This window comes from Streptomyces sp. NPDC042201, assembly GCF_055582185.1.
On record NZ_JBVJDS010000001.1, the window covers coordinates 171,836 to 229,506 of the forward strand.

General features: G+C 70.7%; 41 protein-coding genes, 3 tRNA genes and 5 pseudogenes (2 of these 49 running past the window's edge). 25 read left to right on the forward strand and 24 right to left on the reverse strand.

The window, feature by feature from the left end:
* The 9 genes and pseudogenes from ACZ6MZ_RS00725 to ACZ6MZ_RS00765 form a co-directional block, all read right to left on the reverse strand.
* Window positions 1-1,097 (reverse strand): annotated as a pseudogene (locus ACZ6MZ_RS00725) (MFS transporter) (it extends 408 nt beyond the left edge of the window).
* A gap of 85 nt (window positions 1,098-1,182) precedes the next feature.
* The gene (locus ACZ6MZ_RS00730; protein ID WP_469348961.1) at window positions 1,183-3,381 is read right to left on the reverse strand and encodes an ArnT family glycosyltransferase; all 2,199 of its coding nucleotides are present in this window, start codon (window positions 3,379-3,381) and stop codon (window positions 1,183-1,185) included.
* The gene (locus ACZ6MZ_RS00735; protein WP_469348962.1) at window positions 3,378-4,733 is read right to left on the reverse strand and encodes a bifunctional glycosyltransferase family 2/GtrA family protein; all 1,356 of its coding nucleotides are present in this window, start codon (window positions 4,731-4,733) and stop codon (window positions 3,378-3,380) included. The genes ACZ6MZ_RS00730 and ACZ6MZ_RS00735 overlap by 4 nt, the downstream gene beginning before the upstream one ends.
* Before the next feature lie 25 nt (window positions 4,734-4,758).
* Window positions 4,759-6,444 carry a sensor histidine kinase gene (locus ACZ6MZ_RS00740; protein ID WP_469348963.1) on the reverse strand — a complete coding sequence of 562 codons (1,686 nt, stop codon included), beginning with the start codon at window positions 6,442-6,444 and terminating at the stop codon, window positions 4,759-4,761.
* Window positions 6,441-7,196, reverse strand: coding sequence for a response regulator transcription factor (locus ACZ6MZ_RS00745; RefSeq protein ID WP_389940777.1), 756 nt, complete (start codon window positions 7,194-7,196; stop codon window positions 6,441-6,443). Before ACZ6MZ_RS00745 ends, ACZ6MZ_RS00740 begins: the two co-directional genes overlap by 4 nt.
* A 67-nt stretch (window positions 7,197-7,263) precedes the next feature.
* Window positions 7,264-8,232, reverse strand: a complete 969-nt coding sequence (locus ACZ6MZ_RS00750; RefSeq protein ID WP_469348965.1) for an amidohydrolase family protein — start codon at window positions 8,230-8,232, stop codon at window positions 7,264-7,266.
* 67 nt (window positions 8,233-8,299) lie between these two features.
* Window positions 8,300-9,169: a DUF2797 domain-containing protein gene (locus ACZ6MZ_RS00755; RefSeq protein ID WP_469349617.1), complete on the reverse strand. Its 870-nt coding sequence runs from the start codon at window positions 9,167-9,169 to the stop codon at window positions 8,300-8,302.
* 806 nt (window positions 9,170-9,975) lie between these two features.
* Window positions 9,976-10,048 (reverse strand) — tRNA-Arg (locus ACZ6MZ_RS00760).
* A 198-nt stretch (window positions 10,049-10,246) separates the two neighbouring features.
* Window positions 10,247-10,337: transfer RNA gene (locus tag ACZ6MZ_RS00765), tRNA-Ser, on the reverse strand.
* A 191-nt stretch (window positions 10,338-10,528) separates the two neighbouring features.
* Between ACZ6MZ_RS00765 and ACZ6MZ_RS00770 the strand changes: the two genes are divergently transcribed.
* Both ACZ6MZ_RS00770 and ACZ6MZ_RS00775 read left to right on the forward strand, forming a co-directional pair.
* Complete coding sequence (locus ACZ6MZ_RS00770; protein ID WP_469348966.1) at window positions 10,529-11,014, forward strand: SSI family serine proteinase inhibitor; 486 nt, start codon at window positions 10,529-10,531, stop codon at window positions 11,012-11,014.
* 313 nt (window positions 11,015-11,327) lie between these two features.
* Complete coding sequence (locus tag ACZ6MZ_RS00775) at window positions 11,328-15,776, forward strand: PAS domain-containing protein (protein WP_469348968.1); 4,449 nt, start codon at window positions 11,328-11,330, stop codon at window positions 15,774-15,776.
* Between the two features lie 131 nt (window positions 15,777-15,907).
* Here the strand turns inward: ACZ6MZ_RS00775 and ACZ6MZ_RS00780 are convergent, their stop codons facing one another.
* The 3 genes from ACZ6MZ_RS00780 to ACZ6MZ_RS00790 all read right to left on the reverse strand — a co-directional run bounded on the left by ACZ6MZ_RS00780 (window position 15,908) and on the right by ACZ6MZ_RS00790 (window position 18,789).
* Window positions 15,908-17,554, reverse strand: a complete 1,647-nt coding sequence (locus tag ACZ6MZ_RS00780) for a long-chain fatty acid--CoA ligase (protein WP_469348970.1) — start codon at window positions 17,552-17,554, stop codon at window positions 15,908-15,910.
* A 114-nt stretch (window positions 17,555-17,668) separates the two neighbouring features.
* The gene (locus tag ACZ6MZ_RS00785) at window positions 17,669-18,229 is read right to left on the reverse strand and encodes a SigE family RNA polymerase sigma factor (protein WP_384178039.1); all 561 of its coding nucleotides are present in this window, start codon (window positions 18,227-18,229) and stop codon (window positions 17,669-17,671) included.
* 221 nt (window positions 18,230-18,450) lie between these two features.
* On the reverse strand, window positions 18,451-18,789 hold the full coding sequence (locus ACZ6MZ_RS00790; protein ID WP_469348977.1) for a hypothetical protein: 339 nt from the start codon (window positions 18,787-18,789) through the stop codon (window positions 18,451-18,453).
* Between the two features lie 386 nt (window positions 18,790-19,175).
* Between ACZ6MZ_RS00790 and ACZ6MZ_RS00795 the strand changes: the two genes are divergently transcribed.
* The gene (locus ACZ6MZ_RS00795; RefSeq protein ID WP_469348979.1) at window positions 19,176-20,099 is read left to right on the forward strand and encodes a bifunctional DNA primase/polymerase; all 924 of its coding nucleotides are present in this window, start codon (window positions 19,176-19,178) and stop codon (window positions 20,097-20,099) included.
* A gap of 73 nt (window positions 20,100-20,172) precedes the next feature.
* Here the strand turns inward: ACZ6MZ_RS00795 and ACZ6MZ_RS00800 are convergent, their stop codons facing one another.
* Window positions 20,173-21,381, reverse strand: a complete 1,209-nt coding sequence (locus ACZ6MZ_RS00800; protein ID WP_469348981.1) for a COG1361 family protein — start codon at window positions 21,379-21,381, stop codon at window positions 20,173-20,175.
* 275 nt (window positions 21,382-21,656) lie between these two features.
* On the opposite strand from ACZ6MZ_RS00800, the gene ACZ6MZ_RS00805 reads away from it, so the two are divergent.
* Together ACZ6MZ_RS00805 and ACZ6MZ_RS00810 are read left to right on the forward strand one after the other, a co-directional pair.
* On the forward strand, window positions 21,657-21,962 hold the full coding sequence (locus tag ACZ6MZ_RS00805) for a trypco2 family protein (RefSeq protein ID WP_384178052.1): 306 nt from the start codon (window positions 21,657-21,659) through the stop codon (window positions 21,960-21,962).
* 7 nt (window positions 21,963-21,969) lie between these two features.
* On the forward strand, window positions 21,970-25,545 hold the full coding sequence (locus ACZ6MZ_RS00810) for a trypsin-like peptidase domain-containing protein (protein ID WP_469348984.1): 3,576 nt from the start codon (window positions 21,970-21,972) through the stop codon (window positions 25,543-25,545).
* A gap of 69 nt (window positions 25,546-25,614) precedes the next feature.
* On the opposite strand, the gene ACZ6MZ_RS00815 is transcribed toward ACZ6MZ_RS00810, so the two are convergent.
* Window positions 25,615-26,808 carry an esterase-like activity of phytase family protein gene (locus tag ACZ6MZ_RS00815; RefSeq protein ID WP_389790383.1) on the reverse strand — a complete coding sequence of 398 codons (1,194 nt, stop codon included), beginning with the start codon at window positions 26,806-26,808 and terminating at the stop codon, window positions 25,615-25,617.
* Between the two features lie 299 nt (window positions 26,809-27,107).
* Here ACZ6MZ_RS00815 and ACZ6MZ_RS00820 point away from each other — a divergent pair.
* Window positions 27,108-27,700: pseudogene (locus ACZ6MZ_RS00820) on the forward strand (IS701 family transposase); the annotation flags it as partial.
* 213 nt (window positions 27,701-27,913) lie between these two features.
* On the opposite strand, the gene ACZ6MZ_RS00825 reads toward ACZ6MZ_RS00820, so the two are convergent.
* Window positions 27,914-28,816 carry an alpha/beta hydrolase gene (locus tag ACZ6MZ_RS00825; RefSeq protein ID WP_469348986.1) on the reverse strand — a complete coding sequence of 301 codons (903 nt, stop codon included), beginning with the start codon at window positions 28,814-28,816 and terminating at the stop codon, window positions 27,914-27,916.
* A 99-nt stretch (window positions 28,817-28,915) separates the two neighbouring features.
* Window positions 28,916-29,695, reverse strand: coding sequence for an SDR family NAD(P)-dependent oxidoreductase (locus tag ACZ6MZ_RS00830; RefSeq protein WP_469348988.1), 780 nt, complete (start codon window positions 29,693-29,695; stop codon window positions 28,916-28,918).
* Between the two features lie 436 nt (window positions 29,696-30,131).
* Here ACZ6MZ_RS00830 and ACZ6MZ_RS00835 point away from each other — a divergent pair, with 436 nt between their 5' ends.
* From ACZ6MZ_RS00835 to ACZ6MZ_RS00850, 4 genes and pseudogenes are all read left to right on the forward strand, one after another.
* Window positions 30,132-30,374, forward strand: coding sequence for a hypothetical protein (locus ACZ6MZ_RS00835; RefSeq protein WP_469348990.1), 243 nt, complete (start codon window positions 30,132-30,134; stop codon window positions 30,372-30,374).
* A 115-nt stretch (window positions 30,375-30,489) separates the two neighbouring features.
* A complete protein-coding gene (locus tag ACZ6MZ_RS00840; protein ID WP_469348992.1) occupies window positions 30,490-31,347 on the forward strand; it encodes an NAD-dependent epimerase/dehydratase family protein in 858 nt (285 codons plus the stop codon).
* A 330-nt stretch (window positions 31,348-31,677) separates the two neighbouring features.
* Window positions 31,678-32,636: pseudogene (locus ACZ6MZ_RS00845) on the forward strand (IS110 family transposase).
* Window positions 32,637-32,688: 52 nt separating this feature from the next.
* The gene (locus ACZ6MZ_RS00850; RefSeq protein ID WP_469349618.1) at window positions 32,689-33,564 is read left to right on the forward strand and encodes a LysR family transcriptional regulator; all 876 of its coding nucleotides are present in this window, start codon (window positions 32,689-32,691) and stop codon (window positions 33,562-33,564) included.
* A gap of 26 nt (window positions 33,565-33,590) precedes the next feature.
* Here ACZ6MZ_RS00850 and ACZ6MZ_RS00855 read toward each other — a convergent pair.
* Window positions 33,591-33,902, reverse strand: a pseudogene (locus ACZ6MZ_RS00855) (TnsA-like heteromeric transposase endonuclease subunit); the annotation flags it as partial.
* A gap of 5 nt (window positions 33,903-33,907) precedes the next feature.
* On the opposite strand from ACZ6MZ_RS00855, the pseudogene ACZ6MZ_RS00860 reads away from it, so the two are divergent.
* Window positions 33,908-34,627 (forward strand): annotated as a pseudogene (locus ACZ6MZ_RS00860) (IS701 family transposase); the annotation flags it as partial.
* A gap of 104 nt (window positions 34,628-34,731) precedes the next feature.
* Here ACZ6MZ_RS00860 and ACZ6MZ_RS00865 read toward each other — a convergent pair.
* The 3 genes from ACZ6MZ_RS00865 to ACZ6MZ_RS00875 all read right to left on the reverse strand — a co-directional run bounded on the left by ACZ6MZ_RS00865 (window position 34,732) and on the right by ACZ6MZ_RS00875 (window position 37,300).
* Window positions 34,732-34,818: transfer RNA gene (locus ACZ6MZ_RS00865), tRNA-Ser, on the reverse strand.
* Window positions 34,819-34,960: 142 nt separating this feature from the next.
* The gene (locus ACZ6MZ_RS00870; protein WP_469348993.1) at window positions 34,961-35,593 is read right to left on the reverse strand and encodes a LysE/ArgO family amino acid transporter; all 633 of its coding nucleotides are present in this window, start codon (window positions 35,591-35,593) and stop codon (window positions 34,961-34,963) included.
* A gap of 213 nt (window positions 35,594-35,806) precedes the next feature.
* Window positions 35,807-37,300: a S1C family serine protease gene (locus ACZ6MZ_RS00875; protein ID WP_469348995.1), complete on the reverse strand. Its 1,494-nt coding sequence runs from the start codon at window positions 37,298-37,300 to the stop codon at window positions 35,807-35,809.
* 229 nt (window positions 37,301-37,529) lie between these two features.
* Here ACZ6MZ_RS00875 and ACZ6MZ_RS00880 point away from each other — a divergent pair, with 229 nt between their 5' ends.
* The 3 genes from ACZ6MZ_RS00880 (at window position 37,530) to ACZ6MZ_RS00890 (ending at window position 40,261) form a co-directional block, all read left to right on the forward strand.
* A complete protein-coding gene (locus ACZ6MZ_RS00880; RefSeq protein WP_384178076.1) occupies window positions 37,530-38,330 on the forward strand; it encodes a glycerophosphodiester phosphodiesterase in 801 nt (266 codons plus the stop codon).
* Window positions 38,331-38,405: 75 nt separating this feature from the next.
* Window positions 38,406-39,086 carry an ATP-binding protein gene (locus tag ACZ6MZ_RS00885; RefSeq protein ID WP_469348997.1) on the forward strand — a complete coding sequence of 227 codons (681 nt, stop codon included), beginning with the start codon at window positions 38,406-38,408 and terminating at the stop codon, window positions 39,084-39,086.
* A 209-nt stretch (window positions 39,087-39,295) separates the two neighbouring features.
* Window positions 39,296-40,261, forward strand: coding sequence for a DUF5926 family protein (locus ACZ6MZ_RS00890; RefSeq protein WP_389787787.1), 966 nt, complete (start codon window positions 39,296-39,298; stop codon window positions 40,259-40,261).
* 543 nt (window positions 40,262-40,804) lie between these two features.
* On the opposite strand, the gene ACZ6MZ_RS00895 is transcribed toward ACZ6MZ_RS00890, so the two are convergent.
* Window positions 40,805-41,485 carry a bifunctional DNA primase/polymerase gene (locus ACZ6MZ_RS00895; RefSeq protein ID WP_384178085.1) on the reverse strand — a complete coding sequence of 227 codons (681 nt, stop codon included), beginning with the start codon at window positions 41,483-41,485 and terminating at the stop codon, window positions 40,805-40,807.
* Between the two features lie 499 nt (window positions 41,486-41,984).
* Here ACZ6MZ_RS00895 and ACZ6MZ_RS00900 point away from each other — a divergent pair, with 499 nt between their 5' ends.
* Together ACZ6MZ_RS00900 and ACZ6MZ_RS00905 are read left to right on the forward strand one after the other, a co-directional pair.
* Entirely contained in the window at window positions 41,985-43,532 is a 1,548-nt protein-coding gene (locus ACZ6MZ_RS00900; protein ID WP_469349000.1) for a PP2C family protein-serine/threonine phosphatase, read from the forward strand.
* Window positions 43,533-43,627: 95 nt separating this feature from the next.
* The gene (locus ACZ6MZ_RS00905) at window positions 43,628-45,097 is read left to right on the forward strand and encodes an aminopeptidase P family protein (RefSeq protein WP_469349002.1); all 1,470 of its coding nucleotides are present in this window, start codon (window positions 43,628-43,630) and stop codon (window positions 45,095-45,097) included.
* 102 nt (window positions 45,098-45,199) lie between these two features.
* On the opposite strand, the gene ACZ6MZ_RS00910 is transcribed toward ACZ6MZ_RS00905, so the two are convergent.
* Window positions 45,200-45,673 carry an ATP-binding protein gene (locus ACZ6MZ_RS00910; protein WP_389787783.1) on the reverse strand — a complete coding sequence of 158 codons (474 nt, stop codon included), beginning with the start codon at window positions 45,671-45,673 and terminating at the stop codon, window positions 45,200-45,202.
* A 202-nt stretch (window positions 45,674-45,875) separates the two neighbouring features.
* On the opposite strand from ACZ6MZ_RS00910, the gene ACZ6MZ_RS00915 reads away from it, so the two are divergent.
* The 9 genes from ACZ6MZ_RS00915 to ACZ6MZ_RS00955 all read left to right on the forward strand — a co-directional run bounded on the left by ACZ6MZ_RS00915 (window position 45,876) and on the right by ACZ6MZ_RS00955 (window position 55,934).
* Window positions 45,876-46,679 (forward strand): hypothetical protein, encoded by an 804-nt coding sequence (locus ACZ6MZ_RS00915; protein WP_469349004.1) that lies wholly within the window; start codon window positions 45,876-45,878, stop codon window positions 46,677-46,679.
* 106 nt (window positions 46,680-46,785) lie between these two features.
* Complete coding sequence (locus ACZ6MZ_RS00920; RefSeq protein ID WP_469349006.1) at window positions 46,786-47,556, forward strand: YcnI family copper-binding membrane protein; 771 nt, start codon at window positions 46,786-46,788, stop codon at window positions 47,554-47,556.
* Window positions 47,557-47,678: 122 nt separating this feature from the next.
* Complete coding sequence (locus ACZ6MZ_RS00925) at window positions 47,679-48,335, forward strand: SCO family protein (RefSeq protein ID WP_384178103.1); 657 nt, start codon at window positions 47,679-47,681, stop codon at window positions 48,333-48,335.
* Window positions 48,332-48,805 carry a copper chaperone PCu(A)C gene (locus ACZ6MZ_RS00930; protein ID WP_469349007.1) on the forward strand — a complete coding sequence of 158 codons (474 nt, stop codon included), beginning with the start codon at window positions 48,332-48,334 and terminating at the stop codon, window positions 48,803-48,805. The genes ACZ6MZ_RS00925 and ACZ6MZ_RS00930 overlap by 4 nt, the downstream gene beginning before the upstream one ends.
* A 14-nt stretch (window positions 48,806-48,819) precedes the next feature.
* The gene (locus ACZ6MZ_RS00935; protein ID WP_469349008.1) at window positions 48,820-50,841 is read left to right on the forward strand and encodes a copper resistance CopC/CopD family protein; all 2,022 of its coding nucleotides are present in this window, start codon (window positions 48,820-48,822) and stop codon (window positions 50,839-50,841) included.
* A gap of 139 nt (window positions 50,842-50,980) precedes the next feature.
* Entirely contained in the window at window positions 50,981-52,207 is a 1,227-nt protein-coding gene (efeB, locus tag ACZ6MZ_RS00940) for an iron uptake transporter deferrochelatase/peroxidase subunit (protein WP_469349619.1), read from the forward strand.
* Between the two features lie 72 nt (window positions 52,208-52,279).
* Window positions 52,280-53,215: a prephenate dehydratase gene (pheA, locus tag ACZ6MZ_RS00945; protein ID WP_386876945.1), complete on the forward strand. Its 936-nt coding sequence runs from the start codon at window positions 52,280-52,282 to the stop codon at window positions 53,213-53,215.
* 557 nt (window positions 53,216-53,772) lie between these two features.
* Window positions 53,773-55,050: a serine--tRNA ligase gene (gene serS / locus ACZ6MZ_RS00950; protein WP_386876947.1), complete on the forward strand. Its 1,278-nt coding sequence runs from the start codon at window positions 53,773-53,775 to the stop codon at window positions 55,048-55,050.
* Window positions 55,051-55,079: 29 nt separating this feature from the next.
* Complete coding sequence (locus ACZ6MZ_RS00955) at window positions 55,080-55,934, forward strand: HAD family hydrolase (protein ID WP_469349010.1); 855 nt, start codon at window positions 55,080-55,082, stop codon at window positions 55,932-55,934.
* 354 nt (window positions 55,935-56,288) lie between these two features.
* Here the strand turns inward: ACZ6MZ_RS00955 and ACZ6MZ_RS00960 are convergent, their stop codons facing one another.
* Window positions 56,289-56,984, reverse strand: coding sequence for a hypothetical protein (locus ACZ6MZ_RS00960; protein WP_469349011.1), 696 nt, complete (start codon window positions 56,982-56,984; stop codon window positions 56,289-56,291).
* 261 nt (window positions 56,985-57,245) lie between these two features.
* Window positions 57,246-57,671: the 3' portion of an ABC transporter permease gene (locus ACZ6MZ_RS00965; RefSeq protein ID WP_384178124.1), read on the reverse strand. It continues 294 nt past the right edge of the window; 426 of the gene's 720 nt are visible here — the last part of the coding sequence; the start codon falls outside the window, past its right edge; the stop codon is at window positions 57,246-57,248.

Consider the following 57,671-nt stretch of genomic DNA (forward strand, 5'->3'; position numbering starts at 1 on the left):
GCCGTAGCCGTCGGCGCCGAGCACCGCGATGGCGGCGAGCCCGACGGCCACCAGAGCCATTCCGCCGGCGATGGTGCCCGGGGTGCCGAGCTTCGGGAGCAGCCGCGCCCCGACACCCGTCAGGTTGAGGACGATGACGGTGACCGCGAGCGGAGCCGTACGCAGACCGGCGTCCAACGGGCCGTAGCCGAGGACGAACTGAAGATGCTGGGTCAGCAGGAAGAGCGAGCCGCTCATGCCGAAGGCGACCAGGATGGCGCCCGCGACCGCCCCGATGAAACGTTGGTTGCGGAAGAAGTGCATATCCAGCATCGGGTACGGGATGCGCAGCTCCCAGGCCACGAAGAGGCCGAGGACGGCCAGCCCGACGGAGACGGAGAGCAGGACCTGACCCGAGGTCCAGCCGTGGTCGGGGCCGGAGATGATCGCGTACACGACAGCGGTCATGCCGATGGTGGAGAGCACCGCGCCGAGCAGGTCGGGGCGGTCGCCCTCCTTGCTCTTCGACTCCGGTACGAGCGCCAGGACCGCGACCAGCCCGATCACCGCGACCGGGATATTGATCAGGAAGATCGCCCCCACCAGAAGTGGTCGAGCATGACTCCGCCGACCAGTGGACCGGCCGCGAAGCCGAGGGAGCTGACGGTCGACCAGATGCCGATCGCCTTGACGCGCTCGGAGTCGTCGAACGTCTGCACGACGACGGCCAGGGTGGTGGTCATCAGCAGCGCGCCGCCGATCCCCATTCCGGCGCGTGCGGCGATCAACTGACCGCTGGACTGAGCGAGGCCGGCGGCGAGTGAGCCGATGCCGAACAGCGCGAGGCCCGCGGTCAGCAGCTTCTTGCGGCCGTAGCGGTCGGCGGCGTTGCCCGCGGTGAGCAGCAGGCCCGACTAAACCAGGGAGTAGGCGTTGATCATCCACTGGATGTCGGCGGTGGACGCGTGCAGTTCCCGGGTGAGGGAGGGGATCGCGACGCTGAGGACGGTGTTGTCGAGCAGCACGGTGAGCTGGGCGAGGCAGATGACACCGAGGATCAGCCAGCGCTGCGGGTGACGTGCGGGGGCGGTGTGGTTCTCGGCGGCCGTGGCTGTCATCGGGGACTCCTTATACGGTGTACGGGACTCGCTGCCGTACACCGTACAAGGGAGTCTTGTACGCCGTATATTTAATTGCTCCGGGTCAGGTCGAAGTCAGGTCGTAGAGGGTCGCGCCGTCCACGGTGACCTGCTTGAAGGTGGCCTCCACCCAGGCGGTGATGCCGGAGTTGCCACCGCCGGGGCCACCGCCGCCGTTGCCGCCTTCACCCCCGCCGCCGCCTCCGCCGCCGCTCGCGCCGCCGCCGCTCGCGAGGAAGTAGTGGATCTTGCCGTCGGCGACGTACTGCTTGAACTGCGCGAGGGTCGGGGACGGGTCGCTGCCGTTGAAGCCGCCGATCGCCATGACCGGCTTCTCGGTGGCGAGCTGATAGCTGGCGGCGTTCTGAGAGCCGATGGCCGCGGCGACCCAGGTGTAGTCGGAGGCGTCCTTCTTCAGGGTGGCCTCGACCTGGGAGCTGACGTTCTGGCCGTTGAGGAGGCCGCCCATGCCGCCTCCTCCGCCGCCGCCACCGCCGGGGCGTTCGGGCAGGGTGCCGCCGCCGGGCAGCCCGCCGCCCGGAAGCCCGCCGTTCTGCCGGGGCGGCTGTCCCTGAGCCTGTCCCTGGCCTTGGCCCTGGCCCTGGCCCTGGCCCTGGCCCTGGCCCTGGCCCTGGCCCTGACCCGGGCCCCGGCCTGTTCCCTGCTGTCCGGGCGGCCGCATTCCTCCGTCGCCGCCACCACCGGGGCCGCCACCACCGAAGCCGCCGCCTCCCGGGCCGCCCCGCATCGAGGCCGGGCCCGCCGTGACGATCGACCCCGTGTGCGCGGTGCCGACCGTGGACAGCGTGTACGCGAGCGGCCCGGCCAGCGAGGCCGCCACCCCGAGACCTGCCGCCCCGAGCGCGAGCCGCCGCCCGAGCCGTCCCGCGCCGAGCAGCCCGGCAGCGGCCACCAGACCACCGATCAGTACCGCCCAGCGCAGCCACGGCAGATAGTCCGGGGTCCGGCCGAGCAGGACGTACGCCCAGACCGCCGTCACCGCGGCCGTCACCCCCAGCGCCACCGAGGCCGGCAGCCCGGCGCGCTCCTCCCACAGCACCGTGACACCCATCCCGACCAGGGCGGCGATATACGGCGAGAGCGCCACCGTGTAGTACTCGTGGAAGATCCCGGCCATGAAGCTGAAGACCCCGAGGGTCATCAGCAGCGAGCCGCCCCACACCAGGAACGCCGAGCGCGCCGTGTCCGTACGCGCGCTCCGCCGGGTCACGAGCAGTCCGGCGATCAGCAGGAGCAGAGCGGCGGGCAGCAGCCAGGAGATCTGGCCGCCGACGCTCTCGTTGAACATCCGGCCTAGACCGTTCTCGCCCCAGCGGCCGCCGCCCCGGCCGCCACCACCGCCTCCGCCGACGCTGCCGGTCTCCTCGCCGTTGATCCGGCCGAGGCCGTTGTAGCCGAAGGTCAGCTCCAGGAAGGAGTTGTTCTGGGAGCCGCCGATGTACGGCCGCGAGGACGCGGGCCACAGCTCCACGATCGCGACCCACCAGCCGCCGGAGGCCACCACGGCCAGCCCGGCCAGGCCGAGCTGGCCCAGCCTGCGCCGTACGGACGTGGGCGCGCACACCGCGTACACCAGGGCCAGCGGCGGCAGGATCAGGAACGCCTGCAGCGTCTTCGTCAGGAAGGCGAAGCCGACCGCGACACCCGCCCAGAGCAGCCACTTCGTCCGCGCGCCCTCCAGCGCGCGCAGCACGCAGTAGACAGTGACGGTCATCAGCAGCGCGAGCAGCGCGTCCGGGTTGTTGAAGCGGAACATCAGCGCGGCGACGGGCGTCAGAGCCAGCACCACGCCCGCGATCAGCCCGGCGGTGGCGCTGAAGCGGCGGCGTACGGCGGCGTACAGCACCGCCACCGTCCCGACGCCCATCAACGCCTCGGGCGCCAGGATCTGCCAGGAACCGAGCCCGAAGAGCCGTACGGACAGGGCCATCGGCCAGAGCGCGGCGGGAGGCTTGTCGACGGTGATGGAGTTCGCGGCGTCGGAGGAGCCGAAGAAGAAGGCCTTCCAGCTCTCGCTGCCGGCCTGGACGGCGGCGGAATAGAAGGAGTTGGCGTAGCCGGAGGCGCTCAGGTTCCAGAGCTGGAGCAGGGCGGCGGCCAGGAGGAGGGCGAGGAAGGCCGGGCGTACCCAGCGCGCGTCCTCGGCCCTGCCCCGCCAGAAACGGGCGGAGGGTGCGGCGCGGCGGCGGTGATCGCCGTCCACCGCCCGCGGAGGTCCGTCGGGGTGAAGGGTCGTGGTCATCGAGCGTTCCTCGGGTCGAGAGCGTCGGGGCCGTGAGTTGCGGGGTCGAGCGGGGCGGGGCCGTGAGTTACGACGTCGAGCGGGGCAGGGTCGAGCGGGGCAGGGTCGTCCGTGCGCCGGTCCGGGAAGACCCACGCGCGCAGCAGCAGGAAGCGCAGCACGGTCGCCGCGAGGTTGGCGGAGATCAGCACGGCGAGTTCCGTGGAGTGGGAGGGGGCGCCGGAGGCGGCGTCCAGCGCGGCCAGCGAACCGCTGGTCAGGGCGAGTCCGATGGCGAACACGACCAGGCCCTGGGCCTGATGGCGTACGGCGCGCTCCCGGCCGCGTACCCCGAAGGTGAGTCTCCGGTTGGCGGCGGTGTTGGCGACCGCGGACACCAGCAGGGCGGCCGCGTTGGCGAGTTGTGGACCCACCATGGCGCGGAAGAGGGAGTAGAGCAGAAGATAGAAGAGCGTGGACAGGGCGCCCACGACACAGAAGCCGACCAGTTGCCGGGCAAGTCCGCCCGGCACCCCACCGATCCGGCGGTCCCTCGGGTCATCCCCGAAAGGCCTCGCAAGCCGGTCCAGAGGCAGTGCGCCCACCGCCAGTGCCCGCCCCACCCGCCAGACGCCCTTCAGATCCTCGACCGCCGTGCTGACGATATGCACCCGGCTGTCGGGGTCGTCAACCCAGTCCACCGGCACCTCGTGGATCCGCAGTCCGGCGCGTTCGGCGAGCACCAGCATCTCGGTGTCGAAGAACCACCCGGTGTCTTCGACCATCGGCAGCAGCCGCTCGGCGACCTCACGCCGTATGGCTTTGAAACCACACTGCGCATCGCTGAAGCGTGCGGAGAGAGAGGACTTGAGGATGAGGTTGTACGCCCGCGAGATGAACTCGCGCTTGGGACCACGCACGACGCGCGACGAGCGGGCCAGCCGTGACCCGATCGCCAGATCCGAATGCCCCGAGATCAGCGGCGCGACCAGCGGCAGCAGTGCGTTGAGGTCGGTGGACAGGTCCACGTCCATATAGGCGAGGACAGGCGCGTCCGAATGCGTCCACACGGTCCGGAGCGCCCGGCCGCGGCCCTTCTGCTCCAGGCGGTACGCCCGTACCTCGGGTATCTCCGCATCCAGCCGGGCCGCCACCTCGGGGGTGCGGTCGGTGCTCGCGTTGTCGGCGACGGTGATGCGGAAGCTGTACGGGAAGGTGCGGGCGAGATGACTGTGCAGGCGCCGCACACACGGTTCGAGGTCCTGCTCCTCGTTGTAGACGGGGATCGTCACATCGAGCACGGGGGCGTCGGTCACCTCGACCGGGAGATGCTCCCGGGCCGGGAGGGCGCCCCATGGGGTGTCGGTTCGCATGAATCGACACTCGCCAGGGGCGCTGTCACGGCCGTGTGGTGAGGCTGTGCCCTGTCTGTGAGTCGCGGCCTTGTGCGCCATTGCCCTGTGGGCCATGGCTCTGCGAGGTGTGGCTCTGTGAGTCGCGACCCGACGCCGGCGGGTGCGGGCGCGCGGGCGCGACCGGGAGACGTACGGCGAAGACGGTCCTGCCGGGCACGCTCCGTACGCCCACGGTCCCGCCGTGCGCGGTGACGACCGCCTGGACGATCGCGAGGCCGAGCCCGGTGGATCCGGCCGCGCGCGAGCGTGACGCGTCACCGCGCGCGAAGCGTTCGAAGACATGCGGGAGCAGCCCGGGCGGAATCCCGGGACCGTCGTCCTGCACCTCCAGGAGTACGGAGGGCCTGCCGCCCGGGGGCCCGCCACCGGGGGATTCGGCGTGGCTTCCGCGGACGCGCGCGGTGACGGTCGTGCCGGGCGGGGTGTGCGTACGGGCGTTGCCGAGCAGATTGACGAGCACCTGGTGGAGGCGGGACGGGTCACCGAGCACGGCGGCGGCGGGTTCGTCCGGCTCCGGCAGTTCAAGACGCCAGTGGTGACCCTGCCCGGCCGCACGGGCATCGCTCACCGCGTCCACGACAAGCGGCGAGAGATCAGTGCTCTCGTACGAGAGCGGACGCCCGGCGTCGAGTCTCGCCAGTAACAGCAGATCCTCCACCAGACCGGTCATCCGTTCCGCCTCGGACTCGATCCGCCCGAGCGCGTGCCGGGTGTCAGGACCGGTCTCCTCGGGGCCGCGCCGGGTGAGCTCGGCGTACCCCCGGATCGAGGCCAGCGGCGTCCGCAGTTCATGGCCGGCGTCGGCGACGAACCGCCGTACCCGCATCTCGCTCTCCTGCCGGGCGGCGAGGGCGGAACCGACATGCCCCAGCATGCGGTTGAGCGCGGCGCCGACCTGCCCGACCTCGGTGCGGGGGTCCGCCTCCGCCGCCGGTACCCGTACGAGAGGGGCCACCTCACCGCTGTGCAGCGGCAGTTCGGAGACCCGGGTGGCGGTCGTGGCGACACGCCTGAGCGGCCGCAGCGCGACCCCGACGACCGCGCCGCCCGCGAGGCCGGCGGCGATCAGCCCGGCAATGGTGACGCAGACCTCCACCACCACCAGGGTGTTGAGGGTGTTCTGCACCTCGGTGAGCGGTACGCCGACAAGGAAGTCCCCGTTGCCGCCGCTGACGTACTTGACGCGGTAGTCGCCGTGGCCCGGCAGGGCGACGGTGTGCGGGGCGCCGTCACGCGGGACCGTCGCGAGTGCGGCGGTCTGCGCCTCGCCGAGCGGCTCTCCCACGATCGGCGTCTCGGAGTCGTCGGCCTCCGGCAAGGCGCTGACCAGGGCCCTACCGATGTCGCCGCGGTCCCCCACCACCGCTCCGACGGTCCCCACGGGCGCCCCGCCGCCCGTGACGATCTTCAGCGGGTCCTTGCCCCCGGGCAGGCCGCCGGGCGGCCCGCCGCTGACTCTGCCGTCGAGGTCGCCGTCGCGGCCGGCCGGCGGCCCCGCGGCCCGTCCCGCTATGGCCTGTACCTGCGTGTCCAGCTGGTCGTAGAGATACGAGCGGAACGCGATCGTCGTGACCGCCCCGATCACCGCGGCGACCACCGCGATCAGCGCGACCGCCGACACCACGAGCCGCGTCCGCAGCGACCAGCGCCGTCGCGCCGCCCCGCTCATCGTGGTGCGTCGCCCGGCTCACCGGGCTTGATCAGATATCCCGCCCCGCGCCGGGTGTGGATCATCGGCGGACGTCCCGCGTCGATCTTCCGCCGCAGATAGGAGATATACAGCTCGACGACATTGGCCTGGCCGCCGAAGTCGTACGACCACACCCGGTCGAGGATCTGCGCCTTGCTCAGCACCCGGCGTGGATTGCGCATCAGATAGCGCAGCAGCTCGAACTCGGTCGCCGTCAGATGGATGGACTGCCCGGCGCGGGTGACGTCATGGCTGTCCTCGTCGAGCGTCAGATCCCCTACGACCAGCATCGATTCACTGCGCGCGGCCGCGGCGCCGGACCGCCGGATCAGCCCGCGCAGCCGCGCCACGACCTCCTCCAGGCTGAACGGCTTGGTGACGTAGTCGTCGCCGCCCGCGGTCAGTCCGGCGATCCGGTCCTCCACCGCGTCCTTCGCGGTGAGGAAGAGCACGGGCACCTGCGGCAGTTCGCGCCGCAGCCGGCCGAGCACCGCCAGCCCGTCCATGTCGGGCAGCATCACATCCAGCACCACCGCGTCGGGCCGGAAGTCCCGCGCCGAACGCATCGCGCCGGAGCCGTCACCGGCACTGCGCACCTCCCAGCCCTCGTACCGCAGGGCCATGGACAGCAGCTCGGTGAGCGAAGTCTCGTCGTCGACGACGAGCACACGGACGGGGCTCCCGTCCGGCCTGAGCATTTCGGTACGCCCCCGGGGCGAGGTGATGGTCATGGTGGCCACCCTGGGGACGGCCTCTTAGAGCGCTCTTGCCGCTTCCTGTGAATCCGCTGAGAAACCCCTAGGAGCTGACCCCGCCGCTGGGACGGCTGGGACCACCGGGGCTGCTGAAGCCACTGGGACCGCTGGGCTCATCGAGCTCATCGAGCTTCTCAAGGCCGAAAAGCCGGGCCCCGTTCCCGTAACAGACCGCCCGCAGCCAGTCGTCACCCAGCCCGAGCCGCTCCAGTGCCTCCAGCTGATGGACGTACGGATACGGGATGTTGGGAAAGTCCGTCCCGAGCAGGATCCGGTCCCCGAGGTCCGCCAGCCGCCCCCTCGCCTCCACCGGGAACGGCGCGAAGCCCTCGCTGAAGTCCGTGAACGCCATGGTCGTGTCGAGCCTGACCTCCCCGTACCGCTCCGCGAGACCGAGGAAGTCCCGGTACTCCGGCATGCCGAGATGCGCGACGACCAGCCGCAGCCGGGGATGCCGGGCCAGCAGCCGTCCGACCGGCTCGGGCCCGGTGTGCTTGCCGGGCGCGGGCCCCGATCCGCAGTGCATCACCACCGGAACGCCGGCCTCGGCGAGCAGGCCCCACACCCGGTCGAGCCGCTCGTCGTTCGGGTCGTACGCCCCCACCTGAAGATGCGACTTGAAGATCCGCGCGCCGCTTTCGACGGCCTCCCGCACGTAGGTCTCGACGCCCTCTTCCGGGAAGAGCGTGGCCGTCCGCAGACAGTCCGGCGTGCGCGCGGCGAACCCGGCGGCCCAGCCGTTCAGCCAGTCGGCCATGCCCGGTTTGTGGGGGTAGAGCATCGAGGTGTACGCCCGCACGCCGAACGCGCGCAGCAGGGCGACGCGTTCGTCCTCCTCGTGCCGGTAGGAGATGGGCCACTCTCGTCCTATGAGCGGCCCGGCGGCATCGAAATAGGCCCACACCTTCTTGAGGACGCGTTCCGGCATGAAGTGCGTGTGTACGTCGACGAGTCCGGGCAGCCCGATCCGCTCCCGGAACCGCCGTACGGCCTCGATGTCGTGATCGTTCATGTGCCCCACCCTCCGACCGATACCGATGCCGTGTCCACCGATCGCGTGTCCACCGATGGCGGCGGGTTCAGAAGAGCCCGTCCTGCACTACCCCGTTGTGCACATCCTTCACCGGCACGGTGACCGCGGCCCCGGTCTCCGCCGCCGCCAGCTCCCACCCGCTCATGAGCCGGGTGTCGAGGACGACGAGCCCGCCGTCGGCCGTGGCGAGATGCAGATCGGGCCCGGCGGCCGCGACCAGCCGCCCCGCGACGCACCCGCCGTCGACCAGCTCGCCCACCACGCCCGTGACGGGAGCCACCCCGTCCAGACCGAACGCCCCCACATGGTCGGCCGCCGCGAACTCCAGCCGCTCCAGCGACTGCGGCCACCCGTTCAGCGCGACCGCCCGCGCGTGCATCCGCTCGATCTCGGCCGCCCGTTCCACCGGGCCCGGCAGGGCGGACCGTACGGCCCGCTTCCGCCCGTACGGAATACGGTCCGGCACCCCGAGCGCCGTCCGCAGCAGCTCCTCGGTCCGCCGCGCGGCCATCAACGGCCCACGCCCGAGCCAGCTGAACGTCACGGCCCCCTGCTCCAGCAGTCGCGCGGGCCCGCGCTCCTCCGCGGTGATCCCCACCTTCACCATCCCGGACCCGAACCACGCGAGGTAGACGCGATACGTCCGCGGATCATCGGCGACGGTGTCGGCGGCCACAGAATGCGCCCGGTCCAGCCGCGCACACTCGGGGCACTGCCCTCCGGTACTCCGCCCGGCGACCAGCGCCCCGACGGGACACACATTCCCCCGCGCCCCGGCACAGCTCCGCGCCCCGACGGCACGAAACCCCAGGTCACGCCCGTAGGCCAAGGCACTCTCCCGCCGGCCCCCGCCCTTCCGCCACACCAGCACGGGCACCCCGTCCGCCCACCTGAGCCCCTCGCACTGCCAGCCCATCCGCTCCGCCGTTCCCCAGGTCCGTCCCGCATTGCCCCCTGGCACGATGGCACCCGCGCCCGACAGAGGCGAACCAGAACACGATCCCCACCCCACAAACCGCCCCCGGCTTCCGCCCGCACCCGCGGACAAAAGCCGGGGGCCATGTCCGGCGTGGCCGAGGTTCTTGAACCCCGTCGTCTTCCCGTCGTCGGTCGACCACACGCGCGCGCCCTCGCCGTCCTTGTCGACCAGGTAGTCCCAGTTGCCCATCGCATCGTCGCCCTCGCCGGACGAGCCGTTGGAGAACTGCACGGAGGCTTCCGAGTTGTGCACCGGGTCGTTGAACCTGCGCTGGAACTGGCGCCGCTCGTCAGAGCGTCGGCCCCGTGCGGAGTCCCCGCACGTCCCGCACGAGCGAGTGCAGAGCGCTGAGGAAGATCACAGCTCCCGCCCCGATCCAGAGAGCCGAGGCCCCAGAGCGGTACTCCCAAACGGCGAGGTCAAGCAGCAACATGCTGACGAGGACGCCGAAAGCCGAGATCAGAGCGCTGATGCGGTTACTCACACGGCCATCATGGACGACAACCTCGGCCGGCGGGAGTGATCCAAACGAATCGGCCTAGCACTCGGCAGGCTGACGAACTCGACCAGCCCACATGGGCGACGCGCTGCGGGGTGAGGCAACGGGCGGGACGATGGCGAGGGCTCGGGCGGGGGGCCGGTGGCCATCTGATGCCCGCTGCGGGGCGGTTGCCGTCAAGCACTGCCGTCAAGAGAAAAACCAGAGGCCCTGTCGATTACTCGACAGGGCCTCTGGCCTGCTGTGCACTCGGCAGGATTCGAACCTGCAACCTTCTGATCCGTAGTCAGATGCTCTATCCGTTAAGCTACGAGTGCTTGGCGTTCCGGGCTTTTTTGTCCCGGTCGGCGTTGCGAGAACAACATTACATGACCTGCGGCGCCAGGTGAAATCCATTCCTCGCACCACGCCTGAGCTGCGAAGACGCCCCCAGAAGCGATGCGGATCCGGCCCGGAATCGGTGCCGGAACGGCCGAAGCCCCAGCCGTTGGGCCGGGGCTTCGGTGATCAACACGCGGAGGCGGAGGGATTTGAACCCTCGATGGGCTTTAAGACCCAAACCGCATTAGCAGTGCGGCGCCATAGACCGGACTAGGCGACGCCTCCAGCACATCCGCGCGGGCGCGAACGGTGCGTGCAGATGATGACACAGCTGAGTGCGCTGTCACCAATCGCTTCTCACGGTACTAGGCAGGTGGGGCGCAGAGCAAAGCATCTTCGGTGCGCAACGCCGGGGCTTGACGCGCGTTAGAGATGCCGGGGCGCCGCCCCGGATCCGTAACCCGTCAGGAGCTTCCATGCTGCGCCGCCTCGTCTTCACCGTCGCCGCCTCCCTCGCCGCGTCCGCCGCCACGCTGGGTGCCGTCGCGCCCGCGGCCGTCGGCGACACGTCCGCCGCGGCCGTCCCGTTCAGCCGGCTCGCGCCGCTGCCGCTGCCCCTGCTGGGGGAGGCGCCGGGCGATGAGTTCACCGTCGCCGTCGCGGACACCGGGATCAGGAACGCCGACGGGACGTACCAACTGAAGTGCGGGCCGGCCGGCGGGACGCATCCGGAGGCGCGGGCCGCGTGCGACCGGCTGGCGGAGCTGGTCGGCGGCGGCCAGGACCCGTTCGCACCGGTGCCCAGGGGCGAGATGTGCACCATGCAGTACGGCGGAGGCGCCACCGCGCAGATCACCGGCACCTGGCGGGGCCGGAGCGTCGACGCCGCCTTCAACCGGAAGAACGGCTGCGAGATCGCCCGCTGGCGGACACTGGAGCCGGTACTGCCCAGCGCCAGGTAGTGGTGAGCCCGGGTATCGACCGGGCCCCGGGTGGGTCGCAGACCGGGCCCCGGGCGCGTCGCGGGCCGGTCATCGGCGGGTCGCAGGCCGACCACGGGCCGGGCACAAGTCGGCTATAAAGGGGCATGGCGGGCCGGTGGCGCGCCCCCGGCGGGGACCATTCGCACACAACCTCGGTGAGGGCTCCACCTCATCCGCCGTCGCGTCCGTCGCCTCAGCCTTTAGACTCCCTTCAGTGACAGGCCGAGACCCGAAGGGCAAGATGGGGGAGGCCGTCCGCAAGGTGCAGTAGGTCAGGGAGGAAGCGTCGATCGTGAGCAGCAGGCCATCCCGAGGCGCTGCTCGCCTCGCGGCGATACTCGACGCACTCCCCGACGGCTTGGTGCTCGTCAACGCCAACGGCACGGTCGTCAACGCCAACACCATCGCGCTGGAAATGTTCGAGACCCCCGGCACCGCGCTGGTCGGTCGTGGGCTGCTCGATCTGCTGCCCGAGTTCGACTCCAAGCTGATCCCCGGTTCGATGCGCCGCCCGGAGGCCGCCGACGAGCGCGGCAGGACCAAGCCGACGCGGATGGTCGCGCGGCGCACGGACGGCGGTGAGTTCCCGGCCGAGGTGACCAGCGCGAGCCTGGAGGACGGCCGGGACGCGTACAACGACTCGCACAGCTACACCGGCGACGAGCTGCTGATGCTCGTCGTGCGGGATCTGTCCGGGACGATGGACACCGAGGCCGAGCTCGCCCGCTCGCAGCGGCAGACCGAGATGATCCTGCGGGCCGCGTCGGAGGGCGTCGTCGGTACGGACACCGACGGCCGGGTCGTCCTCGTCAACCCCGCCGCCGCGCAGATCCTGGGCTTCCGCGCCAGCGACCTGGGCGGCCATGAGCTGCACCCGCTGATCCTGCACTCGCGCGCGGACGGCGAGCCGTTCCCGTACGAGGACTCCCCGCTGGCGGACACGCTCAGGTCCGGCCGAAAGCACCGGGTGCGCGGGCAGGTGCTGTGGGCGAAGAACGGCAAGCAGGTGCCGGTCGATCTGACGACCGCGCCGGTACGGGACGGCGACCAGCTCGTCGGCGCCGTGATGACCTTCACCGACCGGCGGCCGTACGACGAACTCACCGAGCAGCACACCACCGAGCTGACGCAGGCCAAGGAACGGCACGCCGCCGAGCTGGCCGAGCGGACAGAGCGGCACACGGCGGAGCTGACGGAGACGACGGACCGGCTCACGGCAGAGCTGACGGAAACGACGGACCGCCTCACCACCGCGCTGGCCGAAGCGACAGAACGGCACGCGGCGGAGCTCGCGGACCGCAGTGACCGGTACGCGGCCGAGATCGAGGAGCTGACGGAGCGGTACGGGGACACGGCCGCGCGCCACTCCCAGCTGACCGCCGTGCTCGGCGAATCGCTGCGCGGACCGCTGGAGGAGCTGCGCGGCGAACTGACCACGCTCGCCGCCGATCCCGCCGGCCAGTTGTGGCCCGAGGCGAACCAGATCCTGCACCACCTGGCCGCCGGGTACGCGCGGATGACGACGCTCGTGGACAACGTCCTCGGCTACCAGCGGCTCGACGTCGGCGCCGAACAGCTGATCAAGGCGAATGTGCTGCTCGACGGGGTCGTGGCGGCGGGGGTCGAGGGCGCGATCGAGCTGATCGGACCCGGCAGGGCCCAGTTCGCGGTGCACGCGCCGCCGATCGAGGCCGAGGTGGACGGGGCGCGGCTGGCGACGGCGCTCGCGCATCTGGTCGCCGATGTGGCCGGGGTCGACTCGACGGGCCGGACCCGGCTGGTGCCGGGCGGCGGCTACGTCGACTCGACGATCGTGGTGGCCGCGGCGCAGCGCGGCGATGTCGTACGGATCGAGGTGCGCGGCCCGTTCGCCGGCGGCGATCCGGTGCACGAGCCGATCGTCCGCGGGATCGTCCGGGCTCATGGCGGTGTGCTGCAGACGCATGAGGTGCCGGGCATGAGCGGCAGCGCGTATGTGCTGGAGCTGCCGCTGGGCGAGGGCGCGGGGACGGTCAAGGCTCCCGCCGAGCCGTCGGCGCCCGCCCAGCCGGTACTGCCCGCGCAGCAGCAAGGTCCTGGGACCTCGGGCGGTGGCAGGCGGCGCGCGCGGCGGGCGTCCACGGACGCGTTCCTGGAAGGCCCGGGGGAGGACCCCGGGGAGCCGACGGGACGGCGCAGGGCACGTGCGGCCGGACCCGAGAACGAGGAGACCGGGACCGGCGCGGCGGCCGGTGCAGGGCCCGCGACCGGGACCGATACCGGCGCCGGGGCTGCCGGACAGGGTGGTCGTACGGACGGTCAGCAGGCTCTGATTCCGGCGCAGGACTCCGGCGGGGGCGGTGGCACCGGCCGTCGGCGCGGGCGGCCGAGCCTGGTGGAAGATGCCACGGCGGCGGGGACGCATCCCGGGTCCGCCGTCGCGCTGCCGTCCGCCGCGCCCTCCGAAGGGTCGATCGTGACGGCCGCCGAAGGGGCTCATCCGAACGGGCGCGCGGCGCTCGGCGCGGCCGTACCGCCGCAGGGTGTGCCCGTGGAGGCCGCGGGGACAGGGCGCCGGGCGCGGCACAGCGAGCAGCGGGCGCTTCCGGCGCTCCCCGCCGGGCCGACCGCGCCTTCCGCTCCGACCAGCCACGCTCCGGGCCGGGCGGCACACCAGGCGCCCGGCCAGGTGGCACGTCAGGCACCAGGTCAGACAGCACGCCAGGCACCGGCACCGAGTACGGCTCCCGGGCCCGCGGCGCCGGCGCAGATGCAGCCTCCGGCGCCGATGCCGCCCGCGCAGTCACTTCCCGCGGGCGCCGCTTCGGCGGCGTCGGCGCAGCCCGCCGGGCGCCGGGCCCGCCGGGCGCTCGCCCCCGCGCAGGAACGGCACACCGCACCGGCCCAGGCGGAGGGAGTCCGTAGCCCGTTCGCCCTCCCGCCCGCCGCTGCCGACCGCACCCCGCCCTCGGCCCCGCACGCACCCGCGCCGGTCCCCGCCCGCATGCCCACCGGGCCCGCCAGGCCGACCGCGCCCGACGCTTCGCTGCCGGCCCGCCATGACGCCGTACGTACGGAACCTGACGCCGACCACACCCCGCCGCAGGCACACCCCCTGCCGGCGGGGCGCCGCGCGCGCAGGGACACGGCGGCGCCGCTCGAGTGGCCCGGGAACGGCACTCCCGGCCCCGCCGCACCGGCCGGTAACGCCGGAGACGATGTGGACGCGCGGCCCGTCACGCACGGCACCGGCGCCATGTCCGCCGACCCGAACGGCTGGGCGACTCCTGGCCAGGGCATGCCCGGCCAGAGCGCGGGACCGGCTTCCAACGGACCGGGGATGCCAACCACTTCGGGCTTCGGCGTGATGACGGGCCCGCCCGGCTGGCCCGACGACCCCGACGCGGGCGGCGGCACCAGCCATGGCGGACGCGGTGAACGCGGCGCGGGCACCACCCACTCCCCCCCCGAAACCGACGGCACCATGGGCGGCGGCGCCACGACGGGCGACGGCGGCGGTGTGCCGGCCGCATCGCCCGCGCCGACGGAGTCCGCCGCACCGCTTCCGCGGCGCGGCGCCCATCAACCGCTCCCGCCCGCGCAGCCCCTGCCACAAGAGTCGCCGGTCTCGCCCGACTCCACTCAAGGGCGGGCCTTCAGCGTGCGCACGCTCGGCCAGGGCGTGCCCTTCGCCCAGCACCTCACCCAGCAGCAGAACCAGCCACCGAACCAGCCGCAGTCCCTCGGCTCGGGCCGGCGCCGCAAGCTGGGCACGCCGCCCGACGGCGACGACCACCCCGAGTCGGACGCCAGGCCGCACCCGCAGGCCCAAGGTCACGCCCAAGGTCACCCCCAGGGCCAGTCCCAGTCCGGCTCCTCCCAGGGCGGCTCGCGACTGCCCTCCGCCCACTCCGAGGGACGGTCGTACGCGATAGGGGCGCCCGACGAGGGCGCCGAGGGCCCCCAGCCACTGGACGGCCCCGGCGGTGCGGTCGAGGTCGCGAACCGCCCCCAGCCCCGGCCCGTCGACGACGAACTCCCCCCGGAGCCGCTCGACAACCCGCGCCGGCTGCTGGTCTGGCCCGCGCCGGACGTCTCCACCCAGCAGGCGCTGAGCGACCGCGGTTACCGTCCGGTGGTCGTGCACTCCCGCGAGGAGGTCGACGCCCAGATCGCCGCGTTCCCCGCGGCGCTCTTCGTCGACCCGCTGACCGGACCGATCACCCGTACCGCACTCCAGTCGCTGCGCCAGGCCGCGGTCGCCGCCGAGGTTCCCGTCATGGTGACGGCGGGTCTGGGCCAGGCGACGCGGGAGGCGGCGTACGGCGCCGACCCGGCCGTACTGTTCAAGGCCCTGGCACCGCGCGACAGCGAGCAGCACCCGTCGCGCGTGCTGCTGATCGAGGAGCACGAGGAGATCGCGCTCGCCCTGACGGAGGCACTGGAGCGGCGCGGGATGCAGGTCGCACGGGCGGCCACCGACAACGAAGCGGTCACCCTCGCCACCCAGATGCGGCCCAACCTGGTCGTCATGGACCTGATGCAGGTACGTCGCAGGCGCGCGGGGATCATCGACTGGCTGCGGGCGAACGGCCAGTTGAACCGGACCCCGCTGGTCATCTACACCTCGACCGGTATCAACCAGGCGGACCTGCCGCGGCTCGCTTCCGGCGAGACCGTGCTGTTCCTCGCGGAGCGCTCCACCAGCGCCGAGGTGCAGGACCGGATCGTGGATCTGCTCGCGAAGATCGGAACGAACTAGGTCCTCTCCTGTCCGGTCCGGTCCGGTCGGGCAGGACCTGGAACGGGCACTGGAACGGGTGCTGGGGCGGCGATGGTTTCACGTGAAACCGTCGCCGCCCCAGCCACGTACCGCTCACCCCGTCCGGCGCGCTACAGCTGAGTGATGTCCAGCTCGCCGTTCGCGTACTGCTTGCGGATCACCTTCTTGTCGAACTTCCCCACGCTCGTCTTCGGCACCGCAGCCACCACCGCCCACCGCTCCGGCAGCTGCCACTTCGCGATCTTCCCGGCGAGGAATCCCCTGAGCGCCGCGTAGTCGGCGGTCGCGCCCTCCTTGAGGACGACCGTCGCGAGGGGCCGCTCGCCCCACTTCTCGTCCGGCACGGCCACGACCGCCGCCTCCGCCACCTCCGGGTGGGCCATCAGCGCGTTCTCCAGCTCAACACTGGAGATCCACTCGCCACCGGACTTGATGACGTCCTTGGCGCGGTCGGTGAGGGTGAGATAGCCGTCGGGGCTTATGACACCGACGTCACCGGTCCTCAGCCAGCCGTCCTCGCTGAACTTGTCCTCGGGCTTGACCGCCTCGCCGCCCGCGCCTCCGTAGTACGCGCCGGCGATCCACGGGCCGCGGACCTCCAGTTCACCGGCCGACTCGCCGTCCCAGGGCAGGAAGTCGCCGCCGGGGCCGGCCAGCCGGGCCTCGACACCGGCCGGGAAACGGCCCTGGGTCAGGCGGTACGGCCACTCCTGCTCGTCGGTGAGTCCGGCAGGCGGGTTGGACATCGTGCCGAGCGGTGAGGTCTCCGTCATGCCCCAGGCGTGGCAGAGCCGTACGCCGAGCTTGTCGTACGCCTCCATCAGCGACGGCGGACAGGCCGAACCCCCGATCGTGACCCGGGCCATGGACGTCAGATCGCGCGGGCGGGCGGTCACCTCGGCGAGCAGGCCCTGCCAGATAGTGGGGACAGCGGCGGCGTGTGAGGGCTTCTCGCGCTCGATCATCTCGGCGAGCGGGCCCGGCTGCAGAAAGCGGTCGGGCATCAACATGTTCACGCCCGCCATAAAGGTGGCGTGCGGCAGGCCCCAGGCATTGACATGAAACTGAGGGACGACGACCAGAGTGGTGTCGTTGTCGGTCAGTCCCATCGACTCGGCCATGTTGACCTGCATCGAGTGCAGATAGATGGAGCGGTGGGAGTAGACGACCCCCTTGGGGTCACCGGTGGTGCCGGAGGTGTAGCACATGGCCGCGGCGGCCCGCTCGTCCAGCTGGGGCCAGTCGAAGGTGGTGGGGCGGTCGGCGATCAGCTCTTCGTACTCATGCACCTGCGCGTCGGACCCGTCGAGGAGACCACGGTCGCCGGAGCCGGAGACGACGATGTGCTCGACGGTCGGCAGATGCGGGAGGAGCGGGGCGAGCAGCGGCAGCAGGGAACCGTTCGCGATGACCACGCGGTCGGCGGCGTGATTGACGATCCAGATCAGCTGCTCGGCGGGGAGCCGGAGATTGAGGGTGTGGAGGATCGCGCCCATGGAGGGGATCGCGAGATACGCCTCGACATGCTCGGCGTTGTTCCACATGAGGGTGGCTATGCGCTCGTCGTCGGCGACTCCGAGCTCGTCACGCAGGGCGTTGGCGAGCCGCGTCGCGCGCCCGCCGACCTCGGCGAAGCTGCGGCGCTGTGGCTCGCTCTCCCCGGTCCAGGTGGTGACCTGCGACGTCGCGTGGATGGTCATCCCGTGGTGCAGGATGCGGGTCACAGTCAGCGGTACGTCCTGCATGGTGCTCAGCACGGCGTCCTCCCGGTGGGCGCTAGCGCTACGTGGCGGTAAGGGTTCCGGAGATTCTGCGCACGTACCGCGCGGTATGTCACTACCCGGGAGTAGAACCCACGCAAAAGGCAGGGATCAGCGGACAGGTGAGAGCTCCGGGTCCTCGCGGAGCTTTCCGAGCGCGCGGGACACCGCGCTCTTGACCGTGCCGACCGAGACCCCGAGCACCTCCGCCGTCTGGACCTCGCTGAGATCCTCGTAGTAGCGCAGGACCACCATCGCCCGCTGACGGTCGGGCAGTTTCATGACCGCCCGCCACATCGCGTCGTGCAGCACCTGCCGCTCCGCCGGGTCGGGCTCCGGCACGCCCGCCGGCTCCGGCAGCTCCTCGCAGGCGAACTCGTCGACCTTGCGCTTGCGCCACTGCGACGTACGGGTATTGACGAGGGCCCGGCGGACATAGCCGTCCAGGGCGCGGTGGTCCTCGATCCGGTCCCAGGCGACATACGTCTTGGTGAGGGCCGTCTGGAGCAGGTCCTCCGCGTCGCACGGATCCGAGGTGAGTGAGCGGGCCGTACGCAGCAGCACGGGCCCCCGTGCCCGGACGTACGAGGAGAACGACGCATAGGGCTGGTAGGGCGAGTACGAGGCCGCCTTGGCGGCTTTGGAGGCGCTCGTGCAGACAGACGTGGTCATGGCTCCACGCTAGGAGTGGGGCCCACCCCGGGGGATCGGCCCCAGGTCCCGAAGCGATGTCCGCCTCAGGGAGTAGGGGTGGTGCTGGCTCCACCTCCTGAAGGTGGAGGAAAGGCCGAGAGGCCGTCAGGGTCGACCCCGGGGAAACGGCCCGCGCGACGGTACCGGAGCACCGCCGCGCAGAGCTGTCACCCCTCAGTCACGCCCCCATCGGGCCTCAGTCACGCCCCCCATCGGGCCGCAGGTCGCCAGAGATTGGTGAAGTTCACCGCGACTTTCTTGTTGGACTGGTCGATCAGCGTGGGGCCCCCCGAGCCGACCACGTTCGCCGTGTTGTTCCGGTTGGACGCCCCGGCCCCCGTCGCCACCTGCTGTGTGGTCGTCGAGTTGCCGAAGTTGGCACCGCCCACCCCGCTGCCGCTGAGCGTGGCCACGGTCGCGTTCGCCCCGTCGTCGGAGAGAGCTCCGTTATCGGCCTGGGCCACCCCCGTGAAGAGCACGGCTGCGAGGGGCAGCGCGGCAACAGCGGCGGCGGCACGGGCGGTACGGAAGCTTGCCATGTCATTTCCTCCAGGAACCAGAAGTGCGGCTTTTCCAAGGAAGTTGGCCAACCGCCTTGGACGTGATGACGACGTCGCGCTTCAGAGCTGCCCGCCGAATCCACCGCGAACCACCATGGAGCCCCTGGAGTATCCGATTCCCTCGTAAGCGTGAGGACCAGCCGATAAACCCCTTGTAGCCTCGAAGCGCCCTCGAAGCACCTCGAAGCCCGCCTTTCCGGCCGCTGCGCACCAACGGATCCTGGCCCCGCAGGAGGTGAACCGTTCCGCCAGATTCTCGGCCCGCCCGCAGACCGTCCACCGCCCACCCACAGCCCACCCACAGCCCACCCATCGCTATGGCGACCCCCCTTCCCTTCTTCGAACGCTTGTACGAAAATGGATGCATGGCCACCACCGCCCGGCACACCGCCACCCCGGCCCTCGCTCACGCACTGTCCGCCGCCGAGCGCGGGCTCCCCGTGTTCCCCCTCTCCCCCACCAAGCTCCCCGCGCTGCGCTCACCCCACCGGGGCGAGCCCGAGCCGGTCCTCTGCCGCGGCGAGTGCGGGCTCCCGGGCCACGGGGTGCACGACGCCACCACCGACCCGGCCGCCGTACGCGTCCTGTTCGCCCTCGCGCCCTGGGCCACCGGCTACGGCATCGCCTGCGGCAGGCCCCCGCACCGGCTCATCGGCATCGATCTCGACATCACCCACGCGGACGACTCCCCGCACGAAGCCACCGTCACGGGCGCCACCGGTACCACCGCGCAGGCCGGACCGGCCTCGGACTCCGTGGCCGCCCTCCAGCAGCTGGCCCTCCAGCATCTGTTCACGCTCCCGGAAACCGTGATCGTCCTGACCCCGAGCGGGGGCCGTCATATCTGGCTGACGGGCCCGCCGAACGTCGTGGTGCCCAACTCCGCGAGCCGGCTCGCCCCCGGCATCGACGTGCGCGGCGCGGGCGGCTATCTGGTGGGCCCCGGCTCGGTCACCGCCCGCGGCGCCTACCGGCCGGCTCCCGGCACTGCGGGGCTCTCGCCCGCGCCCTGCCCCCGCGCGCTGCTGCACCTGCTCACTCCCCCCGCGCGCCCTCACCACCCCCGGAGCCGGCCCGCGCAGGGCCACGGCCTGGTGCAGTTCGTCCTCGCCGCGCACGAGGGCCAGCGCAACACGCGGCTGTTCTGGGCCGCGTGCCGCGCGTACGAACACGGCTTCGGCGAGGCGCTCGTGGAGTCCCTTGTCGACGCCGCCGTACGCACCGGCCTGAACGAACACGAGGCGCGCGCGACCATCGCCTCGGCCGCCCGCCTCACCGCCGGCCGCTGAGGAGCGGCAGAGGGGACCGCCGAGACAACAGCAGAGGGCGCCCTCCGGCCAAGAGGGCGCCCTCTGCTGTGCGTCAGGAAGCGTCGGCTCCCTTACGGCGACGTACGCCCATGACCAGCAGGCCGCCCAGCGCGGTGACCGCTGCCGCCGCGCCCGCCACGAGCGGTGTGCTGCCGGCGCCGGTGGACGCGAGGCTTCCGGTGGTGACCGCCGAGGGGGTCACGGCGGACTGGGCCTGCGGGACATTGCCGCCCGTGCCCCCGGAACCCGCGTCGGAGCCGCCGCTCCCGCCCGTCGTACCACCACTCGTCCCGGAGCCGCCCCCGGACCCGGAACCCGACCCCGAACCCGACCCGGACCCGGCTCCCCGCACATCGATGTCGATCTTCGCCTTGTCGTTGGCCGGGTTGTGGTCGAACTCCGGGTGAATGTCGTACACCGACGTGGCCTTCACCTCACCCGAGGTGTCGTGCGCGCCCTTCTTGATCTTCAGAACGAAGGTGTACGAGTGGACCGACCCGACCTCCAGCGTGTAGTCGCTCGGGTAGCAGACGTACCGCGGCTTGCCCGGCTCGGACGGTCCGCTCGGCCCGTCGATGGCGAACGGCTGGCATTCCTCGGGTACTTCGATCGCCGTCGTGCCCTGGGGAATGGTCACCATGAGCGCCGGCTGATCGTCGCTCACATGGTTCTGCACCCAGCCGGGGCCGTCGTTGCGCAGCGCGGCCTTGACGGTCACCGTGCTGCCCGGCTCGCCCTCGGCCCGGTCGCCCACCGCGACGAGATCGGCCGAGCTGTCCGAGTCCACCGCCAGCCGGTGGTGGCTCTCGGTCATCCCCTCGACCGGTACGCCGCCGGTGGGGCCCGTGCCGTACTCGATGACCTCCATCAGCGCCTTCGGCAGCACCTTGAACCGTATGGGCACGCTGAAGCTCTTCCCGGGCTCGATCACGGTGTCCAGCTGGCAGAGCGCCTGGCGGACCTGATCACGCACGGTCGTGTACGTACAGCCCTCGATCGGCTCCGGATACTCCAGGCCGCGGGTGAGGCGTATCCGGAAGACGACACCGTTGGCGGCGGCGGTGCCGTTGTTGGTGATCGTCACGGAGTCCTGGCGGAGCTCTCCGACCTTCAGCTCCGTCCCGGGCAGCTCCGTCACCACCAGACGGGGCTGCCCCTCGTCTGCCTGCGCGGCCGGGGCCAGAGCGAGGACGGGTACGGCGGCCGCGAGCGCGGCGGCAGCGGCCACGGCAGCGGTCGAGGGACGGAAAAGCTGACGCACGACGGTTCTCCTCGGTGGGGGAAACATGGGACGAACTGCGGGTGCACATGAAGTGGCGTTCGATGGCTAGACCATCGAGACGGGGCAGTGGTTGTAGCTGGCCACCCCCCAAGATCGGCCCGGCCACCGCCCAGGACCGGCCCGTCGGCCGCCACCGCGGACCGGCCCGGCGGCCGCCGCTGCCCCGTCTCGCCCAACCCCCTCACTCCCAGGAGTTCTCCTGGTAGCTTCGAGCTCTCTTGGCCGTCGTGAACCATCCGTCACTGGGGGACCGTATGGGTATCGAACTCGCCGACCTGCTCGCCTCGTTGAGGTCGGAGATCGACAGGGCCCGTCTCGACGCCGACGACCAAGAGGTCCGCTTCCGGATCAACTCCATCGACCTGGAGCTCCAGGTCGCTGTCGAACGGTCCGCCGAGGCGCAGGCCGGTGTGCGGTTCTGGGTCGTCTCGCTCGGCGGCAAGGGCGGTGTCAAGACCGGGGAGACCCATGTCGTCAAGCTCAGCCTGACCGCCGAGACGAAGACCGGCGACGCCGTCCTGACCGGTGACGACGTTTCGGACCTCCTCGCCGCGGGCTGACCCGTAGATGAGCCCTATCGACGCCGGCCGGGTGGCCGAGGTCATCGTCGGGCGCGGTACCGCGTACGGTTCCGGCTACCGGATCAGCTCCCGGCTGGTGCTCACCGTCGCCCATCTCTTCAAAACCACTCCCAACGGCGCCGGCACCCGCAGCAACAACGACAGCGGCCGGGGAATCGACTGCACCGTCCGGCTGGGCGGAGGCACCACCGACCTGCCCGCCACTTCGGTGTGGCACAGCGCCGGTCACGACCTCGCGCTGGTCCGCCTCGACGAGGTCACCGACAAGGTGCCGCCCGTCGCCTTCGGCAGTCTGCGCCCCGGCGTGGGCCGTATCCCCTTCACCGCCATCGGCTTCCCGGCCTTCGCGGAACGCCCCGCCTCCGCCGGCGTCCAGGGGCTGCGGCGGCGGGACAGCAGACAGGTCGACGGGTTCATCCAGCTGGGTTCCAACCTGAAGTCGGGGCTCCTGGACCTCTCGTTCACCACCTCCCCGCCCCTGGCAAGCAAACCGGACCCGTGGAAGGGGATATCGGGCGCGGCCCTGTTCGTCCAGAACGGCGCCCTGCTCGTCGGCGTCCAGGCGAGCCGGCTGCCCGCGGGCGGGACCAGCAGCGCGGAGGCGGAGCCGATCGCGGAGGCGCTGAAGGATCAGGAGTTCGTCGACCACCTCGTCATGAACGGGGTGCGCCCACACCCCGTACTGGTCGATCCTCCTGGTCAGATGTCCCGGACCCTACTGCGGGCGGTGATCCCGCAGGAAGAACTCATCGAGGGCTTCGGGGACTTCAAGAAGAATCTGACCCCGGAGCGGCTCCCCTTCGTCAGCCCGGGCACCCACCACCTCGCGGAACCGCAGAACCTCTTCCGGCGGCTGGTCACCTCTGCCGAGCGAGGCGTCCTGCTGGTGGGCGCGGCGGGTACCGGGAAGACCCGTACCAGCATGGAAGTGGGACGCAGAGCGCTCGACGCCGGCTGGCGGGTGCTTCACGTCCTCCCGGGCGAGGACGCGTCGATCACCGACCAGATCGCCGAGCAGGTGTTCGCGGAGACCAGTGCCGTACTGGTGGTCGTCGACTACCTCAACGAATCCCTGCTCGACCTTCCCGCGCTGCGGCATCGCCTCATCCCCGAGGCGCACCGCCGCGGCGTGTCGGTCGCGCTGCTCGCGTCCGTACGGCCGGGCTGGCTGCAGAAGGCCGACCGCGCCCTGCTGCACGAGCTCTTCGACGAGGTCGAGCTGCGGCAGGACGACGAGTTCCAGCGCATGGTCACGGACAAGGCCCTGGCCACGATCGCGCCGACCGCCATCCACCAGCTGGGGATGGGCCGAATGCTGGAGGTCTGCGGGCACCGTCCGATCGTGGCCCTGCTGATCGCCCGGGAGGTCGAACGCCGGGTCGTGGAAGGGCATTCCGTTCCGGAGGCGGCCGGCCTGCGGTCCGGCGGCGAGCTGCCCGGCTGGCTGGAACGCAGGCTCAGGGAGGACGGACTGACCGTCGCGGGACGCGAGGACACCTTCCGTCCCGCGCGCGCCTCGTCCGCGCTCGTGGCCGCCGCGGCGGCGGCCGCTGCCTGCCCTCAGCCCCGTACGGAAGTGATCGCGGCCGCGCACGCGGCGCTGTCCCGGGCCACCGGTCAGGTCGAGGAGGCGGCGGCCGACATCGTGGCGACGCTGCTTGCCCTGGGGTGGCTGGAGCCCGACAACGGGGTGCTCGCGGTGGCTCACGACGTGGTGGCGGACCAGCTCATGGAGTCCGTGATCCTGCCCGAGCGCGACTCGGTGCCCGACCTCTCCGGCACCGACGCCATGCTCGCGGGCTGCCTCACGAACCCCCGTACGGTGGGACGCTTCGCCGTCAACGTCGGGCGCCTGGTGAACGACCTGGCCCTGGCCGGCCGCGCCGGCCCGGTCACTCCCGTACTCGACAGCTGGTTCGCGCGGCACGCGCCCGACATAGGCCGCGTCATGCGCAGCGACGCCGACGTGGGCAGCTACGCGCTGGGGGCGATCTGCTCGGGGCCGCCCTGGTCCACCGCCGCCGTACGGAGCTGGCAGGAAGTGGTCACGCCCTGGCTGACCGACTTCGGTACGGGTCTCAACGCCCGCCACCTGCTGTACCGAGGGCTTCGCCATCTCACCGGCGACGGCGCGCTCCTGCTGGTGCCCACCGCGCTGGCGTGGCTGAACCGGCACGGTCTGTCACTGAACGCCAGTTTCGTTCTGAATCCGCTGCTGTCACGACCTGACCTGACACCCCACGACGTTCAGCGGACCGTCACCACCGCGCTCACCTGGCTGACCGCGCACAGCACGACCGTCGAAGCCCAGTTCGTCCTCAACCCCCTGCTGGCCCGTGCCGACCTCACACCCGACGACGCCCAGCAGGTCGTCACCACGGCGCTCACCTGGCTGGCCGGCTACGGCACCACGGCCGAGGCCCGGTTCGTCTTCCACCCACTGGCGTCCCGCGCCGACCTCACACCCGACGACGCCCGGCAGACCGTCACCACGGCGCTCACCTGGCTGGCCGGCTACGGCACCGTCTCCTACACTCCATTCGTCCTCGCGCCACTCCTCGCACGCGCCGACCTGACACCGGACGAAGCCGAGCGGACCGTCACCACGGCGCACACGTGGCTGGACCACCACGGCACGACGGTCGAAGCCCAGTTCGTCTTCAACCCGCTGCTGTCGCGCACCGACCTCACGCCCGACGACTCCCAGCGGTCCGTCACGATCGCGCTCACCTGGCTGAGCAGCCACGGCGCCATCACCGACGCCCAGTTCATCCTGGCGCCGCTCCTGGCGCGCGCCGACCTCACACCGCACGACACGCAGCAGGCCATCACCACCGCACTCACCTGGGCACGGGCCTTCCCCTCCCTGGTCAACGCCGATTTCCTGCTGGGAGCGTTACTCAGGCTGCTGCCCTGGCAGGAGATACCGGCGGACATGACCGGCCTGGTCGACACCTGGGTCACCGCGCATGTGCCGGCCCAGGACTTCACGTATCTGAGCAAGTGGATCCTGCGCAAGCGGCTGATGAGTCTCACGATCTTCGAAGCGCTGCTCGCCTGGGTCCGGACCCATACCGACAGCGAGGATCTCATCCCCCGTCTGGCCTCGGCGGGACCTCAGGTCCGCCCGTACATCACGTCGAGGGAGAGCGCCACGCGCTGGCTCAACAGCATCGGCAGCTGCCTCGACTACGCCGAGCGCCATGGACCGGCCGCGAACATGAACGGGGCGCTGGACACCCTCATCTGCGACCTCACCCTGCAGTTCAGCACCGGAGTGGCCGCCGCGTGGGCGGACGACTACATCCAGCGGTGGCTGGCGCTCCCCTTCTCGATGGACCCCGCGGTCTTCCGCTACCACGACCAGGTCGTCCGCCGCTGCCACGCCTTGATCCTCATGGGCCGATTCGACGAGCCCGAGGCGGCCGCCCTGGCCGTACGGCTGCGGACGTGGGTCACCCAGTGGAAACAGGCCGAGCGCAGCGCCGAGACACTCGCCTTCATCGACGAACACATGCCCGCGGCCCCGGCCGGCGATCAGCGCCCGGTGCCCGGGCAGTGATCGACGGCCGTCGCGTGGTCCTGGCGGATTCGCACAGCTCGCCAGGACCACACGGTGGCCGGCTGCGTATTAGTTGAACGCGCGCTTGTCGGCGTCCAGGCGGTGCGAGAGCCGTACGGTGATGAACTCGTTGCTGTCCGGCTTGCCCGGCGTGCGGCCCGAGGAGAACGGGAAGTTGTTGTCGTTCATGACAGCCACCGTCCGGTCGTCGAGCAGGACCACGTCCTCGATCGTGGTGAACGGGAAGCGGAAGGTCTTCCCGAAGCCGCCGAGGCCCTTCGGGTTCGCCACGTTCAGCAGATCGACCACCAGCGTCTTGTCCATGACCCCGTCCCGGTTACGGTCGCGGTTGTCGGCCAGGTAGATGCGCTTGAAGGCGGCGGCGTCGCCCTCGCCGCCGTCGCGCTCGATGACGAGGAAGCGGTGGCTGTCCACGGCGATGGCGTCGCCGATGGCATGCGAGGGCGACTCGAGGCGGTAGACCCAGTGCTTCCCGGTGTAACGCCCCTTGCGGAGGTCGAAGTCGTTCAGGCGCAGGTCGCCGGGCTTGTCCCCGTCCACCGTGCCCTCAAGAAGCGGGTAGAGGTGACGGCCGTCGACCGAGCGGACCATGCCCTCGTAGCCCTTGCTGCTGCCGAGGTTGGGCTTTCCGCCGTTCAGGTACGGATTCTCCGGGGCCTGCACGCCCTTGAGCGGGATCGGAGCCTGGAGGAGCTGCCCCTTCGCCGAGAAGTGCAGCAGGAACGGGCCGAACTCGTCGCCCATCCAGTAGGTGCCGTCAGAGGCCCGGACGATGGACTCGACGTCGAAGTCGGCGCCGGTCAGCACCCGGTCGGCCCGGGTGAGCGCGAACGGCACGCGACGGTGGGGGTCGCTCAGGTTGAACCCGCCCAGCACCTTGACCTTCCCGGTCCGCGCGTCCGGCTTGATGTGGTGGACACGGAGCAGGAAGTCGGCGCTGTTGGCCTTGTTGCCGTAACCGTTGTCGGACAGCACGTCGAAGGTGCCGTCGTGTCTGTTGAGGATCCCGCTGAACCCCTGCACCGGCTGCCCGGCGAACGGCGCCGTGATCCCATTGGTCGGCTCAGTGCCGAGAGCGAAGCCGGACGGCAGGCTGCCAGGCACGAACGTCTCGGCGGGAAGCGACGCGAACCCGGTCAGCGTGGCCTGACCGAAGTTCTCATGTCCCCGGTCGGCCATCGCGGGCGCGGCAAGACCGATGGTCAGCGCAGCAGCGCTCAGTGTGATCAAAAGCTTCTTCATGCCGCGCACGGTAGAGAGAGCGAATTACGGACATCCCAACAGAAGGCAACCCAAGCAAGACCACCACACGGCCCCGCCACCCCCCAGGTCCACCCACCAGCCCCCCTCCGTCGGCCGGCAGCGCCAGATTCCGGGGTCCGCCTGTGGGACCAACACCGATCCCAGGCGATCCAGCGCCGAAGGGGCGCCTCGGCGAGAGGCACCCCTTCGGGGCCGCGTCCTTCGTCGCGGAGGCGTTGCGCACCGCGCGGGCGCCGAGCAGGCGTGAAGTCGGCTGTTCGGGAGGGTGATGGGGGTTGGTCGCGGACTGTTTCGCGCGGCGTGAGACGCGAGCGACGGCAGCGGAGCTGGTCGAGGGGCTCCCGCTGGAGCTGGATACGCGGAACTGCTGGACGCTCGCGCGGCCCTGGGACATTCGGGCCCGCACCGGCTGCAGCACCTTCTGTCGCGCGCCCGGTTCGACCACGACCGGGCACGAAAGGAGATCGCCCGCCTCGTGATCGATGAACTGGCCGGTCAGGACGTGGTGTTGGTGGTGGACAAGACCGGTGATGCGAAGTCGTCCACGGACTGCGTGGGGGCAGGTCGGCAGTACTCCGGCGCGATCGGCGGTGTCGGTCTGTGCCAGGTGGCGGTGCATCTGGCGGCGGTCGCCGCGTCCACGAAGGTGATCATCGACCGGCCCTGTATTCTCCCGGCGGACTGGGCGGAGGACGAGGAACGCCGCGAGGTGGCCGGGGTGCCGCAGGAGATCGTGTTCGCGACGAAGCCGCAGCAGGCACTGGCCATGGTCACCGACGCGCTCGCCACGGGGATCGTTGCCCGCTGGTTCGCGGGCGATGAGCTGTACTGCGGTCGCGAACTCCGACGGGGCATAAGGGCGCTGGGCATTGACCGCAGGCTGCGAACCGACCGTTGGGAAGCTGCTGAACCCGGGCAGGCGAGGTAAGCGGTGCCGAGTCCGGCGAGGACGCTGACGATCGCGTTGTTGCCCCAGGGGAAGACGGTGTCGCGGCGAGCCCGACGGGCGGGTCCGTCGGGCGGTGCCGCCGCGTTCGGCGTCCCGTGGAGCCCGAGATCCCGGGCTCCACGGGCAGTGGGGGGCTCACAGGTGTTCGGCGAACCAGTCGCGGGCGGCGGCGGAGGCGATGCCGAAGCCCGGTCCGGTATAGGCCGCGAAGTGGCCACCGGGCACGAACACGATCTTCTTCGGTTCGGCGGCCGTCTGGAAGGCGGAGGCGGCCAGGTTTCCTCCGGTCAGGCCGTCGTCGCGGCCGACGATCATGAGCAGCGGCGTCGGCGTGATCAGCGGCAGGTAGGAGCCGGGCTCGTAGCCGCGGAGCAACTCCAGGCTGCGCAGGGTGACTTCATCGTGCCATTCGGGGGCGAGTCGCTGGCGGGCGTCCGTGAACCAGGCATGGGCGTCCGGGGTGGGGATGCCGGTCACTTGCGCGGGGTCCTCGCCGATCACGGGGATCATCGTGGGGGCATGGCCGCCCGCGCGGGCCCGCCGGTCATCGGAGAAGATCTTGGGGTCGACGACCTGGTTGTTCGCTCGGGCGACGTTGTCGTAGGTGGCGCGTCCGCTGATGAAGGGGGCCTGCCCGCTGACCGCCTTGACCCGCTGGTCGACGGCGGCGACGACGAAGGCGTGCCCACCGGAGAAGCTGCTGCCCCACACACCGATGCGGTCCGGGTCGACTTCGGGGCGGTTCTGAGCGTAGGTGATGGCGTGCTGGTAGTCGCGGATCTGCTCCCAGGGGTCGATCTCGTAGGGGGGCTTGCCCGGCGCGGTGTCCGAGTCGCCGAAGCCGCGGTTGTCCCACACCACCACCGCCATTCCGGCGGCGGCGAACACCTCGGCGAAGCGGTCCAGGTAGATCCTCCGGGTGGCCGACCAGCCGTGCGCCATCACCACGCACGGTGCAGGGCCTGCGGCCCCCTCGGGCTCGTAGAACCAGCCGCGCAGGGTGACGCCCTCGGCGTCGAATTCGATGTCGTGTCGCATGTTCTCACTCAGCCTTACGTTTCCGGGTGGGCCGGTTCTCGGTTCCGGACGGGAGGGAAAGCGGGACGTGCACGGGGACGGGCCGTCCCGCGGGCCCGGTCACTGCCGGGCGGGAAGGGCGATCCCGGTGAGGCCGGCGCAGTAGTCCAGCAGTGCGCGGCCCGCCCGGTGGGAGCGGGCGCCGACGGGGGTGGGGTGGCGGCGCTGGTGGAAGAAGTGCTCTCCGGTGCGCGTGGCGGACGGTTCGTCGCTGACGGCGAGCCATGCCTGGGTGACCGGCCCCAGCGCCAGGTCGTCCGGGGCGCCAGGCCCGCCCATCTTGGTGGGCACCCATCCGGGCTCGACGGAGTTGGACAGCACGCCGGGCCAGTGCTCTGCGACCGCGCGGGCGAGCAGCATGTCGAGCAGCTTGCTGTCGCTGTACGCCTGCGCGCCGTTCCAGAGCCGCCGCGTCCACTGCGGATCGGACAGATCCGCCTGCCCGTGGCGGGCCATGCCCGAACTCAGGTACACCAGCCTGTCCGGTCGTGTGATCAGCGCCGTGAGGACGTACGGGGCCAGGACGTTGACGGCGAACACGTGGCACAGCCCGTCCTCGGTCCCGACGCGGCGCGCTTCCCGGTAGCCGATGCCGGCGTTGTGCACGACGGCGTCGAACCGCCCGCAGGCGTTGGCTCCTTCTGCGACCGCGCGCATTCCGCCGAGCGAGGAGAGGTCTCCGGTCACGACGCCCTCGGCATCGGGCAACGCCGCCCGCGCGTCCTCGCCGCGCTCGGTGTCGCGGGCGTGGAGCGTCACGCCGTGCCCTTGCCGGATAAGCAGCCGGGCCGCCATCAGGCCGAGGCCGTCGGCGGACCCTGTGATCAGAACGCGGGCCATTCCCGTCATCTCCCTTCACCTCAGTGTTGTCTCCACCCTGCGGTCCGCGCGCAGGGCGCGTCCAAGACCTGTTCCAAGCGCTGTGATGCCCTCGCGGCATGGGACCTCGTGGCGCTTCCGGCAGAGCCGCTGCGGGCAGGGCGGCCGGGCGCTTCTCGGCGCGCCGTACCGTCGACGGGCTCGGGCCCCGGCGGCTGTTGCGTACGAAATGCCGGGCACAGCGCGGATCATCCGGTGGTGCCCGGAGGCGTCACCCCACCCGGAGCCGGGCCGCTTCCGCCGGTGAGGCCAGTCCTCCAGGGGCACCGGGTCACGCAAGAGGACGGTGCGGATGACGAACGTACTGCGGGCGTCGATGACATGGGGGATGGCGAGGATGTGGTCCAGCAGCACGCGATCACCGGTGTTCCCGGGGGCTGCCTCATCGGTGGGCAGTATGGCGGTCGCGGCCGGCCGCCCCGGCTGCGGCACGGCGGTGGCCGCGGGGCTGCTCGTCCTCGCGCTGCGCCTGTCCGGAGCGGGGGGCGACACCCGGATCCAGCTGCTTCCGATGGGGTTGCTGCTGGCCCTGCTCGTCGTCGCCGTCGTGGGAAGCGCCGGGTCCGTGCATTCCGGCAACGCCTCCTGGTGGCGGACGGTCCCGTCTCGGCCGCCGCGCTCGGCGCGGTCGCCGTGGTGACGGCCTCCATGACGGTGATGCTTCGGCAGCATCACAGCCGCCCGAACGGGTCTTGGACACCGGTACCGGACACGCCGCAGGCTGTAGGCGATCCCGAAACGAGAGGACGAACGTCATGAAGATCTTCGTCACCGGCGGCTCCGGCTACCTCGGCAATGCGGTCATCGGCGCGCTGCTGAACCACGGCCACACCGTGCGCGCCCTGGCCCGCAGCGAGCACGCCGCACGGGCGGTCCGGGCGCTCGGGGCGGAGCCGGTCCACGGCGGCCTGACCGCCCTGGGGGTGCTCAACGACGCGGCGGCCCACGCCGAGGCGGTCATCCACCTCGCACAGGCCGAGTCGGGCGACGAGGACCTCGCCGCGGCCACCGCGATCCAGGACGGCATCGGCGCCGGAACCTACCTGCATACTGGCGGCACCTGGGTCTACGGCGACACCGGCGGCGTCGTCGACGAGGACGCCCCCTGGAACCCGCCCGCCCTGGTCGCCTGGCGCCGCCCCGTTGAGGACGCCATCCTCGCCCGCGCCGCACGAGGCGGCCGTCCCGTCGTGATCCGGCCCGGCCTGCTCTACGGCGGCGACAATCGCCTCATTGACGTCTTCTTCACCCGGCCTGGCAAGCAGGCCGGGGCCATCGCTCATATCGGCGACGGATCCCAGCACTGGGCCTTGGTGCACGTCGAGGACCTCGCGGAACTCTACGTGGCCGCGCTGCGCGCCCGGCCCGGCTCCGTCTACGCGGGCGTCGGGGGCGTCAACCCGACCTCCCGGGAGTGCGCCGAAGCCATCAGCCGGGGCGTCGGGCTCGGGGGCAAGACTGTCTCCGTCAGCCTGGAGCAGGCGCGCGCGGCCATGGGCGACATCGCCGACGCCTTCGCCCTGGACCAGCAGCTCACCCCGGCACGCGCCCGCGACGAGCTCGGCTGGGTGCCCGCGCGCACCGACCCGCTGGCCCTCTTCGCCCAGGGGTGAGCGATGCCCCGTCCTGGGGCGAGCGCCCTTCTCGTCCGGGTCGGCCTCACCCCACCGGACCCGCGAGCCGCCGGACCCGGCGGGGTATCAAGCGGTCCTACCTTGTTGGTGGGTTGGACGGGCCAGTCGTAAGGTCCGGAGACCCGGAGACTCCGGGTATGGCTGTCAAGCGGTTGCCCTCGATGGTTCACCCCACCTGGCCACCCGGAGTCTCACGACGACTCGGCCGCGGATGAGGAGCTGCGAGCACCTGCGGGTGTATCGCTGAGTAGCACCACGCTGGCGAGGTCGTTCGGGAGAACAACAATCACCGACGGACCGGAGGAACCCGTGCCCCAGATATGGGCGGGCGTGGACATCGGCAAGACCCACCACCACTGCGTGGTCCTGGATGCCGAGGGCAAACGACTGCTGTCGCGCCGCGTGCTGAACGACGAGCCGGAACTGCTGGCTCTGCTCGCCGACGTGCCGACGATCGACGAGGACGCCATCGAGCTGCGTGTCCTCACCAACCGGCGGGCCGACCTGAACGCCGACCGCACCCGACGGATCAACCGCCTGCGTGGTCAACTCACCAGCATTTTGCCGGCGTTGGAGGGAACCCTTGACTTGGGTAACGTCGGCCCGCTGATCCTGCTGACCGGCCCCAGACCCCGGCCGCCCTGCGCCGGACCGGCGCCAAGCGGCTGGAGACCTGGCCGCACAACCGCAAGGTCCGCGGCGCCGAAACTCTGGCCGAAGCTGCCCTCGAAGCGGCCGAGCGCCAGCACACCGCCGTCCCCGGGGAGAAGATCACCGCGCAGGTGATTCACACCCTTGCGAAGGAGGTGATGGGCCTCAACGAGCAGATCGCCGAGATCGACAAGCTCATTGCGGCCCGGTTTCGCGACCACGAACTCGCCGAAGTGATCTCCAGCATGCCCGGCATCGGCCCGCTGCTGGGCGCTGAGTTCCTCGCCGCCACCGCCGGCGACATGAGCCGCTACGGCACCGCCGACCGCCTCGCCGGAGTAGCCCCCGTGCCCCGGGACTCCGGCAACATCAGCGGCAACCTCCACCGCCCCCGGCGCTACCACCGCGGCCTGCAACGCGTCTTCTGCACCTCCGCACTGATCAGCATCCGCAACTGCGACGCATCGCGGCGCTTCTACGAACGCAAGCGCGCCGAAGGCAAACGACACACCCAGGCCGTCCTCGCGCTGACCCGGCGACGGGTCAACGTTCTGTGGGCCCTGATTCATGACGGACGGTGCTACCAACGTGAGCTCCCGGTCACAGCAGCGGCTTGACAACATCATGAGGAGGTGGATGGATACGGATGAGGACGGGAGGCGGAACGGTATGGACGTCGACCTGCGAAAACTGCGGTACTTCGTGGCGGTCGCCGAGGAGCTGCACTTCGGCCGGGCCGCCCAGCGGCTGCACATCGCTCAGCCGGCCCTCTCCCGCCAGGTACGCGCCCTGGAGGACGACCTGAGCGTGGCCCTCTTCCTCCGCGACCGCCGGGGCACCGTCCTTACCCCCGCCGGAGCCCGGCTCCTCGACGAGGCGGGCCCGCTGCTGGCGGCAGCCGAGGCCACGGTGCGCCGGGTCACCGCCGCGGCCGCGGACACCCCGGTGTTCACCATCGGTTTCATGCCCGGCATCACCGTCACCCCCGCCGTGCGGGCGCTCTCCGCCCGCCACCCAAGGCTGAGCGTCCGGTTGCTGCGCACCGGCTGGGAAGATCAGGTGGAGGTCCTGCGCGACGGCCGGGCCGACGTCAGCATCGTGCGCCTGCCGATCGACCAGAAAGGGCTGCGCGTACGGCCCCTGTTCACCGAACCCCGCGTCGCCGTCCTCCCCGCGGACCACCCCCTGGCCGGGAAGTCCGCCCTCACCATCGCCGACCTGGCCGGCGACCACCTCCTGCAAGACCCGGACGCCGTACCGGAGTGGCGGGACATCGCCCAAGAACTGCGCACCGGCGAGCGCCCCGAGGTCCCGCCCATCCACAGCGTGGAGGAGAAACTCGAACTCGTCGCCCGCGGCGCGGGCGTCTGCGTCATCCCGCTCTCCACCGCCACCTTTTACACTCGCCCCGACGTCGTCGCCCTGACCGTCGAGGACCTCGGACCGGGACAGGTCTGCCTGGCCTGGACCGCCACCCGCCGCTCCCGGCTCATCCACGACTTCGCCGACCTGGCAGACTCCCTGGCACCACCTGCCACGGCGTGAGCACCGTCGCCGCCCGCGACCTTCGGATCCTGCAAATGCTTCGCTGGCTTGACGTTGGTCACGCGCACGGTGCCCGCTCGCGTGACCAGCAGAAAGCCCGGCACGTGGCTGCGGACCTTGCCGTCGATCCGCGCGACCAGGCGACACGGCTGGGCAGAGATGCCGCATACCGTGGGATCGAAGTCCGCCAGCAGCAGACGGGCCAGCTCCAGCCGGCTCTCGTAGACCACCTGGCCGCCCGTGGTCGAAGCGGCGTAATCGCCCGAGTAGTGCGCCATCCCGTGTGCTGAACGTACGCGACGCCACGGCTCCGACTCGGCGAAGTCCGCCAATCGCAAATGCGAGAAGGGGAGTTCGCGTACCGATGTGTCTCGGCTACACGGTCGGCATCGCTTCCACCTACCAGGTCACCGACGGGAGTAGCCGCCGGTGGGAGGCCCGCAAAATGATCAGCAAGGTGCGGCCCGGGCAGTGGATGCGCCGGCAGACCGGACACGGCACCAAGGGCACCCGCGAGTATGACTGGGCCTGGCTCGATGTCCGCCCCGACGACGCCCCCGACGAGAACGAGGCCGGTGCGGGGATGAGCGTGCTGGTCGCCCGCCGGCACCGATACACCGGCGAGGTGTCCTCCTTCCGCTGCTGGGCGCCCGGCGATGTTTCGCTCGGCACGCTGGTGGAAGTGATCTGTCGCAGGTGGCGGATTGAGGAGACCGTCCAGCTCGCCAAGGGCTTCACCGCATTCGACCAGGGCCAGGTGACCTGCTGGAATTCCTGGATGCGCTGATCGCTGTTCTCCCTGATCGCCGCCGCCGTCCTCGCCCTCATGGCCACTGCCGCGCAGTCCAGCCCTGCCATCTCGGACCGGCTCATCCCGCTGACCTGTCCCGAACTCATCCGCCTTCTGCGGGCCCTCGTGCTGCCGCCGCCCGTCCGTGACCGTGACCACGTCCTGCACTGGGCCGCCTGGCGCCGCCGGCACCAAGCCATCGCGGCAACCTGCCACCAGCAACGGCACCGCATGAGGGGTGATCCTGGCCCACACATGGCCCACACGCACTGATTCACGCTGGGATTTGTGGGCTCAGGGTGAGACAGGGTGAACACAGAGGGTGCGACTCCGAAGCGGAGTCGCACCCTCTGACCTGCTACTTCTCTGACCTGCTGCGGTGGGTGTGGGATTTGAACCCACGGTGACATCGCTGCCACGACGGTTTTCAAGACCGTTCCCTTAGGCCGCTCGGGCAACCCACCCATGCCCCGCCTACCTGCGACGGAGCGGCTACAGCCTACCGGGCGTGGCAGGTTCGGGGGGACGTTGGTGGGGGTCAGGGGGGCGGGATCCGGGAACGGGGTGGGGGTGGGGCTTCGTTCGGGGTGGTCATCGGTCACCGCCTCACGGGGGCGGGATGAGGAGGCGGAGGGCGAGGGTGGTGATCAGGGTGCTGGAGACCAGGGCGGTGATGAGGCGTCCACGGGTGCCGGTCAGGGTCCGGCCGAGCAGTGCGCCGCTGCCGGCGAGGAACAGTTGCCAGATGGCGGACGCGGTGAAGGCGGCGAGCACGAATATCGCCTGGTCCGTGCGGTGGGGGTCTGCTGCGGGTTGGCTGCCGAGGACGAGTGCGGTGAAGTAGACGACGGCGGTGGGGTTCAGCATCGTGATCCCCAGGAGGCCCAGATAGGCGCGGACGGGGCTCATCGGCGCCTCGTCCGCCCGGGCGGCGGGCCGGTGCTTGCGGTGGTGGTCGATCGCGGTCGCACCGACCCGTACAGCCAGTGCGATGAGCACCAGGGCCGAGGCCCAGCGCAGGGGGAGCATGATCGGCTGGATGGCGTGGGTGAGTGCGGAGCCGCTCGCCACGGCGATCAGGGCGTAGAGGCCGTCGGCGGTCGCGACGCCGAGCGCGGCGCAGACGCCGATCTTGAGTGATGTCCGAGCGGTGAGGGTTACCAGGTATGTCGCGACCGCTCCCACCGGAATGGCGATGCCGAAACCGGCGAGAAGTCCCGCGACCAGAGCGGCGGTCATGGCCGCGCGTGAGTCGGCCTCCGCGGGGAGCCGGGCTGCTGCTGGACCGGCGCCGGTCGAGCGGCGGCGGTCAGCGGCAGGGAGGCAGAAATCGTGGTCATGGGCAGATGGTGGCGACAGCTCGGCGCCTGAGCAACCTCTTTTGGACATGCGGAGAGGCGGGGCACCGGACAGATTCCGGTGCCCCGCCTCAGCCGTGCTTGCGCGGAGCGGTCAGCTCTCGCCCTTGCGTTCGCCCAGGGTGACCTCGACCGTGGACTCCTTGCCGTCGCGCTTGTAGGTCAGGGTGACCTTGTCGCCCGGCTGGTGGGTCCAGATCTCGCTGATCAGGGTCGGGCCGCTGTCGATCGGGGTGCTGTTGAACTTGGTGATGATGTCGCCCGCCTTGAGGCCGGCCTTCGCGGCGGGGCCGTTCGGGGTGACCGCGGGAGCGCCGCCCTCGCCCTGGGGGGAGATCGTGGCGCCCTCGCCGCCCTCTGCCATCGTGACCGTGGCGCCGATCAGCGGGTAGACCGGCTGGCCGGTCCTGATGAGCTGCTTGGCGACGTTCTTCGCCTGGTTGATCGGGATGGCGAAGCCGAGGCCGATGGAGCCCGCCTGCGACTGGCCCATGCCGCCGCTGCCCGCGGACTGGATGGCCGAGTTGATGCCGATGACCGCGCCCCGGGCGTCCAGCAGCGGGCCGCCGGAGTTGCCGGGGTTGATCGAGGCGTCGGTCTGCAGGGCGCTCATGTACGAGTTGCTGGAGCCGGAGCCGTCGCCCGAGGCCACCGGGCGGTTCTTGGCGCTGATGATGCCCGTGGTGACGGTGTTGGAGAGACCGAAGGGGGCGCCGATCGCGATCGTCGAGTCGCCGACCGCGACCCGGTCCGAGTTGCCGAGCGCCAGCGGGGTCAGACCCGCGGGAGCGTTCTTCAGCTTCACCACGGCCACGTCGTAGCCCTCGGCCCGGCCGACGACCTCGGCCGCGTACTTCTTGCCGTTGGAGAAGGTCGCGGTGAGGTCACCGCCGTTGGCCGCGGAGGCCACCACATGGTTGTTGGTGAGGATGTGGCCCTGCTTGTCGTAGACGAAGCCGGTGCCCGTACCGCCCTCACCGTCGCCGCCCTGGGCCTCGATGGTGACCACGCTCGGCAGCGACTTGCCGGCCACCGCCGCGACAGTGCCGGGGTCGCGCTTGAGCTCCTGCGGCGCGTCCTCGGCGGAGACGGTCGTTGAGCCGATCGAGCCGTTGTCACTGCTGTCCGCGGCCCAGTAGCCGATCCCGCCGCCGACACCGCCCGCGATCAGCGCGGCGACGACCACGGTGGCGATCAGCCCGCCCGACCGCTTCCGGGGCGGCTCGTGTCCCGGCACCGGTGCGCCCCAGGAGGGGTCGTTGCCGCCGCCTCCGTAGGAGGGGAGAACGGGCGGGGGCGGCGGCCATCCGGCGCCAGAGGCTTGCGTCGCCGGCGCCTCCGCGGGCACGCCTCCGTCCGGTACCTGCCCCGACGGCGGGACCGGCCCTGACGGCGGCACCTGCCCCGGCGGAGGCGGCGCGGCGGCGTGCGAGGGCTGGGGGGAGTGCCCTGGCTGCTCCGCCGCGGCCGCCGGCTCGTGCGCGGCCTCTCGCGAACCGGACGCCGGCGCGCCCTCAGGAGCGGCATCCGGCACGGGAGGTACGGACGGGGCGGCGGGGACCGCGGTGCCCTCGTTCTCGGTGCTCACAGCTCTTTCTCCTCGGTTCCACATCAGTCTTCGGCAAGAGTTCCGCATAGTTTCGCGGTGCAAGTGTCTGCGGTCAGCTTTTCCCACAGCACGTCAGGCCACTGTAAGCAGGAGCTGTGCGTCTTCTCGCCATCCTTTATTCCCGACAAAACGACCGCACCCGGAATCGACCGGCCGGGGAACCCCGGCCGTTCACCCACCTACCCCCTCACGATGGCACCATGACGCGGTGACTCAAGCACGCCAGCACAGCATCCAGGTCGTCGCCCACCGCGGAGCCTCGGAGGACGCCCCCGAGCACACCCTGGCCGCGTACACGAAAGCCATCGAGGACGGCGCGGACGCCCTTGAGTGTGATGTGCGGCTCACCGCCGACGGCCACCTCGTCTGTGTCCACGACCGCCGCGTGAACCGCACCTCCAACGGACGCGGCGCCGTCTCCGCCCTGGAGCTCGCCGATCTCGCGACACTCGACTTCGGCTCCTGGAAGGACAGCGAGGAGAGCCCGGACTGGCGGGACCGCGAGTTCACCTCCGTACTGACGCTGGAACGCCTGCTGGAACTGGTGGCGGACGCCGGCCGCCCCGTCCAGCTGGCCATCGAGACCAAACACCCGACGCGCTGGGCCGGACAGGTGGAGGAGCGGCTGCTCCACCTGCTGGGGCGGTTCGGGCTGGACGATCCGACGCCGGGCGAGTCGGCCGTACGGATCATGAGTTTCTCGGCCCGCTCGCTGCACCGGATCGCGTCCGCGGCGCCCCGGCTGCCGACCGTCTATCTGATGCAGTTCGTCTCGCCCCGGCTGCGCGACGGGCGGCTGCCGGCCGGCGCGCGGATCGCGGGGCCCGGGATGCGGATCGTCCGCAACCACCCCGGCTACATCGCCCGACTGCACAGAGCGGGCCACCGTGTCCATGTCTGGACGGTGAATGAGCCGGAAGACGTCGACCTCTGTGTCCGCCTCGGAGTGGAGGCGATCATCACCAACCGGCCCAAACAGGTGCTGTCCCAGCTGGGGCGTCTTGCCTGACTTCGCCCGACTCGACCCGTACGGACGGTGACGGGGAGTGCACCGGCGCGTTCAGCCCGTATTCGGCTGTTGCGAATGCGTCGATGGCCGTCGCGTGGCCGGTTTCCGGTCCAAGCCATTGGGGCATTCACACCGTGGCGTGGGGCAAAGGAGGTCTCGGGGGTGGCGTTTGTGGTGGCACAAGAAGTGCCCACGTCGTCATGCATGGCCGTTCCCCATGGCCCTGCGGGCGTGGGTAAAGCGCGGCGCCGGATGCGTGAGCAGTTGAGGCGCAGCGGGGTGTCGGATTCGGTCGTGGACGATGCGGTGCTGATCCTTTCCGAACTCCTCAGCAATGCCTGCCGACATGGCAGACCACTGGGGCGTACGGAAATCGGCGACGGGGACATACGGGCTGCCTGGCGCGTCGACAAGGCGGGCCGACTGACCGTCGAGGTGACGGACGGCGGTGGCCCGACGAGGCCCATTCCGGCCACACCCTCGGTCACGGCGCGTGGTGGCCGCGGGCTCAACATCATCAGCGCCCTGGCCCAGGACTGGGGCGTACGGGACAGCGCTTCCGGCGAAGTCACCGTGTGGGCGCTCATAACGAAGGGGCATCGCCGCGACGATTTTGCTACGCGCGTCACTGGCCCTGAGCTGGGAGGACTCGACGGCCTGGACGGGCTCGGCGGACCGGACGGGCTGGACGGCCTGGAGGGGCTGGACGGGTTGGACGGCCTCGGCTTCGCGGGCGCCTTCGACGACAGGGAGTGACGCGTGCGCTTGCGTACCGGAGTCGCGTACGTAACGGAGTTGCGCTGATCCGTACCGGAGTGCGCCGGGTCGTACCGGAGTACGCCGGGTCCGTACGTACGGCTGTGTGGTGGGCCGCGCGTTCACACGGCGCATTGCGCCCCCGGGATTCCCAGTACGGCTAGGCTCGCGCCGACACCGCACCGCCGCTACCGGGAGAAAGCCACACCATGGCCAAGAAGCGCCCCCAGACGAAGGCCGCGAAGGCGCAGCTGAAGGACGGACCGATTCCGGTGGTGGGGGCCCGCGAGCCCTGCCCGTGCGATTCGGGCCGTCGCTACAAGGCCTGTCACGGCCGGGCCGCCGCGCACGCCGTGACCGAGCTGGTCCAGCGCCCGTTCGAGGGCCTGGCCGGTGAGTGCGACTGGGTCGCGCTGCGCGAGCTGGTGCCCGCCGCGACCGCCGAACTGACCCTCAGGGACGGGCTGCCCGAGGGCGTGCCGTCCGTGACGCTGGCGACCGTCCTGCCGATGGCGTGGCCCGCGCTGCGCCGTGACGACGGCTCCGTACTGCTCGCGCTCCAGAACGACACCTCGTCCGGCGACCTCAGCCGCGACCTCGCCGACACGCTCCGGCGTGCGCTGGTGGCCGAGCCCGGCAGTCCGGTCGCCGCCCAGCGGGTGCCGGCCGACGGTCCGCGACTGCAGGATCTGCTCGACCCCCAGGCCGACTTCACGCCGGTCGTGCACTCCGGATTCGAGTTCTGGGTGCCGGACGCGGAGAACTCCTCGGCCGAGGTGTCCGCGTCCCTGGAGCGGGCCAACGCCGCCGCGATCCCGACCGCCCTGCTCTCCGGCACGGACGCCGCGTACTGGTGCGAGACGCCGGAGAAGAACCATCTGCGCTGGGTGATGCCGTACCCCGAGGAGAAGCTGCTGGACGCGCTCGCCCGGCTGCACGCGGCGGGCACGTCGAGCCTCGGTGAGGGAACGCGCCTGGTCGGCTCCTTCCGGGCGCACGGCCTGACCGTGCCGGTGTGGGACCTGCCGAGCGCGATGGGCGCGGAGGAGTGCGAGAAGCCGGCGGCGGAGTTCGCTGAGCGGCTGGCGGCGGCGCTCGCCGTCGACGCGCCGCTGACCGGGGACGAGCGCCGGGCGCGCGGCGGGCTCACCAACCGCCAAGTCACGCTCAGCTGACCGTGATGTCGGCGGTATCGGTGGCGGTATCGGTGCAGGTATCGGTGGCGGTATCGGTGCAGGTATCGGTGGCGGTTTCAGCGGCGGAGGCAATGCGAGGGCAGCGGTGGCAGTACCGGTGGTGGTGACATCCGCCACGGAGGATCGGTGACACCTGTCACACCTCCCTGTATCCGCCGGTAATTCATTGTCCGAATACACCGGATCGAATTTGCTAACTGCCGATCTCTTGTTACCGTTCTAGAAGCCCGGTCGCTGGTGCATCCCCCGTCGCCAGCGACCGGGCGTCTGCGTTCCCAAGGGAGTGCGGCGCGTCAGGCGGATGAGTCAACAGACCGCCACGCATGGGGAGTTACTCCCGGACCGCGGTGGCAACGATCCGATCCTCCCGCCGGTGCGGCCGCCCCCGAACGGTGTGAACTCCGCCACCGTCATGTATTCCTCGGTCTCCGGAAAGAGCGAAGCGCCCCGGTCCGGATCGATCCGGACCGGGGCGCGAACATCTCTCACGCGGCGGTAACCCTGTGGCGGTACGGACAGTTGTCAGTACGCGAGCCGACTGCCGCCGTCCGGCGCGCTGGTGCTCGCCTCGACGAGCGCGTCCACGACCGCCTCCACATCCGGCAGCCATGGCGCCGCCGAGCCGGGCAGGGGCGCCCGCTCCCAGCGGACCTGTCCGCCGGCCGCCTCGGACGGCGGCAGTACGAGATACCCGCCCTCCCCGTGGAACCGCAGCGAACTGGGCACCCAGTCCTTGCTGTAGAGCAGCTCACCGAGCCGTTCGAGGGTGTACGGGGCCACCAGCAGCGACCAGCGGGTGGGCGTCGCGACGACCGGCCCGAGCCGCATGCCCATCCGGTCCAGTTCCTCCAGCGCGCGAGCGCCGACGACGGCCGGCAGGCTCACCGCGCACGGGGCGCCGCCGCCGGTGGCCATGACGATCGGAGCCGTAGGACGGTTGTTCCACCACCAGCGCACCATGCGCTCGTCGGTGGTCGCCGCGAGCAGTCCGGGGTCGAAGGGGTGCGCGCCGGGTACGACGCATTCGAGGTCGGGGCAGGCGCAGCCGGGACCGCGCGTACCGCGTCCGTCAGCCGCCTTCAGACCGGCGCCCGGGAGTACGGGCCATCTCCACGCAGTGGCGCAGGTGAGCGCCGCGTCGAGCTGGGCAGGCCTCCCCTTGCCGAATCGGAGCCTGCGTCGCCTTCCGAGGATCTCGCGCATGAGCGCTCGTTCCTTTCCGTTGAACGCCGAGGTCCACATGACACTGACACCATGTGTGTGCATCACTTCACCGTGCGTACATTCGACGCTGAGCCGCCCCTTGCCGGAGGCATGGACAGACCCTCTTGGCCTGCGGCGCGTCGCGCCGTCCCTGGGCCGAGCACGGACTGTCTTCATTAAACGCGTGGCGAGGGGTGGCGTGCGCATGGCGCTTGTTGTCCCGCTGTACTTTTCTCGCCAGTCCGGGGGATGAGGCGTGGCCTACGGCGGTTAAGACGCCTGGACCTGCCGCCAGGTTCCGGGGCGGTCCCAACTGCCCCTGTCCGTCACCGTTTACGTACCCATCACGTTCGGAATGACGCTCCGCCCGGGCCGCGTTCGAACTCAGCCCTGGATGACTCCCTGTTGAGCGCCCTCAGTCGATCGTAAAACCTCGCGAGGGGGGTCATTTTTCAGTCACGTTAATCGTCTCACAGACACCTACCTTTCCGCCCTGACAATGCTGGACATTGCATCAGTTGTACGTGTACATGTGGATGTATTGATAGCCGCGCAGAATGACATGGGGGTTTGCGATGCTATTGAGCGAAAAGAACCAGTCGGAAGACCAGACGTCATGAGCGCCCCGAACATGCCGAAAGTGGCTGGAATCGATCCCATCGTCCCTGCCCCCGCGCACACTACGTCTCCCTTCGACGACCTCCCGGCCGCGCCGGGCACGCTGATCCAGGACCGGCTGGCCGGCTGGGTCTCCGATCTGACCACCCTCCATGAACTCACTGAACGCCTGGCCAGGACAGGTTCCCTGGATGACGCACTTCATGAACTGCTGCGCGCCGGCGCGTCCCTGGTAGGCGCACGCCGGGGGCTGGTCGTTCTCGAACCGGCCGACGGCCTGGGGCCCGCCATCACCCTCGGACTGGGACTCGCGCACGCCGATCTCGGCCATCTGGAGACCGTGCCGCGCTGCGCCACCTCGTACGGCCGACTGCTCGACAGCTCCACCGCGCGGGCCGATCCCGTGGCCGTCCCCGATCTGCTCGGGGACGCGGAACTGGACCCGCGCCAGCGCGACGTCGCGGCGCGGCTGGGCTACGGAGCGAGCTACGCCGTGCCGCTGGCGGATGACACCGCGTCAGGTACGTCGGGCACGGAAGGTACGTCGAGCAGGGAAGGCGCTTCGGGCGCGGCTTCCGGAAAGCTCGGTGCGGCCGTCTGGCTGTACGACGAACCCACGGAACCGGTGGCGCGCCAGCGCCATCTGGTCGGCCTCTACGCCCGGTACGCCGGCGCGCAGCTCGCCCGGCTGCTGGAGCTGGAACGGGCCCGTACGCACGTGGCCGTCATCACCGAGGAACTGCTCCCCAGCAGGCTTCCCCGGATCCCCGGCGTACAGCTCGCCGCGCGCCATCGCACGGGACCGCGCGGCGGCGGTGACTGGTACGACGTGCTGCCGCTGCCCGAAGGCACCCTGGGCCTGGCCGTCGGCTCGGTCAGCGGTTCGGGGCCCAGCGCGGTGGCCGCGATGGGACGGCTGCGCGCCTCTTTGCGCGCGTACGCCGTGATGGAGGGCGAGGACCCCGTCGCCGTACTCTCCGATCTGGAGATGCTGCTGCGGCTGACCGACCCCGCGCGTACGGCCACCGCTCTCTTCGCCTACGCCGAACCCGCTCTGCGCAAGATCGTGCTGGCCGGGGCCGGGCACGCCCCTCCGCTGATCGTCGGAGAGCGGCGCACCGAGTTCGTCGAGACGTCGCTGTCCGCGCCGCTGGGGATGCTCGCCTGCTGGGAGGCGCCGAGCGTGGAGCTGTTTGCCGCGCCGGGCGAAACGGTGCTGCTCTACACGGACGGGCTGCTGCGGCGTACCGGCGATCCCATGGACCGGGCCTTTGCCCGGCTGCGCGCGGCGGCGGCGAGCGTGCCCACGACCCTCAGGGGCGATCCCGGAGCGGTCGCCGACCATGTGCTGCGGACCGTACTGCCGGACGGGCTCGGCGCGGCCGGTTCGGGTGATGACATCGTGCTGCTCGCCGCCCGGTTTGACTGACTCCTGACGGATTCCTCACAAGGGCCCCGGGCCGTGTTCCCTTCGCACATACGATGGAAAGACCGTCCAGTTTCGTAGCCGTATGAGGAGAAGACGTGGCTGAGGAGCTCAATCCGGAGACCCCGGAGACCTCGGAAACAGAAGCAGAGCCGATCAAGCAGCGGAAGAACGGACTGTACCCGGGCGTGTCCGACGAGCTCGCAGAGAACATGAAGTCAGGCTGGGCCGACACCGAGTTGCACGGCCTGGAGCCGATCGCGCAGGCGTCCCACACCGCCGCCCGCCGCGCGGCCCTCTCCGCGCGCTTCCCGGGCGAGCGGCTGGTGATCCCCGCGGGCAACCTCAAGACCCGGTCCAACGACACCGAGTACGCCTTCCGCGCCTCCACCGAGTACGCGTACCTCACTGGCGACCAGACCCAGGACGGCGTCCTCGTACTGGAACCGAAGATCGACGGGCACGACGCGACGGTCTATCTGCTGCCGCGTTCCAACCGTGAGAACGGCGAGTTCTGGCTCGACGGCCAGGGCGAGCTGTGGGTCGGCCGCCGCCACTCCCTCGCCGAGGCCGAGCAGGTGCTGGGCATCCCCGCCAAGGACGTACGCGAGCTGGCCGCCGCCCTCAAGGACGGCACGGGCCCGGTCCGTAACGTCCGGGGGCACGACGCCGGCGTCGAGGCCGCGCTGACCGACAAGGTCACCGCCGAGCGCGACGAAGAGCTGCGCGTGTACCTCTCCGAGGCGCGCGCCGTGAAGGACGCGTTCGAGATCGGCGAGCTGCAGAAGGCCGTGGACTCCACCGTCCGGGGCTTCGAGGACGTCGTGAAGATCCTCGACAAGGCCGAGGCGACCAGCGAGCGCTACATCGAGGGCACGTTCTTCCTGCGCGCCCGTGTCGAGGGCAACGACATCGGCTACGGCTCGATCTGCGCGGCGGGACCGCACGCCACCACCCTGCACTGGGTGCGCAACGACGGCGACGTACGCCCCGGCGACCTGCTGCTGCTCGACGCCGGCGTGGAGACGCACACCCTCTACACCGCGGATGTCACGCGCACGCTGCCCATCGACGGCCGCTACAGCGAGATCCAGCGGAAGATCTACGACGCGGTGTACGAGTCGCAGGAAGCCGGCATCGCGGCGGTGCGGCCCGGCGCGAAGTACCGGGACTTCCATGACGCGTCGCAGCACGTCCTCGCCGAAAAGCTCGTCGAGTGGGGTCTGCTGGAGGGTCCGGTCGAGAAGGTCCTGGAGCTGGGGCTCCAGCGCCGCTGGACCCTGCACGGCACCGGCCACATGCTCGGCCTGGACGTCCACGACTGCGCGGCCGCGCGCAGGGAGGCGTACGTGGACGGGACGCTGGAGCCGGGGATGTGCCTCACCGTCGAACCGGGGCTCTACTTCCAGGCCGATGATCTGACCGTGCCCGAGGAGTACCGCGGCATCGGCGTCCGGATCGAGGACGACATCGTGGTCACGGAGGACGGCAACCGGAACCTGTCCGCCGGGCTGCCGCGTCAGGCCGACGAGGTCGAGGCCTGGATGGCCGGCCTCAAGCAGGCCTGACCGGACCTGCCGCGCCCGGTGTCTCGCACCGGCGTTCGCAGGCCGGTGCCATGCGCCCGTGCCGCGCGCCGGGCCCGCGCCGGAGGGCGCTCCGCTCCGAGCTCACACGGCTCCGAGCAGGGCGCCCTCCTCCCGCAGGGCGCCCTCCCGCCACTTCAGGATCTTGTCGAAGCTGACCACCGCGCCGTGCCCCGGCCGGTTACGGAAATCCACATGATCGGCGAGCTGCTCGATCAGACACAGCCCCCTGCCGTTCTCAGCCGTGGGAGGGGGCACGGGCGTGGCACGCCGCACCATCCGCCGGGCCGGAAACCCCGGACCGGAATCGGCCACTTCGATACGGCACTTCTCCCCGTCCAGATACGCGGTCACCCGGAAGCCCCCAGGAGCCTCACCGGACGCTCCGTCCCCGCCGTGCTCGACGGCGTTCGCACAGGCTTCGGTGAGGGCGACGGACAAGTCGTAGGAGATGTCAGGGTCCACACCCGCGGTCTCCATGGCGCCGAGCAGAAGGCGACGGGCGAGCGGAACGCTCGCGGCTTCGCGCCGCAAGTGGAGTGACCACCAGATGCTCATGCTCCAGCCTCCTGGCTGCCGCTTGACATACCGATACGTATTGCCCCTCCCGGCGGGTTGTAAGCACGCGGTTGGCGTGATAGCGCTCATTCGGCGGACGCGTGTGCGGCGCACGGCGATCTACGGCGGCGCGGGGGACAGAGCGTGACCTTCCGGACCTGCCCTCCGGCGCCCGCGGCCGCAGTGCGATGATGACCCGGCCATGTCTCCCGTCGCACGTGCCGGAGCCGCTCCGCGGCTGCTGAGGGCCGCGGTGTTCACCGCGGTCTGTGTCGTGCTGTCCGCGACGGGACACGTACTGGCCGCCTGCGCGCCCGTCCCCTGGTGGACCCTGGTCCTCGGCTTCCTGGGTGTGTTCGCCGTCGCCGCTCCGCTCGCCGGACGCACGCGCTCGACGGCATCCATCGTGACCGCCCTGACGGGCGGGCAACTCGCCCTGCACAGCGTGTTCGGCCTCGGCCAGCAGCACCTGTCGGTGCCGGCCGGCACCGACGACGCGCTGATCAGAATGGCCGCCAAACTGGTCTGCGGAGCGGGCCCCGCCTCGCTTAGCCCTCTCGACGCCCAGCGGATCGTCACCAACGCGGGGATCACTCCGCCGGGTTCGGCAAGCGCCCATCAGCACATGACCCCGGGCCTGGCGCCCATGATCGGCCCCGCGGCCTCCGCCGACGGACTGCTGCCCTCCCTCCCCATGGTGCTCGGGCACCTGCTGGCCGCCCTCGCGACCGGCTGGCTGCTCCGCCGCGGGGATCTCGCCCTTCTGCGCCTCGCCCAGCTCTCGGCGCACGGCATCGGCGAAGTCACGGAAAGCGCGCCGCTGCGCGCCCTGCGCGCCGCCCTCGCTCTCGTACGGGTCCTGCGCGCCGGACTGCCCGGCGTACCCGCCCCCGAGGCGCGCGCCCCGCACGCTTCGTACGGCACTCCCCCGGTACCGGCCGGGGAGACACTCCAGCACACGGTGATCAGGCGCGGCCCTCCGGCCGGCCTCGCTCTCGCAGCCTGACGCGACGCACTCCGCACGGACGGGAGTGATGTCGCGATGCCGTCACGCATCCGCGTCGCGGCGTCCCAGCCTGATCACCTTCTCCCTTCACACCGTGGAGTGTTCTGTGTTCTCAGCCAAGAACGTCACTCGCGCCTTTGTCGCCGGCTCCCTCGCCACCACCGCCCTTCTGCTGCTGGCGGGCCCCGCCTCCGCGCACGTCAGCGTGCAGCCGCAGGGCGAGGCCGCCAAGGGCGGCTACGCCACGATCAACTTCAAGGTCCCCAACGAGCGCGACGACTCCTCCACCACCAAGGTCGAGGTGAACTTCCCGACCGACCACCCGCTGGCGTCCGTCATGCCGCAGCCCGTGCCCGGCTGGAAGATCGTCGTCACCAAGAGCAAGCTCGCCAAGCCGCTGGAGATGCACGGCAACACCATCACCGAGGCCGTCTCCAAGGTCACCTGGACCGCGGACGGCGGCAAGATCGGACCGGGACAGTTCCAGCAGTTCCCGCTCTCCGTCGGACAGCTCCCCGAGGACGCCGACCAGCTGGTCTTCAAGGCCCTCCAGACGTACGACAACAAGGACGTCGTCCGCTGGATCGAGGAGCCCAAGGAAGGCGCGCCCGAGCCCGAGAGCCCGGCGCCCGTCCTCAAGCTGACCGCGGCCACCGGGGACGAGCACGGCGCCGCGGCCGACGAGGCCACCGCCGAGACCGCCTCGAAGGACGACGCGAAGACCGGCGGGACGAAGACGGACGACGCGAAGACCGAGACGGCCTCCGCGGAGAGCAGCGACGGCACCGCCCGTGTCCTCGGCATCGTCGGCATCGTCGTCGGCGTGGTCGGGGTGGCCTTCGGGGTCCTGGCCGGCCGGCGCCGTACCGCCGCCTGACACAGCAGCACCACGCACCAGGCACCACGCACCGGAAGCACCACGCACCTGAGGCACGCGAGGCCGGGACACCCCGGCCCCGCGTGCCGGTGCCCCGCACACCACAACCAGGAAATATCCCCATGCGCAAGAAGACCCTGACCGCAGCCGCCGCCCTCGCCGCGGTGACAGCGCTCACCCTCACCGCCTGCGGCAGCGCCGACGACTCCGCGAAGGCGGTCGCCGATGTCTCCACCCAGGGCAAGACCAAAGCCGCGACCGTACTCGACACGCCCTTCAAGAAGCCGAACCTCGTCCTCAAGGACACCAAGGGGAAGACCTACGACTTCCGCGAGCAGACCAAGGGCAAGCCGACGCTGATCTACTTCGGCTACACCAACTGCCCGGACGTCTGTCCCCTGACGATGAGCAACATCGCCATCGCCAAGAAGTCACTTCCCCAGGCCGACCAGGACAAGCTCCAGGTCGTCTTCGTCACCACCGATCCCGAGCGGGACACCTCCGCCGAACTCGCCAAGTGGCTGCCCAGCGCAGGCGATCCGTCCTTCACCGGACTCACCGGCGACTTCGCCACCATCCAGGCGGGCGCCCGCCAGATCGGCATCGGTATCGACCCGGCCACGAAGGACAAGGACGGCACCGTCGTCTCCATGCACGGCGCCCAGGTCGTCGCGTTCTCCCCGAAGACCGACGCCGGCTACGTCCTGTACGGCGAGGACGCCTCCTCGGACGACTACGCCAAGGACCTGCCGAAGATCATCAGGGGGGAGAACCCGTGAACCGCCGAGCCCCCGTCGCGCTCGTCGTCTCCCTCACGGCCGCGCTGGCACTGGCCGGCTGCTCCTCCGATTCCTCTTCTTCATCCGCCTCCTCCGGCGACAGGCCCGAGCTGAAAGTCAGCGGGGGCTATATGCCGCGCCCGGTCAGCGACCTCGCGGCGGGCTTCATCGTCGTCACCAACAGCGGTGACGCCGCCGACAAGCTCACCTCGGTCACCAGCGACCTCTCCGACGACATCACGATCCACACGACCGAGAGCCAGAAAATGCGGGAGGTGACGTCCTTCGACATCCCGGCCGGCGGCGAACTGCAACTCGAACGCGGTGGCAGCCACATCATGTTCGCGAAACTCAAGCGGCGGCCCGAGGTGGGACAGAAGGTCGACATCGAACTGCACTTCGAGAAGACCGACCCCATAACGGTCGAGCTTCCCGTGAAGGAGACCACCTACAACCCGGCCCAGCACTGAGGGACTGAGACGTTATGACAGCCACTGCCCCGCGCTTCGGAGCCGCACCCTTCGTGCGACTGCTGCTCGTCACCACCGTCCTTCTCGGCGCCGTCCTCACCGTGCTCTCCGGCACGGCGTCGGCGCACGCCGCACTGACCGGGAGCACCCCCGAGGACGGGGCGGTGGTCGCCGCCGCTCCCAAGGACATCACCCTCACCTTCTCCGAACAGGTCGCCATGGGCGACAACTCGATCCGCGTTCTCGACCCCGGCAACAAGCGGGCCGACACCGGCAAGACCCGCGACCTGGGCGGCGGTGGCACCGTCCGGTACGGCATCGACCTGCACGCCGGACTGCCCGACGGCACCTACACCGTCGCCTGGCAGGCCGTCTCCGCCGACAGCCATCCCGTCTCGGGCGCCTTCACCTTCTCCATCGGAGCGCCCTCCGAGACCACTGCCGTCGTGCCCACCGAGGAAGCCGGCGGCGGACTCGTCGGCACCCTGTACGGCGCCGCGCGCTACCTCTCGTACGCCGGCTTCATCCTGCTCGTCGGCGGCGCCGCCTTCATCCTCGGCTGCTGGCCACGCGGAGCTTCCGTACGGCCCCTGCAACGGCTCGTCGTCCAGGGCTGGATCACCCTCACCGCGGCCACGCTCGTCATGCTGCTCCTGCGCAACCCGTACACCGGCTCGGGCCAACTGGGCGACGCCTTCGACCTCGGCGGACTCCAAGCCGTCCTCGCCACCAAAACCGGAGCCGCGCTCGTCTCCCGGCTGCTGCTCCTCGGCGCCGCCGCACTCTTCGTCGCTGTCCTCTTCGGCGCGTACGCCAAGCGGGAAACTCCGCAAGACGAGGAGGAGAGCAAGGAGAGAAAGGACCTCACCTTCGGGCTCGCCATCGGCGGCACGGTCGTCGCAGCCGGGATCGCCGGAACGTGGGCGCTCGCCGAACACGCCTCGACCGGGATCCAGACCGCTCTCGCCATGCCGGTGGACGTCCTGCATCTGCTGGCGGTGGCAACCTGGCTCGGCGGGCTTACGGCGCTGCTCGTCGCCCTCTATCAGGCACCCGTCATCGAGAGCGCGGCCGTGCTGCGCTTCTCCCGCACCGCCTTCATCAGCGTCGTGGTACTCGCCGCGACCGGGCTCTACCAATCCTGGCGGCAGGTCGGATCGTGGTCGGCGCTCTGGGATACGTCATACGGGCAGCTCCTGTTGGTGAAGGTCGGACTCGTCGCCGTACTGGTAGGGATCGCCTGGTTCTCACGGCGATGGACAGGGCGGCTGGGACAGCGGGCGGAGAGTGCGGCGAAGGCCGGTGCCGAGGTCGGCGCCGAAGCCGAGGCCGCCGCGAGGGATGAACCCGCTGCGGAGACCGAGAGGGACAGCGAAGCCGAAGCCGCGACGGAATCGGAGACCGGGAGGGGGACCGGGGCCGAAACCGTCGCGGCGACGACCGTGCAACGTGACAGTGAAAGAGTTACCCAACTCGCCCGCCAGCAGGCCGCGCTGGCGAGCGCACGCCAGAAGCGGATCCGGGACGCCGACCCCGAGCGGACCGGACTGCGCCGCTCCGTGCTGGCCGAGGCCGGTGTCGCCGTGGTGCTCCTCGCCGTCACGACCGTACTGACGTCCACCGAGCCGGGCCGGACCGCCGAGCAGGAGGCGAGCCGGACGGGCGGCTCGGCCGCCACCGCCCCCGCGACCCAGGGGCCCCTCGACCTCAGCCTGCCCTTCGACACCCGCGGCCCGAACGGCAAGGGCACCGTACGACTCACCCTCGACCCCGGACGCTCCGGCGCCAATGTGATGCACATCTACGTCGACGGCCCCGACGGACAGCCGCTGGACGTGCCCGAGGTGAAAGCCGCCTTCACCCTCACCTCCCAGAAGATCGGCCCACTGCCGGTCGTTCCCGACCGCTTCGCTCCCGGACACTGGAGCGCGGACGGCGTACAGATCCCCATGCCGGGCGACTGGCACCTCCAGGTGACCGTACGGACCTCCGACATCGACCAGACGACCCTCGACAAGACCGTGAAGATCGGCTGACCCCTTGAGCAAGACCCGACAGAATCACGAAGAGCGAAGCCCCCAGGACGTCCGGGACGACCAAGAGGACGGGAGCGGCCGCCCTCAGGACGGCGACGACCGCCAGGAGGACGGAAGCGGCCGCGCCCCCCTCACCGCCATCTCCAGGCGGCGGCTGCTCGGCACCGTGGGCGCCGCCGGAGCCACCGGACTGGCCCTCGGAGCGGCGGGCGGAGCCACCGCGTACGCCGTCGGCCGCCCGGAGCCCGCGACCGCGCTGACCACCCTCGGCGCGGGCTCCGTCCCCTTCCATGGCGCGCACCAAGCCGGGATCACCACGCCGACGCACGCCCGCGGCCACCTCGTCGCCTTCGACCTGGCCCCCGGCGCGGGACGCAAGGAAGCCGCCGCGCTGCTGCGGCGCTGGTCGGCCTCGGCCCGGGCGATGATGGCCGGCGAACCGGCCGGCGGCCACGACACCGGCATCGCCCTGGACGCCGGACCGTCATCCCTCACCGTGACCTTCGGTTTCGGCCGTACCTTCTTCGACCGCACGGATCTGGCCGACCGCCGCCCCACCGCCCTGGACCCGCTGCCCGCCTTCTCCTCCGACCACCTCGACGCCGCGCGCAGCGACGGCGACCTCTGGATCCAGATAGGCGCCGACGACGCGCTCGTCGCCTTCCACGCCCTGCGAACACTCCAGAAGGACGCGGGCACGGCGGCCCGGGTGCGCTGGCAGATGAACGGATTCAACCGCTCACCCGGCGCGACCCAGCACCCCATGACCAGCCGCAATCTGATGGGCCAGATCGACGGCACCGGCAATCCCAAGCCGTCCGAACCGGACTTCGACCGGCGGATCTTCGTCCCCGCGACCCCGGCGGCCGGCACCCCGGACTGGATGGCGGGCGGCTCCTACGCCGTCGTACGACGCATCCGCATGCTCCTCGACGACTGGGAGAAACTCCCGCTCGGCAAGCAGGAGCAGGTCATCGGCCGGCGCAAGTCCGACGGCGCCCCCCTCACCGGCGGCACGGAGACCACCGAGCCGGCCCTCGACCGGACGGGATCCGACGGCAAGCTCGTCATCGCGGCCAACGCCCACGCCCGGATCTCGGCGCCGGAGGCCAACGGCGGGGCCGCGATGCTGCGCCGTCCCTTCTCCTTCCACGACGGCATCGCCGCGGACGGGACTCCCGACGCGGGGCTGCTCTTCGTCTGCTGGCAGGCCGATCCGCTCAAGGGATTCGTACCGGTGCAGCGCAAGCTCGACCGGGGGGACGCGCTGTCGGCGTTCATCCGGCACGAGGCGAGCGGGCTGTTCGCGGTGCCCGGCGGTGCGCGGCAGGGAGAGTACGTGGGCCAGCGGCTCCTGGAGTCCTGAGTCCGCACGCCTCCGACCTCGGGGTTCCTGAGTCCGGAGTCATGACGCCCGTCGGCCCACTAGGGTGACCGTATGTCGGCCACGCGCTACACGTATCTCGGCCCTGAGGGCACTTTCACGGAAGCCGCCCTCCGTACGCTTCCGGAAGCCGCCACCCGGGAGCTCGTCCCGATGGTGTCGGTACCGGCGGCCCTCGATGCCGTACGGAACGGGGACGCCGCCGCCGCACTCGTGCCGATCGAGAACTCGGTGGAGGGCGGGGTCACCGCGACCCTTGACGAACTCGCCTCCGGCGCACCGCTGATGATCTACCGCGAGGTGCTGCTGCCGATCACCTTCGCGCTGCTCGTACGGCCGGGGACGAAGCTCTCCGACGTGAAGACGGTGACCGGCCATCCGGTCGCCCAGCCGCAGGTACGGAACTGGCTGCGGACGCATCTGCCGGACGCGCTGTGGGAGTCGGCCGCGTCGAACGCGGACGGGGCCCGTCTGGTGCAGGAGGGCCGGTTCGACGCGGCCTTCGCGGGCGAGTTCGCGGCCGCGACCTACGGTCTCGAGCCGCTGGTCACCGCGATCCACGACGCGGAGAACGCGGAGACGCGCTTCGTCCTGGTGGGCCGGCCCGCGCGGCCGGCGTCGCCGACCGGCGCGGACAAGACCTCGGTGGTCATCTGGCTGGGCGACGACCACCCGGGCGCGCTGCTCGAACTCCTCCAGGAGTTCGCGGTGCGCGGGGTCAACCTGATGCTGATCCAGTCGCGCCCGACCGGCGCGGGAATCGGTAATTACTGCTTCGCCGTGGACGCCGAGGGCCATATCTCGGACCGGCGGGTGGGCGAGGCGCTGATGGGGCTGAAGCGGATCTGTCCCAAGGTGCGGTTCCTCGGGTCGTACCCGCGGGCCGGGATGTCACCGGCGGACGTACGGACACTGCGGCCCGGGACCTCGGACGCGGAGTTCATCGAGGCGGCGGACTGGCTGGCACGCAGCCAGGACGGGCGCGCCTGACGGCTGCGACCGGGGCTGTGGATAGAACCCGAAGTTATCCACAGGCTTATCTGCAACCTGGGGACAAGTCGACAACGCAAGCCGACACAGTCGACAAATCGCTCCAGGCCTCCCACTTCCATCCACAGGCCACCAGGTCGCCCCGTGTCACCTCAATTCCAGTGATCAACTCGTTAGAGCGAGCAATTCCCACCCGAATGAGTGTGTGAAGTGGGTTTACGAGGCAATTCTCCGGCCCGCTCCAGGCATTCGGAGCGGGCCGTTTCGCGATCCACAGATCTTCCACACAACCTGTGGATAACTTTCCGTAGCTTGCGCGTTTCTGTGGACAAGCTAGACCGCCCTCGACCCAAGTCCCGTCTCCTGCAAGGAAAGTGGGTCAAGGGGACGGCTCCGGAACACCTCCTTCCGGGGAATGGAATCCTCTTTATTGACGAACGGCAGGTGAGCGGCCGAGGATTTCCCGACAGCTTTCCCAATCGCGTCATTCAGGACAAAGCGGAACGCCTGTCGATATCGAGTGGGGCGGTGTCGGCGCGCACCGGTAGCCTGGTGGGGTGATTGACCTTCGCCTGCTTCGTGAGGACCCCGACCGTGTGCGCGCCTCCCAGCGCGCCCGTGGAGAGGACGTCGCGCTTGTCGACGCCCTGCTCTCCGCCGATGAGCGGCGCAGGTCGTCCGGCGTCCGCTTCGACGAGCTCCGCTCCGAGCAGAAGTCGCTCGGCAAGCTGATCCCCAAGGCTTCCGCCGAAGAGAAGGCGGAGCTGCTCAAGAAGGCGGAGCAGCTCAAGGCCGACGTCAAGGCGGCCGACGCGGAGCAGCACGAGGCCGACGACGAGGCAAAGCAGCTGCTTCTCCAGCTCGGCAATGTCGTCCACCCCGACGTCCCCGTCGGCGGCGAGGAGGACTTCGTCGTCCTGGAGACGCACGGCACGATCCGCGACTTCGCGGCGGAGGGCTTCGAGCCCAAGGACCACCTGGAGCTCGGCGAGGCGCTCGGCGCCATCGACGTCGAGCGCGGCGCCAAGGTGTCCGGATCGCGGTTCTACTACCTGACGGGCGTCGGCGCGCTGCTGGAGCTCGCTCTCGTCAACGCGGCTATCGCGCAGGCCACCGAGGCCGGCTTCATCCCGATGCTCACCCCGGCGCTGGTCCGCCCGCGCGCCATGGAGGGCACGGGCTTCCTCGGCCAGGCCGCGGAGAATGTGTACCACCTGGAGAAGGACGACTACTACCTGGTCGGTACGTCAGAGGTGCCGCTCGCCGCGTACCACATGGACGAGATCATCGACGCCGGCAAACTGCCCCTGCGGTACGCGGGCTTCTCGCCGTGCTTCCGCCGCGAGGCCGGTACGTACGGCAAGGACACCCGGGGCATCTTCCGCGTCCACCAGTTCGACAAGGTCGAGATGTTCTCGTACGTCGACCCGGCGGAAGCGCTCTCCGAGCACCAGCGGCTGCTGGACTGGGAGAAGCAGTGGCTGACCGGCCTCCGGCTGCCCTTCCAGGTGATCGATGTCGCCTCGGGAGACCTGGGCGCCTCGGCCACGCGCAAATTCGACTGTGAGGCGTGGATCCCCACGCAGGGCAAGTACCGCGAGCTGACCTCCGCCTCCAACTGCGACAGCTTCCAGGCACGCCGGCTCTCCGTCCGGATGCGGGACGGCAAGCAGGTCAAGCCGCTGGCGACGCTGAACGGCACGCTCTGCGCCGTACCGCGCACGATCGTGGCGCTCCTGGAGAACCACCAGCAGGCCGACGGTTCGGTGTGGGTGCCCGAGGTGCTGCGTCCGTATCTGGGCGGCCGTGAGGTGCTGGAGCCGATCGCCAAGTGAGCACCGGCCCTGCCTCCGCGGAGCCGCCTGTGGCGTCGTCCGTACCCTCGTCCGCGCAGTCGTTCCAGCCGGCGTTTCAGCCGTCGTTTCCGTACAAGCTCGTCGCGACGGACCTCGACGGCACGCTCCTGGGCGAGGACCACACGGTCTCCGCGCGTACGCGCGAAGCGCTCGCCGCGGCCACCGCGGCGGGCGCCGCGCACATCATCGTCACCGGGCGTGCGGTGCCCTGGACCCGGCACATCCTGGATGACCTGGGATACGACGGCCTCGCGGTGTGCGGCCAGGGCGCGCAGGTCTATCACGCGGGCGAACACAAGCTGCTGACCTCGGTGACGCTGGACCGGCAGCTGGCCGCGCTGGCGATCTCCAAGATCGAGGCGGAGACCGGCCCGCTGGCGCTGGCCGTGAGCCGGGACGGTCTGGACGGTGACGTGCTGGTCGGCCCCGGGTACCGGGTGCAGGAAGGGCCGCTCCCCGCGTTGGTCGTTGATGACCCGGCTGAGCTGTGGTCGGCGCCCCTGAACAAGGTGTACATCCAGCATCCGGAGCTCGACGACGACGCGCTGGCGCTGGCGGCGCGGGCGACGGCCGGCAGCCTCGTGGCGGTGGTGATGGCGGGGGCGGGCGTCGTGGAGATCCTGCCGCTGGGTCTGAGCAAGGCCACCGGGCTCTCACTGGCCGCGCGTCGCCTCGGCGTCAAAGCGGCGGACACGATCGCGTTCGGCGACATGCCGAACGACATTCCGATGTTCGGCTGGGCGCGGCACGGCGTGGCGATGGCGAACGCGCACGAAGACCTGAAGGCCGTGGCGGACGAGGTCACGGCCTCGAACGAGGACGACGGCATCGCGGTGGTGCTGGAGAAGCTGCTGCTGGGCTAAGGGCTGTCCGGCGGGTGTCCGGTCGGTGTGCACACACCGTGCGGGCCTCTGCCGTACTGCTCGGCCAATCCTCCGGGAGGGGCGGCCCGCGCGGATGCGCGCTCGAAGCGGCCGCCCCCGGGCAGTGCGCCGGCGGCTGCGCGGAGTGGTGATGGCTACTCCGGTGCCTGCGCGGTGCTGCCCTACGGGGAACTCGACGGACTCGGACTCCCGGTCATCGCCGTGTTCCCCTCCCGGTCCTGTGGTGTGCCCTGACACAACTACTGTGCCCGGGGCGCCGCTTCGGCGCCATCGAATATTCCTGACGTGGCCTGTGCTCGCCGGTGGATCCAACCGGCGAGCACAGGCCCTGGATCAGCGGCGCTTACGGCCCCGGCGCAGGTCCCTCAGCTGGTGGACGACATCGTCCACCCGGGCGTCCACGCGGTTGATGTCCTCGGACATCTGGCACAGCCGGTTGCTGATGGCCGCGACGACCTGATTGGTGGCGTCGAGCCGCCGGTCCAGGCTGTCGAGCCGGTACGACATCCGGTGCAGAACCGGCCCCAGCTCCTGGAGCGCGACGCCGACCCCGCCGAGGCAGGTCTCGACATCGGTTACCCGCCGGTCGAGGTTCGCGTAGCCCTTACGAAGATCGTCCTCGGCGTCGAGGAGATACGTACGGACGCAGCGGGCGATGTCGCTGTCGCGCAACAGCATCGCGATGTTGAGCACGGCCCGGCGGGTGAACAGCCGGAGGTGCGCTCGCCCCTGTGGATAACTCACGGGGGCGCCGTCAGCTGAAGTGGCCAAGTTGGCCATTTCGAAATCCTGCAGGTCAGAGCCCTTCAGGGTGATCATTCCGTTGGCGTGCAACTCGTCGCGGTGACGCTTGACGAGACTGTGCACGGCCTCCCTGTGGATTTCGAAGTAGCGCGCGGCGCCCTCCGTCGTGATGTGTACGCCGTCCGGCAGCAGCCGTAGCGCCTTGACCTTGTCGAGCGCGTCTATCCGGCCCATGACGCTGTCGCGCATCGAGCGCGATTCGAGCAGAGCACCTTCTGGTGGCATGGGTATGCCTTCCACTTCGTGAAACCGATGATGGTCGGCCCTCTCCCCGGGCTTCAGGGGTGGAGGTCGGCTCACGGTGGCTACTCATCCCATGACCGGTGCGGCTTTCGATCCGCCACCGGCAATCCTCAGTTTCACGAACGCTCGACGCTACGAACTCCAGTTGCCTCCACGCATGCTGAACAACGAGCCGATAACCGTACAGTTACGCGGCAACCCCCGCCTACGGGGCGGGGGTTGCCGTACGCGCGGTCGGCGCGGTCACTCCTCGCCAGCGAGCGTCAGAGTCCGCAGTTTCTGGCCCGCGTACCAGGTCGCGAGCACCGTGACCCCCGCGAGCAGGCTCACCGCAAGCGGCAGTCCGACGTCCGAGGTGATCGTGCCCCCGCCGCCGATCTTCTGAGCGAGCGCCAGGGCCCACTGCTGGACGCTGAGCGTCCGCGCGCCCGCCACCAGGCTGCCGAAGAGCGCCTCCCAGACCAGTGCGTACACGAGTCCTATGACCACCGCGTGCCGGCTGACCGTGCCGAGCAGCAGGAAGAGCGCGCTGTACGCGATCGAGGCGACGAGCGCCGCGACGGTGTAGGCAACCGCTATCTGCTGTCCGTTGCCGTTGAGGATGTAACCGGCGATGAAGGTGGGGATCGCGGAGAAGGCCATGGTCACCGCGATGGCCACGATCAGTTT

What these genes read in the sequence shown, in the direction of transcription:
- ACZ6MZ_RS00730 (WP_469348961.1), bottom strand. Translation starts at nt 3,381, where the DNA reads ATGACCACGACCCTTCACCCCGACGGACCTCCGCGGGCGGTGGACGGC.
- ACZ6MZ_RS00735 (WP_469348962.1), bottom strand. Translation starts at nt 4,733, where the DNA reads ATGCGAACCGACACCCCATGGGGCGCCCTCCCGGCCCGGGAGCATCTC.
- ACZ6MZ_RS00740 (WP_469348963.1), bottom strand. Translation starts at nt 6,444, where the DNA reads ATGAGCGGGGCGGCGCGACGGCGCTGGTCGCTGCGGACGCGGCTCGTG.
- ACZ6MZ_RS00745 (WP_389940777.1), bottom strand. Translation starts at nt 7,196, where the DNA reads ATGACCATCACCTCGCCCCGGGGGCGTACCGAAATGCTCAGGCCGGAC.
- ACZ6MZ_RS00750 (WP_469348965.1), bottom strand. Translation starts at nt 8,232, where the DNA reads ATGAACGATCACGACATCGAGGCCGTACGGCGGTTCCGGGAGCGGATC.
- ACZ6MZ_RS00755 (WP_469349617.1), bottom strand. Translation starts at nt 9,169, where the DNA reads ATGGGCTGGCAGTGCGAGGGGCTCAGGTGGGCGGACGGGGTGCCCGTG.
- ACZ6MZ_RS00770 (WP_469348966.1), top strand. Translation starts at nt 10,529, where the DNA reads ATGCTGCGCCGCCTCGTCTTCACCGTCGCCGCCTCCCTCGCCGCGTCC.
- ACZ6MZ_RS00785 (WP_384178039.1), bottom strand. Translation starts at nt 18,229, where the DNA reads ATGACCACGTCTGTCTGCACGAGCGCCTCCAAAGCCGCCAAGGCGGCC.
- ACZ6MZ_RS00790 (WP_469348977.1), bottom strand. Translation starts at nt 18,789, where the DNA reads ATGGCAAGCTTCCGTACCGCCCGTGCCGCCGCCGCTGTTGCCGCGCTG.
- ACZ6MZ_RS00795 (WP_469348979.1), top strand. Translation starts at nt 19,176, where the DNA reads ATGGCCACCACCGCCCGGCACACCGCCACCCCGGCCCTCGCTCACGCA.
- ACZ6MZ_RS00805 (WP_384178052.1), top strand. Translation starts at nt 21,657, where the DNA reads ATGGGTATCGAACTCGCCGACCTGCTCGCCTCGTTGAGGTCGGAGATC.
- ACZ6MZ_RS00810 (WP_469348984.1), top strand. Translation starts at nt 21,970, where the DNA reads ATGAGCCCTATCGACGCCGGCCGGGTGGCCGAGGTCATCGTCGGGCGC.
- ACZ6MZ_RS00815 (WP_389790383.1), bottom strand. Translation starts at nt 26,808, where the DNA reads ATGAAGAAGCTTTTGATCACACTGAGCGCTGCTGCGCTGACCATCGGT.
- ACZ6MZ_RS00825 (WP_469348986.1), bottom strand. Translation starts at nt 28,816, where the DNA reads ATGCGACACGACATCGAATTCGACGCCGAGGGCGTCACCCTGCGCGGC.
- ACZ6MZ_RS00830 (WP_469348988.1), bottom strand. Translation starts at nt 29,695, where the DNA reads ATGGCCCGCGTTCTGATCACAGGGTCCGCCGACGGCCTCGGCCTGATG.
- ACZ6MZ_RS00835 (WP_469348990.1), top strand. Translation starts at nt 30,132, where the DNA reads ATGGCGGTCGCGGCCGGCCGCCCCGGCTGCGGCACGGCGGTGGCCGCG.
- ACZ6MZ_RS00840 (WP_469348992.1), top strand. Translation starts at nt 30,490, where the DNA reads ATGAAGATCTTCGTCACCGGCGGCTCCGGCTACCTCGGCAATGCGGTC.
- ACZ6MZ_RS00850 (WP_469349618.1), top strand. Translation starts at nt 32,689, where the DNA reads ATGGACGTCGACCTGCGAAAACTGCGGTACTTCGTGGCGGTCGCCGAG.
- ACZ6MZ_RS00870 (WP_469348993.1), bottom strand. Translation starts at nt 35,593, where the DNA reads ATGACCGCCGCTCTGGTCGCGGGACTTCTCGCCGGTTTCGGCATCGCC.
- ACZ6MZ_RS00885 (WP_469348997.1), top strand. Translation starts at nt 38,406, where the DNA reads ATGCGTCGATGGCCGTCGCGTGGCCGGTTTCCGGTCCAAGCCATTGGG.
- ACZ6MZ_RS00890 (WP_389787787.1), top strand. Translation starts at nt 39,296, where the DNA reads ATGGCCAAGAAGCGCCCCCAGACGAAGGCCGCGAAGGCGCAGCTGAAG.
- ACZ6MZ_RS00895 (WP_384178085.1), bottom strand. Translation starts at nt 41,485, where the DNA reads ATGCGCGAGATCCTCGGAAGGCGACGCAGGCTCCGATTCGGCAAGGGG.
- ACZ6MZ_RS00900 (WP_469349000.1), top strand. Translation starts at nt 41,985, where the DNA reads ATGCTGGACATTGCATCAGTTGTACGTGTACATGTGGATGTATTGATA.
- ACZ6MZ_RS00910 (WP_389787783.1), bottom strand. Translation starts at nt 45,673, where the DNA reads ATGAGCATCTGGTGGTCACTCCACTTGCGGCGCGAAGCCGCGAGCGTT.
- ACZ6MZ_RS00915 (WP_469349004.1), top strand. Translation starts at nt 45,876, where the DNA reads ATGTCTCCCGTCGCACGTGCCGGAGCCGCTCCGCGGCTGCTGAGGGCC.
- ACZ6MZ_RS00925 (WP_384178103.1), top strand. Translation starts at nt 47,679, where the DNA reads ATGCGCAAGAAGACCCTGACCGCAGCCGCCGCCCTCGCCGCGGTGACA.
- ACZ6MZ_RS00935 (WP_469349008.1), top strand. Translation starts at nt 48,820, where the DNA reads ATGACAGCCACTGCCCCGCGCTTCGGAGCCGCACCCTTCGTGCGACTG.
- pheA (WP_386876945.1), top strand. Translation starts at nt 52,280, where the DNA reads ATGTCGGCCACGCGCTACACGTATCTCGGCCCTGAGGGCACTTTCACG.
- ACZ6MZ_RS00960 (WP_469349011.1), bottom strand. Translation starts at nt 56,984, where the DNA reads ATGCCACCAGAAGGTGCTCTGCTCGAATCGCGCTCGATGCGCGACAGC.